Genomic DNA, 57,355 nt, shown 5'->3' on the forward strand with positions numbered 1-57,355 from the left:
GGCAATCGCGTGAACCTCAAGAGCAATTCGCTCGCGGCGAAGTCGCCGGCGGTGATCTCGATGAACACCCTCGTCGAAGTCACGCAAACGCTTCTCGCGGCGGTGCTCGAGACGACGGTCAAGGGGCTCAAGACGCATCCCGACATGCTTGCGATCGAAAACGCCGATCCCGACGATGCCGAGGTGATGACGGTGGCGCAGAAGGTTGTCGAAGCCTGGGAGGTCATCGTCGATGCGTTCCCGCGCTGGCAGGATGTCATCGACGGCGAAATCTCGGCGGGCGCGCTGCGCGACGGGGTGAAGAATGCCGAGGGCGAGCTGCTCGACGACGGTTATGTCGCGGCCTTCGGAATTGGCTGGCAGGCGCTGGGCCTGATTGCGGCGGCGGTCATCCGGATCGAGGGCGACGACTGGAGCGAACAGCTCGAGCGCGCGATCGGATCGGTCGACTGGCAAAAGGGACCGCAGTGGAACGGTACCGCGATGATCGGCGGGCGCGTCAACAATACCGGTCCCGGCATTCGGAACACCGCGGGCTATGTCCTCGACAAGGCCGGCTACGGCGACACCGACGACGACGAGGCACAGGCGCTGATCGATAGCGCGCGCACCGCGATCGCCGCGACCGCCGAAGTCGCGGCGGCCGAGTGATCGCCGGTTCGACATCCTAGGGCGGCGTTCCTCCCCGGAGCGCCGCCCTTTCCTTGCCTGGTTTCACCATCTCACCATCGCTCCGTTGCGCGAGCGATCCGCCCCTCGCGCGATCTGGCGCCTAGGGGCGCGGCTTCCGGTGCCATCAACCGGAATTTTCCCCGCCTTCAGCTCCTCGCGGAGCAAAATTCCGGTTCCCCGCTGCCGCGGTGATGGCTCCCGCGCGCCCCTGTCCGGCGCCGCGTCGCGGGGCGGACCGGCCGCTTCCCGCCAAGCGGAGACAGGTTATGGCATTGATTGGCATATTCGAGGCGGAGGGCTCAGGCTTTCACGGCACCATCGAGACCTTTCTGGCGGTTCTTGCGGTCCGCTTCGAGTCCGTCGTGGGCGGCCCCGAGGCCGCGCCCGATTATCGCATCTATCGCGGCAACGCCGAAATCGGCGCGGCGTGGAAACGGCAAACCAAGGCCAATCGGCGCTATCTTGCCGTTATCCTCGATGATCCCTCGTTGCCGCGCCCCATTGAATGCCGGCTGGTCCAAGCCGACGGTGCCTGGAACCTCATGTGGTCGCGGACCTGACGCCTCCCCGCGCTCGGTGCGCTATAGCGAGGCGCACGATTGCGGGAACCTCGCTGAAATTCGTGATGATATGGTCGGGCCGGATCGCTTCGACCTCGGGTGTCCAGCGCGGCTGAAACCCGCCCGGGTAATAGATAGTGCGAAGGCCCGCTGTCTTGGCAGGAGCGATGTCGCGGTCGAGCTGGTCGCCGATCATGAAGGCTGTGGGCGGCGTTCCGGTCAGCCGCAAAATGCGCCGGTAGAGATCGGGCCGTTTTACACCCTCGACGATGCGCGTGAAATGTCCACGAAGACCCAGCCGCTCGGCATTGCGTTCGACCTTGGCCGCGTCTCCTTCCGAAATGATGAGGACGGTTGCGCCCTCGGCGATCAGTCTGCGGAGACCCGCTTCGACGCCGGGGCGCAGTTGCGGAGGGGCGCCAAGGTCCGCAAAATAGGCTTGTTCGATCTCGGATATGGCGGCTTCGGCCAGTGAAGGTCCGAGCGTCCCGGTAAGCGCGCGGCGTGCCGCACGATCGACATCCTCGCCGACCAAAGCCGCAGCGAGCGAGGCGATCAACAGGCGCGGCGGGTAACGAAGACCAGCATGATGGCGCTCCGCGATGACTTGGTCGGCGGCGCGGACGAACTCCAGTCGATCTTCCCCGTCGAAACGCCGCCCAACGACATGCTCGACCGCTGTAAGCAGGTTGACCTGGGCGCCCGCAAAGACGGCGTCGGTATCCCAAAGCGTGTTGTCGGCATCGACGAAGATCGTGCTCGCGCCTTTTGCTGCCAAGTTATTCATTTCGCTCCAGCAACCTTCTTCTCTGCCGGATGAGGAGGCCGCGCGGGGAGCCTTATGTCGATAGGCGTGCCGATCGTGATGGGAACCGGTGCGGCTGGAGCGATGAGCCGGACATCGCTCGCCGGCTGCACCTGTCTGGGCAAAAACGCCTGAATCGCGGCGATCAGGATGACGAACAGCAGTAACGACCGCAGCGCCCAGGCAAGCAGACTTTGGGCGGGGCCGAGATAGCGAAGCTTGTCGGCCGCCTTGGCAGCGATCAAATAGGTTTCGATCACCTGGTTCTTGAAGTATTTTTCCTTGAGATCGGCATGCAGGATCGTCTTACCGTCTGCTTTTTTGATAAAGGAATCCGCCCAGCCTTGCGGCGAAACCGCGATGATTTCGCGGTAGAAGAGGAAAGAGCGCGTGTGTCCCTTCTGCCGTGCGGCGGTCGCTTCCTTAGAATATTTGAATCGAGTGCGTGTCGCGTGAAAGGTTATCAGCGCACCGCCGATCGCGGCGATCACAAAGACTAGGAAGCTCAAATAGGCGAAGAGCAACGCGAACCTCCATCCACCGCTCAAAATGGCGAGCATCTTGAGCGGATAGGCGGTACTGAACGCGGCAAAGAGGGCGCCCGAAAGCGCACTCAAAAAGGTCGTTACCGTGAGCAAACGTGTCGCCTTCTGATCTTGATATTCAGTCTGCTCCTTGACCTCGCTAAATGACATCTTGGCGAGATCGATGGCGTCGTCGATCGTTGGCGCTTTCGTGGTAGGCAGCGCGAGGGCCGCCTCTGCTTTTAGGCGTAGCGCGGCGATCTCGGTCTCCGTGCGCTTGCCCGGCTTGACCAATTCTTCGAGGATCGCTTTCGTTTCCTCGAGCGGATCTATACCCTCGGCGCCAAAAGGGGTCGTCCAACCTTCCATCGCCTTGGGAAGTTCGCGCAGCAGTGCATCCGATTTGAGGCTGACGACCGACTGTTTATATTGCTTGGGCTCGGCCCATCCTCGGGCCCATAGATGCGGACGCCAGCTTTCGGGAAAGCGTAGTAGCAGCTTTTGGCAGGATTGCTTGACGCGATAGCGCCAGATCGGCCGCTCGCGGTTCAGGCGGGGATAAAAATCGACGTCGGCATCGCGTGCCGAAAGCCAGAGCGCGCTTGGCCAGCGCAAGTTCGCCTTGGTCTTAATTTCGGTTTTTGCATCGTCGCCGGTCGGCGTCTGGTCCGCCATTTGCTCCCCGATGTCCGTCATTTTGCTCCCTCGCGATAGGCGTCATAACCCCGCGCGCGAATGTCGCAGGCGGGGCAGGTGGCACAGCCATAGCCCCATGGATGACGCGTCGTCCGATCGCCGGTGTAGCAGGTGTGGCTTTGCTCGACGATGAGATCGACCAATTCGTCGCCGCCAAGCGTCTCGGCGAGCCCCCAGGTCGCCGCCTTGTCGAGCCACATCAGCGGGGTGTGAAGGACAAATTTCTGCGCCATGCCGATGTTGAGCGCGACCTGCAGCGCCTTGATCGCGTCGTCGCGGCAGTCGGGATAGCCCGAGAAATCGGTCTCGCACATCCCGCCGACGATGTGCCGGAGCCCGCGCCGGTAGGCGAGCGCGGCGGCGAAGGTCAGGAAGAGAATATTGCGGCCGGGGACAAAGGTGTTCGGCAGGCCGTTCTCGTCCATGGCGATCGCGACATCGCGGGTGAGGGCGGTGTCCGACACCGCACCGAGCGTTTCGAGGCCGAGGCTATGATCCGCGCCGATACGTCCCCCCCAAGCGGGCTTGATGCCCCCGATGCGCGCGAGAATCTCGCATCGGCACGCGAGTTCGACATGATGCCGCTGGCCATAATCGAAGGCGAGCGTCTCGACGGTCTCGAAGCGGTCGAGTGCCCAGGCGAGGCAAGTCGCCGAATCCTGACCGCCCGAAAGCAATACCAATGCGCCCGTGTCGTTCATGCCGTCACCTCCGGACCGTGATAGACGCAGGTCTCGCCGCTGCTGTCGCGAAAGACGGTGACACGCGCGAGATTGCCGACCGCGGGTTCGAGGCGGCGCCAGATCCACAAACAGAGATTTTCCATCGTCGCAGGCCCCAAATCGTTGATCTCGTCGAGAAAACGATGATCGAGTGCTTCGTGCGCGTCGAACAGCGCGGCCTCGAGCACGCCAAGATCGACAATCATCCCGCTCGCCGGATCGGGCGTGCCGCGCACCGTCACTTCGGCGCGGTATGAATGGCCGTGGATGCGCCGGCTCGATTCGGTTTCGATCGCGCGCTGGAGCGTATGCGCGGCGTCGAAGCGGAATTGTTTGGATAGCTCAAACATCAGGCTATTCCGATCATCTTGTGGGTCTGGAGACTGAGCCTCCAGCCCGGATTGGCGAGACAATAAGCGACGGCGGCCCGCGTGTTGGCCTCACGCTCGGGGCCATCCATGGGCTGGAGCCAGAAATGCTCGAAATCAAGCCCCGCGAAACGCTCGGGCGGCGCATCGGCCTGCGGATAGACGAGTTTGAGTTCGCTGCCCGTCTGTTGCGCGAGTGGGGCGGTCGATTTGGGGCTGACGCATATCCAGTCGATACCCGCGGGCGCGACGAGTGTACCGTTGGATTCGATGGCGATATCGAAACCCGCGTCCTTGAGCGCAGCGACGAGCGCGGCGTCGAGTTGGAGCAGCGGTTCGCCGCCGGTGAACACGACGAGCGCGGGGCGGGCGTCCGACGACCAGGCAGCAAGGATCGCCCGCGCCAGATCGTCCGTCGTCGCGAACCGTCCGCCGCCTTCGCCGTCCATGCCGACGAAATCGGTATCGCAAAAGGTGCAGACCGCCGTGGCCCGGTCGGCCTCGCGCCCCGACCAGAGATTGCAGCCCGCGAAACGGCAAAAGACCGCCGCGCGCCCGGCCTGTCCGCCTTCGCCCTGCAGCGTCTTGAACAATTCCTTGACCGCATAGGCCATGGCCTATCCCTCCATCGTCTGTAGCATCGGCGTCGGTTCGGCTTTCTCGGCACGCCGCGCGCGAATATCAGCGCGGACGATATCGATCAGATATTGGGCAAGCAGCACGACGTCGCGATTGACATTCTGGACCGCGCGCCAGTTCCGGCGATCGCCGTCGGCAAAGGCCCATTCGCCTGACGTCCAGGCGGTTTTGCCGCGCAGGCACTCAAGGCCCAGTTCGAAATCGTCGCGCGTGCGCGCATCGTCGAGATCGAACAACACTTCCATCACATAGCCGAGCGCCATGATGCCGGCGCCGTGAACGAGGCGCGATGTCTTCGGATTATGGCCCTTCCAGTCGGTGGCAAACACGTTGCGGACCGCTTGATAATAGTCTGCGATGAGGACGAGGCAGGCGTCGCGGCCATCGGCGCGGCGCAGCAACGTCCGCATCGCACCATCGTTGACGCTGTTCATGATCACGCGTTGAATCGCGGTATCGCGAATGATGCCCACGGGATTGGTGTGCTGGTGAATAAGCCCGCGGAATGGCGACCAGGGATCATAGTTGAGCGCGGCGGTCAGTTCGGCGGCGAAGGAGCGCTCGGCGAGGCGGTGCGGCAGCCCCTCGACCTGCGGTAACAGTTCGTAAATCAGCGACTTGGGCAGCGGCTTGGTGCTGTTGATGAGCACAAATTGGCGGCGCAGTTCAGCCTCGTCCTCGCACGCCACCGCCGAGACGAAGACCTCGAAATCGCGTTCAACCTGCATCAGCGCCGAGAGCCGCTGCTGGCCGTCGACGACCAAACCGGGCGGTCCGCCTTCGACGTCGATCGCGATCGTGCAGCGGCCGTTCTCGTCCATATCTTCGATCGTCAAATTCCTTGTGAACGCGATGACGAGCGGATTGGGAAGGATCGCATCCTCGGTTTCGAGATAGTCGCGAATCTCGCGAATATGCCCCGCGACCTGCGGGCGCTGGAATCCGGTGAGCACCCCTTGGGCGTCACGAGCGACGCGGTCGATCGAGGCGAAGCGCAGGACGTCAGAGGCGCGCGCTGCAAATGAGAGGACTTGATGCCGCTCGCTCTGGCGGGCTCGGATCGCCGAAAAGCGTAGGATCGACATCTTGGTTTCCTTTCAGTTCGAGGCCATCGACGAGACCGTCGAAGACCGTCATATTATGCATGCCGCGCCGCTTGTTGCGGTTGCTCGCGCGGAAAATAATTACCTCGATCGACGCCGTCCGGCAGATCTTGCAGCGGCATTGGGTCCACGGGCGTTCGGCCAAGGTCCGATAATAGCGCTCGCGCAAGGTGCCGACGCTCTTCGAGCCGGGCAGGCGCTCGATCGGTGCCCCAAGCGTCGCTGGGACCGAATAGGCCAGCACCGCGTCGAGCGTCTCGTTCAGATCGGCGTCGTTCTTATCGTAGCGGCGCAGCGCGCCGAGCGCTGCCTTTTCAAGCGCGACCAGTTCTTCTTGGCGCAGCGCACCCTGTTTGACGAGTCCCATCAGGCGATTATTCTCGAGCGCCTGTGGCACCCGGATCGCGGTATAATAGCGCAGGCTCCCGTCGCCATTCGGCAGATAGTAATTTTTGGCGGCATCCTTGAACGCGCGGATCATCGGCGAGGCGGTGTCGAAACTGGTGATCGCGAAGTTGGTGAAACTCGCGATCTCGTCGGCGCGCGCGAACCCCAGTACATGGAGGCGGGTCGCTGCGGGGATCGCGTCGCGGATCGCGGCGACGCACGCGCGAAGTTGCGGCGTTTTCAACGGCACGGTGCCGCCGACCGCGAGATAATCATAGCCCATCGCCACGAGACGGCGCGCGGCCTCGGCCATGCTCGGCGGCGACCACCCCTGGATCACCCCTAGCGGGGTGAAGCGCGCGCGCATCGGCGCGGTCGCGCGTAGAAATGTCTCTGCATTGGCGAGCGTTATGTCATAGCGCTCGCGCGATTCAGGCGAGCCGCCGTTCAAGCCGCTGACGCTCTCGTCATTTTCGAAAATGATATGGTCGACCGAGCAGCCGTGGGTGAAGCCGACATCGTCGTAAAAAGCGGCAGTATCCTCGGACGAATAGGGCGGCAGCGCTTCTTTGTGATAGCTGAACGCGCCGCAATCGCCGAAGATCGGCAGGTCACGCAGCCCGTCGCGATCGAGGCGCAGGAACGCGCGCGCGCCGACGCGGCGGAGCCTCATCGCCTGGGCTTCGCTATATTTGCCGCCGACGGCGTGCCCCCCGACGATCGCGCGCGAGATGAGCATGCCCTTGTACGGTGCGCGGTCGAGAATCTCGTGCGGATAGAGGTCGTCCCAATAGGGCTTGCGCCCCAAAGAATTGCTGTCCTTGACGAAATCATAGCCCGGATCGACGACGTCGAGGCTGTCGGCGTAAATGAACCTCATTTGCTGATCCGCGACAGGCGGCGGTCGAGCAACATCAGATGGTCGCGCAGGCGCGTGATATGCTGCGGGGTCGACATGACCTCGTTCCACGCCCAGCCCAGTTCGTCCCATTCACCCTCGATCCAGCGGCAATAGGGGGCGATGCGTTCGAGCGAGGCGCGCACTTCGGCGCCCGGGTCGCTCATGCCGTCGGCGCGGATCATGATTTGGTCCATCAGCGCGCCGACGGTCCGGATGCCCGCCGAATGCATCAGCCGGCTATCCTCGGGCGGCTTGCCCCAGGCGTCGGGGAAGGCGTCGCGCACCGCCGACCAATATTGGACGAGCGCGCGATACATCGCGTTCGTGTCGCCCGAGGTGCCATTGCCTTTATGCTGGCCGAGCGCCCCCGACGCGTCCTTGAGGCTGCCGGCGATCGCCTTGGTCAGCGCCGAATCGGTGATAACGCCGCCTTCGCCTTTGACCGAGGGGCGGCGCAGCAATCCGTAGAAGGGCGACTTCGGGTCTTCGGCCAGTTCGCTGCACAGCGCGCTCGGCAATTTTCGCGCGGCGAGGTCGCGCGGCAGGACGACACCCACCTCGGGCAGCAATTCGTCGATCAGTCGCGCCGACAGGCCGCGCACCTTATTCACGAGGATGAACTGCTCGCGCAGCGTGCGCAGGTCGCGACTCTCGAAGCCGACGACCGGCACGACGATATCCTTGCTCTTCGCCTGCGCGAGCGCGAGCGAGCGCTGCTGCCCGTCGACGATCCACGCCACCCGGTCGCCCTCGGGCAAGATCGGGAGCTTGAGAACGCCGCCCTGGCTCAGGTCCGCGCAATCCCTGGGCGGCTTGCCGCCGTTGAGTTGGAAGCTGACGTCGGGGGCGAGCGCGAGAATGATCGCGTTCGGGAACAGCGCGGGGCCGGCGTCGAGGAAATCGACAATCTCTTTGACGTGGCGCTTGATCTCGGGGCGCTGGAAGCCCTTGAGCTCGCCATTGTTGCGTTCGAGCCGCGAAATATCGGCGATCCGGGCGATGTCGGCGCCGCGCAGGAAGAAGCTGTAGACGGCGACACCGTCGCCCTGGACCGCACGCGTTGCGCGCACCTGCACCATTTTAATCGCGTCGGTCATTATCCCGCCTCCCGTTCGGTACGCATGTCGCGCACCAGCCGTGCAAACCGGCCCTGTTCGCACGCGACGCCGAGTTCATCGCGGAAGATGCGCAGCATCTGGGATGTCTTGCCGCCGGCGCGGTCCCAGATCTGGGTCACGATTGCGCGGATCTCGGCATCGCTGCGCCGCGCGCCGCTGTTGATGGGCGACGCCTGCCAGTGCGCCAGTGCCCGCTCGACTGCGGCGGCATGGCCGGCAGCGTCCGCCGTCTCGCATCCCGGATAAATCTCGGCGGCAAAATGGAAGGCCGCGCGCGCGACAAAATCGGAGCGTGTTCCCGCGTGGCCCGCGCCGCCTCCGAGCCGGTCGTCATAAAGCAAGGTCCAGGGCAGCAACGACGCGAGCAGCCGGCCCGGACGCTGGACGATGCGCAGATGATCGCGCTGATCAACAGGAAGCGCGAGCAACTCCTCCTCGATCATCTCGAGATACGCGCGCGGCAGCGCGACCACAACAAGACCCGCCGAAACGGCGAGCGCCTCGGCGAGGGGAGTGGCAAAGCGCGAGTGGGCACCGAGCCAGGTCCACCAGTCGCGCGCACCCGCACCGCCTTCGATCCGCGCAAGGACATTGTCGCCGCCCTCGACCACCGACATGCCATAGGCCGGGATTGGCGTGTCAGCGCGTACCCAGCCCAGTCCCGCCGACGTGAAGAGTAGGTCGGCGCCCAGCAATTTGGCGGCTTCCTCGGCACTCCGGACGCTGCGACCACAATAAAGATCGCTCGCGGGCGTGCGTGGCAGCGAGGTGATACGCGCCATCCAATCCCGTCCCACGGCCTCGATCGAACCGCCCGCAAGGTCGGCTGCCCGCATTCCGGGCAAGACACGCTTGCGATTTGAGCAGGCGGCAATCAGGAGCGGCATAGCGCGAGAACTACTTTCAGCGGGATTCGGTTTGATCGCTATAAACAGCAGCGATGGTGACCGCCAGAGTGAATAAGTGGAAAGAACATAAAATCACATTCGCCGATAAACCTGGATGTTCGAGATTCAAAGTGACTCACTTATTGCAATCGCACTGCGGGGATCTGCAATATCCGCGGGACGGGAGAGACAGGGACAGCGCCGTCTGCGTTTGCGAGCACGTTCTCTAAACCTGCGGTTCGACAATCGGCCGGCTTTGTTCGCGTCTCCCGGTACGAAATTGGCTTTGCTGGCTATGCTTTGAGAGCAGCCGAAACTTCCTTGAAGCGGTCGCGTTCAAAGACTCTATGTCGACCCTTGGTCCTGCCCTTGAACCGCTGTCGAGGCATGACGATATGCTGGGTATGAGACAGGAAACTTCCAAACTCATTTTCCCAGCGTCTCGCGTATGGAATCGCGAGGCTGCGCGTACGCGGATGCCGATCGACGTCCCCGGCGGACCGCGCAAGGGCGAGGTGGCCAACATGCTGGCGACGAGGACGCGAAGCGGTGAAACCATCGTTGAGGTTACTTGGAAGGTGGAGGAGCAGGCGAACCTTTCGTCTCATTCTTTCCGCTACGAGAATCCCCGGCTGGCGCTCGACGCCGGTTGGGAGTTAGGCACGGCCTATGAAGAGGACGTGGCATTTATGGAGCGGGAGACACTGAGGCGCGCGCAGCTAGTTTCGCGGGGCCGCACTCCATAGTATTTCGTTGGGCAGGATGTTCCAGGGCCCGCTGACCCTAGCCTGCCGCCCCGAGTTCTCGTCGTTGCGCCAACTGATGAAAATCAATTCTGGAGCATATCACTAAGCGCCGAGAGAAGCACGTAGTCCGCGTTAAAACTATGCGACGGATGTCTGCATTCCCTGCTTTATCCCCAAAAGCGGCCTGGCCGGCCAGATTTGACTATGTGCTATCGAGGGGAAATGCCGACGGCGATCGCGTTCCGAATATGGTGAATTTCCGAGCAATCGCTATACCGGCAATCCGGCTTGGAATTGTCCCGGCTGACTAAATGGAGATACGTATGAACCACGCCGAACTGTCGGATAGCGTTGCCGCATCGCTTGGCTTGAGCAAGGCCGATGCCAAAAAGGCGGTGGACGCTGTTTTTGCGGCGATCACCGATGCGGCCGCCAAGGGGGACGAAGTTTCGGTCAACGGGTTTGGAAAGTTCAAGGTCAAGGCAACTCCCGCACGCGAAGGCCGCAACCCTTCGACCGGCGAAACGATCCAGATCAAAGCGGCGAAAAAGCTGACCTTCGGTCCCGCCAAGGCCGTCAAGGATCGCCTGAACGGCTAATCGAACTTGCGTCCCGTCGGCCCTCGCCGACGGGGCCAATCCTTCAATCGAGACCCACCGGCGAGCGAAGTTTGAGGTCAGTTTCTTGCTCCTCTGAAACCTCGGCAGCCGTGTCCGTTTGCTCGGGCGGTTCGCCAATTTTGCTTGGCTCGGAAATATTCTCCTGAGCTTCGATCTTTTCGCTGCACCCCGCGATCAATGCTAGCACCGGTGCCAGCAGCAGAAATCTAGTTCGCATTGCCACCTCCGCATCTGCGGTGCGATCGTCGGAATGTGCCGGGGTCGCCGCATGGTCGGAGAATCCGCGGGAGACCTTTTGGTTCCCGGTCACCAGCCCACCTTATTTTGCCACGTCCGCAGGCGTGTGTTTTGCCGCATTTCCACCAGCAGTAACACTTGACCCAGATGGTTTATTTCGCGCTGGGATGCAGACGCTCCCTTACCCGCCATCCCGCCTCCGCTAGCTTCGAATGTTCACTTCGTCCAATTGCGATACAAAACTACAGTCCGCTGACGGACAGGTTCAACGGCGTTGTACCCGTTCGCACCGATGCAGCGAAGTCGGCGGAAACAGGGCGCTGGGCGGACATGGCTCCCATCTCAAGAAAATCACCCGCTCCAAATCGATTCTTACGGCTGACTTGCCGGCCCGGAAGAGCTAGCGTGCCGCCGCTCGAGGGGGTCGTGAATGCATGTTATGCTTTTGGGGGCAGGCGGTTTTATCGGCCGGCACATACTGGTTGAGCTACTGGCTGCCGGACATGAGGTTACGGCCGTTGTTCGCAAGCCCGACAGCCTCGCGGCGGCTTTTCCGCAGGTCCAAGTGCTGGCGCTCAATCTTGCCAGGGAGACGGACCCGAGGGCTTGGCATTCACGCCTTGCTGGCATCGATTGCATCGTCAATGCGGCCGGCAATCTGCGCGGCGCTGAAATGGAGGCCGTTCACACGCTGATGCCCAGGGCCCTATATGCCGCGGCAAACCTGGCGGGGGTCAAACACGTCCTTCTCATCTCCGCGATCAGCGCCCGTCCCGATGCCGGCACCGATTATGCCGAGACCAAGCTCGCGGGAGAGGAAGTCCTTCGTGCGTCCGAGGTCGCCTGGACGATCCTGCGCCCGTCGCTGGTCTATGGCGACGGCAGCTATGGCGGCACTTCGCTGATGCGCGGCCTGGCAGGGCTGCCGTTTCTCATCCCCTTGCCCGGAAAGGGCGACTTTACCTTTACGCCCATTCACGCGCGAGACCTTGCGTGCAGTGTCGCGCTGATTTGCGAGGATTCTCGCTTCTTCGGAAAGACGCTCGAACCCGTGGGTCCCGACACGCTCGATCTGCGCGATCTTCTGGCGCGATATCGTGCCTGGCTGGGGTTCGGACCTGCGCGTTTCATGACCGTCCCGATGCCGGTCATGTTTCTTCTGGCGCGGGTCGGGGACATCGCCGGGGACGGCCCCATATCGACCAACAGTCTCAAGCAGATGATCGCGGGCAATTTCGGCGACAGCGAGGAATATGTCAGCGCCATCGGCTTTGCACCGCGCAGTCTCGACGATGTGCTGCGCACTCGTCCCGCCGAAGTGCAGGACCGTTGGCACGCAAGGCTGTTTTTCCTCGCCCCCGCGATCCGCGCCGTGCTTGTCCTGCTCTGGCTCGTATCGGCATGGTTGGGTTTCTTCCATGGTGCTGCCGCCACCCATGCTCTCGGCGATGCATTCGGCCTGCCGCCGGGCTGGGAAGATCCGCTGCGGCTGGGCGGCAGCTTCGCCGACATCGGGGTTGCCATGCTGATTTTCCTCGACAGGGATGCTCGTTGGAGCACTCCGATCCAACTCGCCGTCGTTGCCGGCTACACGCTCGTCATCGGGATCGGCTTGCCGCAGCTGTGGTTCGATCCGCTGGGGCCACTGATCAAGAACATCCCGATCCTGCTGCTGGTCGCTGTCCATGGCATCGTGGGAAACAGACGCTGATGGACAGCTATTTGATCGCCAAGACGTTGCACATCATCAGCAGCACCATCCTGTTCGGCTTCGGCGCGGGCACAGCGTGGTATTTCTGGAACGCGCACCTCAGCCGCGATCCCGCGACGATTGCTAGGGTGGGTGCCATGGTCGTGCGTGCGGACTGGATCTTCACGGGCGCCAGTGGGATCGTGCAGCCCGCCAGCGGCCTGTGGCTCGTCCATCTGACGGGCCATCCTTTGGACAGTTCGTGGCTGATAGTGACCTACGGGCTCTACGCCTTGGCTTTCGCTTGCTGGGTCCCGGTGGTCCGGTTGCAGATCAAGGCACAGCGACTGGCCGCCGCCGCGTTCGCGAAGCGCGGCGCGCTCGGGCCGGACTATGAACGGACGATGCGTCTTTGGTTCGCGCTCGGGTGGCCGGCCTTTCTCGGCCTGACCGCGGTGTTCTGGCTGATGGTTGCCAAGCCGGACTTGTGGTGATCGAATCGGCCGCCAGCTGCAGAGGAGCCGCGGTTCAATTGCCGGGTGAAAGCAACTCCTCGAATGCCGCCGAAAAGGCGGAGATCAGCCTCGCGGGTTGCTCGAGCGGGATCAAATGACCCGACTGCTCGATGATAGTCATCGCCGAGCCCGGAATCTGGTCGTGCAAAGTCCGGCTCTCCTCGATGGATCGAAGTTCATCCTGCGCGGCGGCAACGACCAACGTCGGGCAGGCTATCTCCCGGAGCCGCTCGGTATCATCGTCGCGCCGAAGCCGGGATTGGCGCTCGAAGACCTCGCCTCCCAGCCTGCTGCTCATGCGCTGTACGCGAGCGATCAATTCATCGCTGCGATGATCGGGGTGGAGCGACCTTACGACGGCGCTCCGGCTGAGCTCGCGAAAGCCGGTTCTGCCGACGGGAGTTGCTGGCTGCGGCGTGTTGCTTCGCGAGGAGGTCGCTACCAAGGCCAGGCCGCGGATGCGGTCGGGCGCTCGATAGGTGATTTCTCGCGCCACATAGCCGCCCATCGAAAATCCGATGACGATGGCCGGACCGGTCAGCGACCCAGTCGCTCGTTCGGCCATTGCACCGATGGAGATGTCCCGCGCGGTGTCGACATCGACAAGATGGCCGAAGCGCGCAAGCGCAGGACGGACGTCGGACCACATTTCTGCATCGAGCATGAAGCCGGGCACGAGAAGTATCTGCATGGGCTCGCATTGGCACGAGCGGCCTGACGCGTCACGCGTCAATCGCTCGTACCGAAACGATCTTCCTGCACCGCTCGTCGCGGCAAACTCGCGGAGCCGGTTTTTGCTTTTCGGGACTAAAACGGCCGGTCCGCGATTGGCAAACCGCGACAGCGCCGACGCGGCTTTCCCCAATCCGAGTTCGCGTATACTGCTCCCCAAATGACCAGAAGTCCTTCCATCTCAGAGCGCGTCGAGGCGCTTGTCCGCCGCATGGACGGCACGCCTTTGTGCGACGAATGCATCGCAGACCGGCTCGAGCTCTCCTCGCCTGCACTCGCGAGCGTTGCAGCGAGTTCGGCAAGCGGCACCGCCGGATTTGAACGACTGCGAGGGCCATGCGGACTTTGCGGCCAGTCGGGACATCTTGTCCGTCACAAGCGCTAGGACCGGGCTGGCCGCGGCATGATCGAGCGCGGCTCGATTGAGCGTGCGCTGGCGCCGGCAGGCGGCGCCAGGGTCCGCGTCTGTCGTGGGGCCGAGCGGCACGCTTGGCTCGTCATCCTTGCCGGGCGGCGGCTGGCCCACAGGCCCGCGCGCACGCCGCCCGGCCGCGGCCTTGCCAAGAGCGCGCTTCCTTTCGGAGCTTCGCGCCCTTTTGCCGCTGTCATGGATCATCTGGTTTGTATCGCGCCGGGGTCCATATTAGGGCGGAGAAATGATCAGCCTGTTTCTGCTCGCCTTCGTTGTTCCCGCCGGCCAATCCTTCACCTGCACGCCGGTCGCGGTCTGGGACGGCGACGGTCCGATCTGGTGCGCCGAAGGGCCGCACGTCCGTCTCTCGGGCGTCGCGGCGCGCGAAATGGACGGCAGTTGCAGTCCGGGCCATCCCTGTCCGTCCGCCGATGCGCTTGCGGCGCGCGATCATCTGGTTGGATTGCTCGGTGAGCTCCAAGGACGGAACCGAACCGGCCACATCCTTGTTCGCGGACCGGCTATGCGCTGTGTATCACGCGGCGGGGCCGGCGGCAGCCGAACCGCCGCCTTCTGCACATCGCCCCGCTCGGGTGATATCTCCTGCGCCATGGTCCGTAGCGGTCTTGCGGCGCGATGGGACAGATATTGGGGTTCGCATCGCTGCGACTGACCGGGCACGTTTTAGGCGCGGCGGTGGGGGAGGCGCGTTATCGCGGTCGTCCCTGACCGCGGGATGGACGTGGGCCACTTGCCACGGTCGCTCATGGCCTTTCCCTTCCTGTCGCCCTTCTGCGGGCCCGGCTCGCCTCGGGCCGTCAACCCCATGCGGGGTTCGCCCTCGCTGCCGCTCGGTGACGGCAGCTCGCGGTCCCTTCTTCCGGCGCCATCGGGAAAGTCCCCGAGCAACCGAAGGAGAAAGTTCATGCCCACCATCGCAAACCTCAACGTCAAGGCCGACGGCAGCTTCGAAGGCACGCTGGCCACCCTCAACGTCACCGCGCCGATCTTGATCGTGCCCAATGGTCGCAAGACCAAGGAAAACGAGCCCGACTATCGCATCCTCAGCCGCAAGAATGGCTTCGAACTCGGCGCAGGCTGGAAGCGCTTCTCGCAGAGCAACGGTGCCGAATATGTGTCGGTGACGATGTCCGCTCCCGAATTCGGGACCATCTACGGCAACGTCGCCAACGCACCCGGCGACGACCCGATGAAGAAGGTCATCATCTGGAACCCGCCGGCCTGACGGGTTCCCCGGCTCCGCCTCAGGGCGGAGCCGATCGCTTCAAACTACAAAGGGGCGGTCCGACGGGCCGCCCTTTTTTGCTGCCGCGGACGTCGTAAGCTTCCGGGCCCGCATTGCCGTGCTTTTCTTTCAGGGATCGGAACAGGACGACCAGTACGCCATGCTTTCGCGCGCAAGAAGACCGGCGCGTCGGGGACGGAAAGTGTCAGCGATGGGGCCGGGACGCGGCGGCGAAGCGGAGTGGCGGGGCGGGGGTGGGGCTCTGCCGCATGGGATCGGCCCATTCCCGCTCTCGATTGCCGCTAATCCCTTGGCCAAGGCCAGGCCTCCCTCAATCAACCCGTGAAGGGTCCCCACGCTTCGCTCGGGCCGCGGCTTCGCGCGCGGTGATTGCGGCCTGTCCCCGTCCGGCGGGGCGCCTGTCGAGCGGGAATTCAAGCTCGTGACGCTCGCGGGCTTCGTCCTCATCCCCTTCGCCTTCTTCGGGCGGACGGCGTTTATGGCCGAGCGCGTGCTTGGCCATATCATTTCCTCAGGCATCAAAGTTTTGGTGCTCGCGGTCATCACCGGCATCGGGACGACCTTGTTCGACCGCTTCCTCGATGCCGGCATCGGTCCTGAACCCGATATCGAGCAGGCGATGGCGATCGCGCTCGGGGCGCTGACGCTTCTCGGTCTCGGCATTTTCGGACCCAGCGTCGCCAATGGCATCGTCGCGGGCGGGCCGCAGCTCGGAGCCGGCGCCGCCGCAGGGACCACGGTCGCGGCGGGCGCGACCTTGGCCGCCGGTGCAGCCGGTGCGACGCTCGCGGGGGGAGCGGCGGTGACCGCAGCGCGCGGCGCTGCCGCAGCTGGCGCGCGCGGTGCCGGCGGCGCCTCGGCCGCCTATTCCGCGGGAGCAGCCGGGAAGAGCGGTGCGGAAGCGGTCGGTTCCGGTCTCGCCAATGTCGCGCGGAATGCCGCGAGCGGCGCCGCATCGCCGCTCCGCCGCGCCGCGGAAAAGCTGCGAGCGAACTTCGAGGCCGGGAAGGACGGGGCCGCCGAACGCCCTGCGGCCGCGCGGCCTGCAGACAGCCCGCCTGCTTGGGCGGCCGCGATGCGCCGCCGGCAGATGATGACGCAGGGCGCCACCATCGGCGCCCACACTCTCAAGGGCGGCGACAGCCATGGCGGCGGCTCGGTTCCCGACATCAGCGAAAAGGACTGATCATGTTCAAGAGACCCACGAACCATTATGGCCGCGCGCCCGAGCCGGTCACGCCTTATCAGCGCGCGGCCCAGGTCTGGGACGACCGCATCGGGTCGGCGCGGGTGCAGGCGAAGAACTGGCGGCTCGCCTTCTTCGGTTCGCTTCTGCTTTCGGGGGGGCTCGCGTGCGGCCTTATCTGGCATTCGGCCCGCGGCACGATCACGCCCTGGGTGGTCGAGGTCGACCAGCTTGGCGAGGCCCGCGCCGTCGCGCCAGCGGACGAAGATTATCAGCCGACCGACCCGCAGACCACGTTCCACCTTGCCCGCTTCATCGAGCATGTCCGCTCGATTCCCGCTGATCCGGTCGTGCTGCGCAAGGACTGGCTCTCGGCCTATGACTTCACCACCGCAGCGGGCGCGCAGGCGCTCAACGATCATGCGCGAAACAACGACCCCTTCGCAGAGGTCGGGAAAGTCCAGGTCGCGGTCGATGTCTCGAGCGTGATCCGCGCCTCGAAGGACAGCTTTCGCATCGCCTGGACCGAGCGCCGCTATCAGGACGGCCGCCTGATCGAGACCTCGCGCTGGTCGGCCATTCTCACCGTCACCCATGTGCCGCCACGCACCCCCGACGCGCTCCGCCGCAATCCGCTCGGCGTCTTCGTATCCGCTATTTCATGGTCAAAGGAGCTCAGCCAATGAACGCCACTTTCCGAATTCCCCTGCTCGCTGGCGCCGCCGCATTCGCGGTGATGTCGCCCTTGAACGCTGCCGAAACCCGCGATCCCAGGCAGAATGTCGGGCGTGCCAATGACGCCGCGCGCGTGCAGCCCGATCGCGCGACCTTCCTCAATGCGATTCAGAAATATGCCTGGGCCGAGGGTGCGCTGTACCAGGTCTATGCATCGCCGGGCCAGGTCACCGATATCGTGCTGCAGGAGGGCGAGGAGCTGGTGGGGCCGGGGCCGGTCGCTGCCGGCGATACGGTCCGCTGGATCATCGGCGATACGGTGAGTGGTAGCGGCGCAGGCCGCCGGGTGCATATCCTCGTGAAGCCGACGCGGCCCGATATCATGACGAATATCGTCATCAACACGAGCAGGCGGACTTATCATATCGAGCTGCGCGCGACACCCGCGACCTATATGGCCTCGGTATCCTGGTCTTATCCGGAAGCGGAGCTGATAGCGCTTCGGGCCGAGGCGGCGGAGCGCGCACGGGTTACGCCGATCGCGGCCGGTGTCGATCTTACCGCGCTCAATTTCCGCTATCGCCTGTCGGGCGACAAACCCGACTGGCGGCCGGTGCGGGTCTTCGACGACGGGCGGCAGCTCTTCATCGAGTTCGGCGAGGATATCGCGACGGGCGAGATGCCGCCGCTCTTTGCCACAGGCGCGAAGGGCGAGGCCGAGCTTCTCAACTACCGTGTCCAGGGGCGCTTCATGACCGTCGACCGGCTGTTCGCGCGCGGCGAGCTTCGCATGGGTGCCGGCCGCGCCGCGCGCAAGGTGGTGATCGAACGCGTCGGACGCGATCGGGGTAACTCGTGAGTGCGCCCGAACGCGAGGACGAGATTGCGGCTGAACCCGCCGCGCTCCCTCCCGCAGGGGGTGAACCTTTGCGGCTGGGCGCCGAACCGCCCAAGGTGATGCGACTTTCGCGCAAAGCGCTTGCAAGTCTGGGTGGTGCGGCTGGTTTGGCGATCGGCGGCACGCTGCTTTTCGCGTTCCAGCCGGTGACGCCGAAGACTGCCGACAATCTCTACAAGAGCGACCGGGCGAACAGGTCCGAGCTCGTGACCGGTGCGCCCGGCGACTATGACAAGGTCCCGAAACTTGGCGAACCGCTCCCAGGCGATCTCGAGCGGCCTATCCTTGCCGCGCACGAGGAAGTCGAGACTGTCGCCATGGCCGCGATCGGCGCGCAGCCAGCCGACCCGCGCCTCGCGACGACCGAGCAGGCCCGTGCACGGGCCGCACAAGAAGGCGACAGCGCCCGTGCCAGCCAGATATTCCTCGGCGCAGCATCATCCGTCCCTTCGCCGTCGCCGCTCCTTGGGGATGCGGTACTGCCGGCTGCGCCCGGCAATCCGCAAGTCGCTCAAGCTGCCGCCGACAAGCGAAAAGACTTCCTCAGCGGTGGTGGCGTGCGGCCGATGGAGAGCGCGGCGCGGGTGGTCGCGCCCTCCTCGCCCTATGTCATCCAGGCTGGCGCTGTGATCCCGGCCGCGCTGATTACCGGCATCCGGTCCGACCTGCCGGGACAAATCTCGGCGCAAGTGACACAGAATGTCTATGACAGCCCTACCGGTCGCATCCTGCTCATTCCGCAGGGCGCCCGGCTGATCGGCGACTATTACAGCGAGATCGCTGACGGGCAGAGTCGTTTGCTACTCGCATGGGACCGACTGATCCTGCCGGGCGGCCGCTCGATCGCTCTCGATCGCCTGCCCGGCGCCGACGCGGCCGGCGTGGCCGGGCTCGCCGACCGGACTGATTATCATTGGGGCCATATGCTGAAGGCCGCGCTCGTCTCGACCCTGATGGGCGTCGGGGCCGAGCTCGGTGCGAGCGATGAAGAACGCCTCGTTCGGGCGGTGCGGAGCGGGGCGCAGGACAGCCTCAACGAGACGGGCCGACAGCTTGTGGAGCGGCAGCTCGGCATCCCGCCGACGATCATGATCCGGCCCGGGTTTGTGCTGCGCGTCATCGTGGCGCGCGATCTCATTATCGATCCGCAGGAAGGAGGGGTAAGATGACCAAGCTCAGGCTGGGACCGGTCGCCGAAGAAAAACCCGTCAAACTCACGATCGAACTGACGGGGCGGCTCTTCCGCGAATTGTCGGATTATGCGGCCGTTCATGCGCGGGAAACAGGACTAGCTGAACCCCTATCGCCGGAACGCATTGCTCCCCCCATCATCGAGCGGTTCATCGCCAGCGACCGCGGATTTGCGAGCGCGCGAAATCGCCGGTGACGGGAGACCGCATTGTCGTCTCGGCGCTAGTGGGTGACCGCGTACGCCTGTTGGCGAGTTGAGGACGACGGTGGTGAAGCTTACGACAGCAAACCATCGTCGAACGATCCCCAATCTAGGGGCGCGGACATCGCGTTAAATCTCCGGCTTGTTCCGCTTTCGGCTACACAGCAAGCCGCACACTGACACTATTGGCGCTTAGTCTGCCCTGATACCCGAGACCCGACAGCAAAGGGAGATCAGCGTGCGCCATATTCTCGTAGTGAACAGCAGCATCTCGGGGGAAATATCGGTATCGCGGCTCCTGGTCGATCATGCCGTAAAATGCCTGGTCGAGGCTTATCCCGATGCGACGGTCACATTCCGCGATGTCGGCAACAATCCGATACCGCATCTGGTTGCCGAGAGCGTTGCAGGTGTCCGGGGCGTGGCCAATACGGCGGCAGAGCGCGCCACGCGGGCTATGTCGGACGAGTTGATCGCTGAACTGCGGCAAGCCGATTTGATCGTGATCGGCGCGCCGATGTACAATTTCAGCATACCGACGTCTCTGCGCGCCTGGTTCGATCATGTCCTGAGGCCGCGCGTCACCTTTGCGTACGGCGATAGCGGGGCGCAGGGGCTGGTCGAGGGTAAGCGCGCCATCGTGATCGAACCCAGAGGCGGCGTCTATTCGGAAGGGCCAGCGTGCGCGATTGATTTCCAGGAGCCCTATCTCCGACAGTTGCTCGGCTTCATCGGCATTTCCGAGGTCGCCTTTGTTCATGCCGAAAAGATCGGCTATGGGCCCGAAGTACGCGATCTGGCCCTCGCGAATGCAAAAAAGCAGATCGCGGATATTGTCGAGGGCATCGACACCCCCCTCGATAATTCCGTGTCTCCAGCGGTGCCGCCGCCCGCGGCAGCACCCGATTTCGAAAACATCATGATGGCAAATCTCTCGCGCGTGTTCGGGGAGCGGGATGCCTCTCGCCGAATCCTGGCGATCCGCGAAATCTACGCTGAAGATGCCACCTTGTATGAGCCGGATCAGTCAGCGCATGGCCATGAGGCCATCTCTCAGGCGGTCACCGACTTGCTTTCGCAGCTTCCCCCCGATTTCGCTTTCAAAGCCGTCCGCCCGGCACAGGGACACAATGGCGTCGGTCGCCTGCAATGGCAGGGCCGGTCGCGGGACGGCTCCGTGGCTGTGAGTGGGCTCGATGTCGCGCATATCGAGGCGGGGCTCATTCGCTCGCTTCATGTTTTCCTCGATCAGCCCGGACGCTGATCCATAACGCTTACGGGTCGAGGCCAATGGATGCGGCTGGTCCGCATGGCTTCGGGCAGTCTTTTTTATTCGTTTTCGAACGCGCGGAGACAAGGTTTGGTCCGGCGCAAAGCCAGTTCTATCCCGCGGCCGGTCCGGTTGCATCCTCGAAGCACTCGATCAGCATTTCGGTGAGCAGCCGCACCTTGCGCGCGGGATTTTGTCCCGGTGGGCGCACGACGAATATCCCCGCTGGCCGGATAGGATAGCGGGTCATGATCGGGACAAGGGCACCCGACGCGATATGTTCGTTGATCAGCCCGTCGGGAAGATAGCCTATGCCCAGTCCCGCCAGAGCCGCGGAGACGAGCGCCGTCCCGTTATCACCCTTGAATCGCCCTTGGGCGCGGATGGTAACGACCTTTTCGCCATCCATGAACTGCCAGCTTTCGGTCCCTTGCAGCAACGCCTCATGGCCAAGAATTTGCTGGGGTGTATCCGGCGCGCCGTGGGTTTCGATGTAAAGGGGGCTGGCCACGAGTTTGCCGAAGAGCGGCCCGACGCGCCTTGCGACCAGGTTCGAATCCTGCAGATGGCCAAATCGGATTGCGCAATCATAACCCTCGGCGATGATATCCACGAAGCGGTCGCTGTAGCAGGCGTGCACATGAAGTTGGGGATGGCGCGCCGCCAACTCCGCAAGGACCGGAGCGATATGGGTCGGCCCGAATGACAGGGGCGCGGCCACACGAAGACGGCCACGCAATTCGCCCGCGGGCATGATCGTTTCCCTGGCAACGTCAAGCTCGGCACAGATGCGTGCTGCGTGATCGCGGAACGTTTCCCCGGCCTCTGTAAGCGCTGCGCCGCGGGTGCTCCGCGCGAGCAGCTGGACACCCAGATCTTCTTCGAGGCGTGCAAGCCTCCGGCTGACGATCGACTTGGCAACGCCGAGCCGCCGGGCGGCAGCAGTAACCCCCCCGGCGTCCGCAACCTCCACGAAGGTGCGCAACGCTTCAATATCCATCGGTGTTCCCAAACAAGCAACAAAGCATCCCAGCTTCTGCTGCTACCGTATCGTGACGGGGGGTGGCAATGTCCTCCAAGGCCGAGGTGCTGAAAACGTGCTTCAGAACAAATGACCGCATGAAAACAAAAGGAAATCCGATGGCGCCATCTCCCATGCAGAGCCCGCCCTTGCTTGCCGGGGAGAGCGTGTCGCCTTCGCGGCGCGGCTTCATCGGCGGCATGGCCGCATTCGGATTGGGCGCGGCGCTCGCGCCCGCCCTTGCTGCGGTGCCGGATGCAGCCGCCAAGAATTTCGCCCCCCTGCGCGGGTCGATGGTAGAGGCCAATGCGCACATGTTCCGTGTCGTCGAACAGGGCCGTGGCCCGGCAGTCCTGTTTTGCCACGGCTTCCCCGATACGGCGGAGACTTGGCGCAGTCAGATGGACGCCGTCGCGGGGGCAGGCTATCGTGCCATCGCTCTCGATATGCGCGGCTATGGCGAGAGCTATGCGCCGGCTGATGCGGACCTTTATACCTCCCTCCATATCGTTGGCGACCTGGTCGGCATTCTCGACGCGCTCGAAATCCAAACTGCCGCTGTCGTCGGGCACGACTGGGGCGCGGATCATGCCCAACGCGCGGCATTGCTGCGCCCAGATCGTTTCAGCGCGCTGGTCAGTCTCAGCATCCCTTATGCGCCGCGAGGCAGTGTGAACTATTGGGACCTTCTGCGCTCTCAGGGCTTGGGCGAGCGATATTATGCTCTGGATATGTTAGCGCCCGGCGCAGAACGGCAGTTCGAGCCCGCATCGCGGACAATCCCGAGCATCTTGTACTGGCTATCGGCAAGCCCGCGATCCGGGACGAGGTGGGACCCGGTCGATCCCGCAAAAAATATGCTGCGCCCGTCGCCTATTGCGGTGCCGGCGTGGGCGGACCCAGAATATGTGGCTCATACGATACGATCGTTTGAAAGAACCGGCTTTCGCGGAGGGCTCAACTATTACCGGGCGTTGCCGAAGACCTTCGACCTGACACCGGCTTTCAAGGATGCGCCGATCTATCAGCCAAGCCTCTATATCTGGGGCGAAGCCGATGGTCTCTGCCAGTTCTTCCATCCCGGGGCGCCCTCGCTCGATGATCTTCGCAAAGGGCAGCCCGGACTTTTGGACGCGATCAAGATCGAGAATGCGGGCCACTGGCTACAACATGAAGCCGCGGATCGGGTAAACAGCGAGATCTTGACGTTCCTCAAGAGTCTTTGACGGGCCGGTTCGACGGAGCAGCGTCGTCAGGTGGACGAAAGAGCGGGCCCCGTCATGCAACGCGACTGAGCGCCTCGCTGACGACCTCAACCATTTGCTCGATATGGTCCTGTTCAGCGATGAGGGGTGGTGACAGGGCGATGATATCGCCGGTCACGCGGATCAGGAGTCCGCGCTCGAAGCAATCGACGAATATGTCGTAAGCGCGGGCTCCCGGCGCCCCGGGACGGGATGCGATCTCGATTCCGGCCACGAACCCGATCGTGCGAATGTCGACGACATGTGGCGCGCCGCGCAGGCTGTGGAGGGTATCGTGCCAATGATCCGCGCCAGCTGCGGCGCGGGTGAGCAGTTCTTCCGATCGATAGATATCGAGCGTCGCGAGGCCTGCCGCGCAGGCCGCGGGGTGGCCGGAATAGGTGTAACCGTGAAACAGTTCAATCTGGTCCTGTGGCCCGTTCATCATAGCGTCGTGAACCGACCGTCGGACAAAGACGGCTCCCATTGGAAGGGCGCCATTGGTCAGCCCCTTGGCGGCCGTGATGATGTCCGGAACCACCCCGAAGTAATCCGCCGCGAACGGCGTCCCCAGCCGCCCGAATCCGGTTATCACTTCATCGAAGATGAGGAGAATGCCGTGGCGATCGCAAATCGAGCGCAGGCGCTGGAGATAGCCTTTCGGCGGAATCAGAACACCGGTGGACCCGGCAACGGGTTCGACGATAACGGCGGCGATCGTCTCGGCGCCATGAAGCCCGACCAGCCGCTCCAGATCGTCGGCCAGCTCGCGGCCGTGCTCGGGCTGCCCCCGGCTGAACGCGTTGCGCGCAGGATCGTGGGTGTGGCGCAGATGGTCTGCCCCAGGAAGCTGCGGGAACGCCCGTCGATTGTTGACGAGCCCGCCCACGGTGATCCCGCCGAAGCCGACACCATGATAACCCCGCTCGCGCCCGATCAGGCGGGTGCGTGTTCCCTGGCCGATCGCCCTCTGATAGGCGAGCGCGATCTTCAGCGCGGTGTCGACGGATTCCGAGCCCGAGCCGGTGAAGAATATCCGGTCGAGCCCGGCGCCGGGTCCTCCCGGAGCAAGTGCGGCCAGCCGCTCGGCGAATTCGAAAGCGAGCGGATGTCCCATCTGGAAGGATGGGGCATAGTCCAGCGTCATCAGCTGGCGCTCGACAGCCGATGCGATCGTTTCGCGGCCATGTCCGGCGTTGACGCACCAAAGTCCGGCAGTGCCATCCAGAACCTTCCGCCCGTCATCGGATGTGAAATGCATACCCTGCGCGCTCACGAGCTGGCGGGGGGCGGCCTTGAACTGGCGATTTGCCGTGAATGGCATCCAGTAGCTTTGAAGGTCTGGCGATCGGGAAGCGTGGGTGGACATTCGGTTCCTTTGAAGTGTGGTGAACGCGCTTTCGTGAAGTGATCAAATCCGCTCGGCTACCTTCGCGCGATAGCCTGTGAGGGTCTGTTCCAGAGCATCGATGGTAGCCGCGATATAGGCTTCGCGGTCTATGCTCGCGTCTGGAGCCTTGACCGATACGATGACGCTCATGGTTAGTTCGGATCCTCGGGCGGAACTTCGAATCCTATGGTCCAACCAAGCCAATATTCCCGAATCGGGCGCTTCGACCTTGAGCAGGAAGCGTTCGCCCGGAACCATCTTCACGACCGTTTCGGTGCGGATCATATCTGTGCCCTTGTCCATGACAACGAGGGCGGAGGCGGTTTCGGAGGGCCAGTTCCCGGTGAGGGGCGAGAAGGACTTGAGGGTCGGCCGATCTGCGAGATTAACGACCTTTTCCCAGACGACGGAACAGGGCGCATCGATTTCGATGCTAAACTCCGCCTGAACATCCATGACGTCGGTCGATCCGGCCTCCGCCGCCTGATGATCGGGCGCCATCGTCATTCCACCGCAGCATAAACGCGGCGAAAATTGGCGCCGAGAATGCCGGTGACCGCAGACGCCGGGTAACCGTGCCCGAGCATCATTTCCACGAGTTCGGATAATTGCTCCGGCTGAATGCCGGCGCTGCCGCTGGGAAGCTGCGTTCCGGTTGGATTCGGCCAACCGATTTCGGGCTCGGGCCACGGGATTATGCCATATTTTTGATATGCGTCCCTGGCGATCGCCGCCCGCATCTCAGGCGATGCCACATTGTCCGTCGCAAGACCGACATGGTCGGGTCCGACCATCGACACAAGATAGTCGATATGGCGGAACCAGCTTTCCGTGCCGGCCTCCATATCGCCGAGGAACGCGCCGATGCCGACAACGCCGATGACGCCGCCCTTGGCGGCGCAGGCACGGATCTGATCGTCGTGGATGTTCCGGATGTGGGGAACGAGATTGTAGACCCCCGAGTGCGAGAAGATCGATGGCCGATCGCTGATCTCCATCGCTTCCAGAGTGGAGCGGCGGCCGGAATGCGAACAATCAACGACCATCCCGATGCGGTTCATTTCCCGAACCAGCTTGCGGCCGAAATTGCTCAGTCCGGCATTGGCGACCTCCGCGCATCCGTCGGCGACGAGATTGCGGATATTGTAGGCGAGAAGCATGTGGCGAACGCCGAGCGCATGGAGGACTGTGAGGCGCGAGAAGTCCATGGCGACAGGCAGCGTTTCCTGGATATGAATCCCGAGTGCGAGCTGCCCCATTTGCCGGGCGCGATCGATTTCTGACACCGAGGATGCGAAACACAACCAATCGGACGCTTCGGCGGCAACCAGTTCCTTGAACCGGTGGATCGTACCGATCGTGCCCTCGTACGTCGCGGGCCAGTCCGTAAGGGTCAAGGATAGGAAGGAAAATCCTTCGCGGTAGAAGCGGCGTAGAATATCGAGATCCCAGTTTCGGTCTTCCGGGGACCAGGGCACGGTCATGTCCCAGACCGCGGACGAAGCGATGAGGTCCCTCGCCGCCGGATCGATATGGATTTTAGATGCCGTCACATGATTTTCCCGAAGCCAATGTCATTGCCAAGACGATAGAAAATATCCCGTTCCCGCCGAGCTCCATGGCCGCCTCCATTTGTCCAACGCCGCTGCCAGCCGACTGATTGGCATTTCCCGGCGATAGCTGGCGGCGGGTTTCAGCGCGTATGAAGGGCGGACTCCGGAATGCCTTTTCGGCGCAGGATTGCGTTGAATTGATCCGGCTCGGCCGTTCCCTCGGCAATCGCCTTCATCATTCTTTCCTCTTGCAACGCGTGTTCGCGCACGAGAGGCAGCAGACCCGCGGCGTCGGCGGCAGGGATGCAGATCACCCCGTCCGGATCTCCCAGGATCAGGTCTCCGGGATTGACGACCATGCCGGCGCACGAAATCGGCACGTTGATTTCGCCTGGTCCATCCTTGCTGGGCCCGCGATGGTTCACGCCCTTGGCGAAGCACGCCAAGCCGCCTGCGGACAGCTCGACCAGGTCACGAACTACGCCATCCACGACGACCCCGGCGAGCCCTTTCGACATGGCAGTGGCGCGCATCTGGCCACCGAAAACCGCCTGGTTCAGCGCCCCGCCGCCATCGATGACGAGCACGTCTCCCGCCTCGGCGATCTCCAGCGCCTTATGGATCATCAGATTATCGCCCGGCCGCGTTCGCACCGTTACCGCGATACCGCACATCGGCGAATGCCCGTGAAGCGCAGACAGGCCGATCGCGCCGATGCACCGCCCCATGCAGTCCGATGCATGCGCGGTAGGGACGTTGCGGAACGCTTCGATCACGTCCGGTTTCAAGGATGATCGGCGTGGAAGGATCTCATATCCCGGCGGCCATGGTATCTGCGCATCAAGCATGCTTTGGTTACCCTCGTTCGATTTACGGTATCTGTTCTGGCGCGTGCGTCGGGGTGCAGGGCGGTTGCTTCGGCTGGCCCCTCACAGCCTCTACTGGGTGACGCCTCGACGGCGGTCTTGAGCCGAACTCTGCATCGCGCGGCGCCCCATCACACGCGCTGAAACGTCATCGGGCGCAAGCTCCCGCCCGAAAGTTCGAGCGTTTTCGCGCCATCGCTGAATGCCAGGATCGCATCCACCGGCGTGGCCCCCTCCAGCCGCCCCCGCCAGATATTCTCGGCAATGGGTGCCAGCTTGTAGTGCGCCGTACCGAAGCGACCCTCCGACCACATTTCAGCGTTGCCGGATATGAAGACCTCAGCACCTGTCATCTCGCAGCGATATCGTCCGGCAATCGCCTGCGGATCGGTCGCGTTCGCGGGGGCCACCTTTGCGAGAATGTCGGAGTGACCGAATTCTTTCAGTTCCAATGCAGAGGGGTTGTCACGATCACCGACCAGGACGATCGACTGGCGATCGGAAACTCCCACGGCTGCAGGGTGGAGGTGCGTCTCGTCGGCAGCCGCATAGATCATGTCGATGCCGTCCACCGCGACGATCTGCTCGCCGCCGCGCTCGAACAGCTGGGCGACGCGGCCCGACTCGGTCGAACGAAACACGCCCTGCCGAATTGCGCCGGACGCCGCCGCGCGCCGCGCATCAAGCCCGGGCAGGCAGGCGTCCATGATCTGGTGCACCAGCCGGGGGGAAATGACGTCGTCCCGATTGACCATCACCACGATGTCGAAACCGGCGCCCGGAACCTTTGTCATCTGGGCATTGCCGCCAACGACGCCGCCGCTGTGATGAATGGTCGGGACCCCGCGATAATCGGAGGCGATGAGGCCCATTGCATACCCCGTCGAAACTCCGTTCGACTGCGTCATCGGCTTAGTCATAAGCCGCCATGTTTCCGGGCTGCCGACGGTCGGCGCATCCATGTGCCGGAGCCAGCGCAGCATATCATCGACCGTGGAGTAGATGCCGCCTTGCCCACTGCCTTCCAGGAAGCGATGTCCTTTCTGGAAGACGCCATTTGGCCCCTTGGCATGGAGCGTCGCCGCTCCGACGAGAAATTCAAGTTCGAACGATCGCAGCAGCGTATCGTGAAGGCCCAGGGGTTCGAAAATACGCTGCCGCAGCACGTCGCGAAACGCTTGCCCCGTGACCTTTTCGATGACCGCGGCGAGGATCACATACCCACCATTGTTATAGCTGAAGCGCGTTCCGGGGTCGGAGTTCACATCATCGACGTCGCGGTAGATCGATAGGGTTTCGGCAGCTGTGACTTGATTGCTGACCCCGCTGAACAGCGAGATGATGTCATAGGTATCGCGTAGCCCACCCAGATGCCCCATCAACTGATGCATGGTGACGCGGTGGGTCAGCGGGTGCAATTCCGGCAGATGTTGTCCCACTGGGTCTTCGAGGCTGACGCGGCCCTCCTCGGCGAGGAGCATAAAAGCCAGACAGGTGAAATGCTTGGTGATGGAACCGATCGACATGCGCGTCGCCGGAGTTAGGGCGATCGGCAGTTCCATGTTCGCCAGACCGAACCCCTTGCGGTAAACAGGTGTTCCGCCGATCGCGATCCCTACCGCGCAACCGGCCCCATGGCTCTGGTCCACATTCGCAAAAATCGCATCGATCGCCTTTTCATCGAATTCGATCCGGAATTTGTCATCGCCCATAAGCGATCTCCTGTTATTGGGATTTCGGGGCATGCGGAGCCAAGGTGGCTGCCATTGGGTCGAGGGCCGTCGTGGAGAGCGCCGCTTCGGCGGACACCGCGCCGCCGACGGCTTCAGCCTGTCCTGCTTGGGCGGTTTCGATCGTCGTGACGTCTTCCAGGACGGTTTTCCTGGCGAGCCACACATGCCATCCGCACCAGAAATAGCCCGGCGTGAGCATGAGCAGCGCGTAACGAAGGGATTCTTGTCCCAGCCACGGATTTAGCGCATCGCTGAGGACGCCCGTCGCCAGTGGACCCAGGCCAAGGCCGATCAGGTTCGAAAAGAGCAACAGGATTGCAAAGGCGGCCGCGCGCATCCGTGGGTGGACCAGTGATTGGACCGTCGCGTAGAGGGGGCCGGCGATGGTGTAACCAGCGAGGTGACCGACAGCCAGAAGGGCGAATGTCAGATAGACGTTGTGGGACAGATAGCTGAGCGCTGCGGTAACCCCGCAGAAGCTGTAGACGAGCGCCATCCCGGTCAGTTGAAGGCGCTCGTTCTGGGCTGCGAAACGCGTGGCCAGATGTCCGCCCATGTAGATGCCTAACGCGCCCCCTACACCGTAAATGGCGGCAAACCAGGCTCCCAACTCGCCGGTGTTCAGGCCAAAGCTTCGAATGAAGAAGGTCGGCGCCCACTGCCCCATACCGGTGCCGAAGAAGGATGCGACAGACCAGCAAAAGAACAGGTTGCGAAAGCTGTGGTTGCGCCACAAGGTGCTGAATACGGCGCGCAGCGACGGTTGCTCGACAGGTGCCGCCGATATTTTGGTTTGTCGACGGGGCTCGCGCAAAACCAATGCGGCCAGAACGGCGGGCACGAGGCCTGGAAGCCCCATCGCGAGGAAGGTGACGCGCCAGCCATAGACTTCAGTAATCCAACCGGCAGCCAGATAGCCGAAAAACAGGCCGATGCTCGAACCCAGCATGAATATGCTGGCGGCCCGAGGGCGCTCGGCGCGACTGAAATAGTCTGCGATCAACGAATTGGCGGTGGGCGAGCACCCTGCCTCGCCTACCGCCAGGCCGACACGGCAGAGCAGAAGTTGCACGAAGCTCGATGCGAGACCGCAGAGCGAAACCATGACGCTCCAGATCGACATGGCGGCCGTTATGATGACGGTGCGATTGCCGCGGTCTGCCCAGCGGGCAATGGGCAAACCCATGATGGAATAGAACAGCGCGAAGGCCATCCCCGACAGGAAGCCGAGCTCGGTATCGCTCAGATTGAGGTCGAGCTTGATCGATTGCAGCACTAACCCGATGACGACGTTATCGATCGTCGTGAATGCCTGGACGACCACCAGGATCCCCAGCATATAATATCGGTAGTTGCCGTCTTTCATGAAGCTGGCAATGCTGAGGTGGAAGCCTGTAAATTGGCCGCAAAAAAGCGGACGATCTTTTCTACAAGATATCTTTTGCTGACCGCTCCATATGCATGATATTGCTCGGGTAACATCACAAATTCGTGCTGTTTTCCGGACTTTATGAGCGCATCGCTCATCTTGACCGCATCGTGCCACATGGCGACGTCATTGGTGCCAGCAGCGAGCATCAGTTCGCCCTTCAGACGAGACGCCTCGCCAATCACATCGGCGTCGTCATATGCGAGCTTGGTCTCTTCACCGGGAACCCCGCCTAGGTAAGGCTCGCTCAGGAAAACGCTGTAGCAATCCAGCCCCGGTGCCGATGCTACGCCTGCCTTGTACAGATCAGGCTCGTCGAGAAGGCTCGCGATCGTGTAGTAGCCACCCCAGGAATGTCCCCAGATGCCGACGCGATCCATGTCCATCCATGGGCGATCCGTTGCGAGGTTGCGCAGCGCCGCGGCGTGGTCGGCCGTAACGTGGCGCCGCCAGTCCCGGTAAACGGCATCGTGGAATGCCTTCGAGCGTTCCGGTGTGCCTCGGGCGTCGAGTGTCACAACAACATAGCCGAGTTGCGGAAGTGCATGCTTGAGCGTCAGCATGCTGCGATTTTCGATTTCGAAGTCATGCGGCACACAGGCCGTCTGCGGCCCGCCGTAGATATATTCGATTACGGGATAACGCTTGGCGGGATCGAAATCGCGCGGCTTGAACAGAAGGCCCCAGAGATCGGTCTCGCCATCGGCAGCCTTGACGCAGAATTGCTCGGGTGGTGCCCACCCGGTTGCCTTCAGTTCGGTGAGGTCCGTCCCGGGGAAGCGATGCAAATTGCGGCCATCATTGCTGCACACGGAACTTTGCGGTCCGCTGTCCGGCCGCGAAACCGTCGTTATGAAACAACCGAAATCCGGCGACAATTGAATCTCGTGGACTCCTTCACCTTCCGTCAGGCGTTCGGCTTGGCCTCCGGCAAGCGACACACGGCACAGGTGGGTATCGTAAGGCCTTGCTTGATCATGGTGCGCCGTAAAATAGACCATGCCCGCTTCGACATCGACACCCTGGACCTCGCATACCGGCCAGTCACCCGATGTAACCTGATTTAGCAAACTGCCATCAAGAGCATAGTGATAGAGATGCTTCCATCCGTCGCGCTCGGATTCCCAGAGGAAGCCGAGGTCATTGGGCAGGGTAGTGCAGCCGCTGCGCCCGCAAATGACGTCGTGCTGAATTCGAACGAAGGTTTCGGCAGTTTCGGAGATTATCGACCGGACGGCGCCCGTTGCCGGATCGGCGCCAAACAGCGTGCCGGTTCGAAAATCGCGCGAGAATTGCGCAAAATAGACTTCCCGACCGGTTTCGTGCCAACCGATGAAGAGGATGAAGCGATCCGCGATCTCGACATCGATCCGTACCGGCCGGCGGCTCAGCACGTCGAACACAAATGGCTCGTAAGTCGGCAGGCTGTCGCCCGCTCGGGCCATTCTGAGCCACTCCACCGAATCGCGATAGCCGAGCATGTGCGTGCGGCTGATGGGCGCTGTGGCCCTTGCGTCGAACTTGGTTGCAAAGAACCGCAGGCTATCGGGGGACCATGAGCTCGCCGTGTCGCGCACCACGCCGCCGAGCAGCGAGCTCGGCGTTTCGACATCCCACTCATGGGCCTCTTCACCATCGCGCGTGATAATCTCGATCTGCCCGTCGTCCGCACTCCGCAAGCAAAGGTTGTGATCCCGCAGAGACAGGAACCAGCGACCGTCAGAAGACTTTATTTCCGGCGCGCTCCAGCGATTTCCGAAGCAGTTGGGCCGGGTGAAAGTTCCCGGAGCGGTCGGCGACTGAGACAGGTTCGCCAACCAGCTATCGGTCCGGTTGGGTGACGGCACCGGCGTAATGCGATAGGTCTCGAGATCAAGTTCATAGCCTTGGCCGCCGTAAGTGAAGCATATGCTGCTGTCCTCGGAAAGCCTCATCGCTTCGAACGGCAAGCCATGATCTGACGGCGCGTGACCCGTCAGGCGCTGCAGCGAATTTCGCGCGCGCTCCATGTCGATCAGGCCGGCAACACTGCCGTCTTTGGGGTCGAATATCTTGAGAACGGCTTCGGGGGGCGCCCCTTCGGAAAACCAGAAGCGTCCGTCGCGCATCCAGTTTGCGGCCACACGCCTGTTCTGAATCGCGTGCGACCAGCTGAGAACCCGCTCAAAGGAGGCCAGCTCGTCGTTGGAATGCACGAGGGCATTTCCATCCTCAGCGACGCGGTCTCGTACGACTTCGGGTGGCCGGATTGCTTCGTCTGGCTGATTGAACACGCCCGTTCCGCTCCCTCTCAGTAGCAACAAAGAGAACGTAAGTTCGTTTTTTGAATGTGGCAAGTCAATTCCACACAGGTCTGTGTTTTAGGGCTAGCGGAACCGCTGGCCGCGGAACTCGCGCCCTGCGGGCCGCCCGCCGCGATGCGCTGACCCCGGAAATGCAAGTGCTGCTGCGTTCGATGTCGGAACTATGAACCCGGGCATCGTTCTCGGTCCGCGTCAAAAGCAGCGCCGATCGGCGCTCGACCTGGCAGGATTCGCGTGGGCAGTTTGTCGCAGTCGCTACCGGAAGTGCACCCGATAACATGGGCCGCCGGCAGAAATGGGCGCGGCGCGACGCTCCTGGGCATCCTGACCCAGTGCTCGCCGATGGAACTAAGGGTTGCTTGCTTTATATCCCGCAACGATGGCAAGGCCGGCGAGCAAATCGGCCAGGAGAGCGCTCTCATCGCGATCGGAACGAAGCATCAGGACATGCGCGGACCCATGGTAAAGCCGCGCGTGAAGCTGGACGGTACGCTCCAAGCCCAGTGGCAGGTCTATCTCGCCTTTCGCTCGGATCTTTTCGAGGCTCTCGCGCATGCCTCCAAAATGCTTGGCATTCACTTCCGCGAGGTCCGGAACTTCGCCTTCGTATAGGGCCAGTTCGCCCACGAACTGAAAGCTCAGGCGCAGGCGCTTCCTCGCACGCGAACCCGCCTCGGCGAGCTCTTTCCATGCCCTTGCGAATGCATTGCTATACTCGTGCCAGCTGGACGAGGGCTCCCAACCAACGATCGACCCTAGATCGTCTTCGCAAGCGGCAAAAATGGCCTGCTGCCTGTCCGAGAAATGGGTATAGAAAGCACCGATACTTACCCCCGCCTTGGCGCAAATGTCGCGAATCGACGTATCGGCCACGCCCTTGTCGATCAGGCATTCAAATGCCGCTCGCGCGATCAGATCTCTCTGACCGGCCATATAGGCGGCATCGCGCTTCGGCATGCCCTTCTCCCTGAGCGACTGCAAAAGGAGCTTATGCAACGAGTTGGGCGCTCGGGTCGATACCAAAAAGCCATGATTTCACCAAAAATACAGATGTGTGTGAAAGTCGCTTGCCAAAGATAAAAAACGAACCTACGTTTTGTGAAACTTTAAGGACAGTTTGGCTCATCGGGTTCTAAATCTTCGACACAAGGGGGTTGAAAATGACCATAAGGACGCTCACTACCACTCTGGCCTGCGGAGCGTGCCTCCTGGCATTTGCTACCCCCGCTCAAGCTCGAGACGCCGGCGGCGGGTCGGAAGCCGCCCTCGACGCCCAGCTTGGCGCCGACGCGGCCGAAGCAGGCGATGCGCAAGGCGCGACTGCTCAGGACGGCGGAACGCCCCAGGCGGGCGAAGATGATCCGCAATTGCTAGCGGCCGATAGCGGGAGCGCCGATATTGTCGTGACAGCGAGCAAGCGCACGCAGAAGCTGCGTGACGTGCCATCGGCGATTACGGTGCTGAGCAGCGACTTCCTGGAGCAGCAAGGTGCGAACACGATCCGCGATTACGCGACGCTGACACCGGGCTTGCTCGTCCGCGATCAGGGCAATCCAGGGGTCGGCACCGTGATCATTCGCGGCCTGTCGACGGGCTCGGGTTCGCAATCCGCGACATCGGTGGTCTATTTTGACGAGATCCCGTTCGGCAGCAATTCCTATGTTGCGCCGCAGCCGGAACTGGCAGACATCGAAAGTATCGAGGTGCTGAAGGGGCCGCAGGGTACGCTGTACGGTGCATCCAATCTGGGCGGCGTCGTGCGGATCATCTCGAAGAAGGCCGATGCCTCCCGCTTCTCCGGCAATGCCCGAGTCGAGGCGACGGCCATCGATGGCGGCGGCAGCGGCTATATGGCGCGAGCCACGCTCAACATTCCCATCGTTGTCGATCGACTTGCGGCGCGCGTATCCGGTTTCTACCGCAAGGTTCCCGGTTTCACCGACAATGTCGGTACAAATAATAAGAACGTAAATGACGGGGAAAGCGTGGGCGCCCGCATCGCGCTGCGCTGGACGCCTACCGACAATCTCTCGGTCGACGTGACCGGGCAGATCCAGCGGATCAGCGCTGACGGCTATGCCTATCAGGCGAATGCCAATGGCACGATCGATCCCATCTATGGCCCCCGGCAGTATAACATGTTCTTCGACGCCGGGTCCGAGGTGAAATACAAGACGGTCGCGGTGACCATAGATTACGACCTGGGGATCGGAACGCTGACCGCGACCGGCAGCTACAACCAAAGCCTGAGCTACTTTGATCGCGACACAAACGGACCGTTTGCAAGCCTGTTGCCCTTGTTCAACTACCCCGCCGGAACCGGACTGGCACTTCCGACCCACATCGATATCGGAAAAACGACCGGCGAGGTGCGTTTTGTATCCAACCGGCTCGGCCGGATCGAATTTCTGGCCGGCGCATTTGCAACGCGCGAAGACAAGGACGGCACCGTCCGCGTCAATGCCTATGACGCGGCGACCATGACGCCGGTGGCCGGCGACGCCTTCCTGTTGCTGAGATCGGACGTCGTCGGAAAGTACGACGAGGTCGCGGCTTTCGGCAACGCCACCTTCTACTTTACCGACGACTTGGACGTGACGGGCGGCCTGCGCTATTCGCACATCGAAAACTACAATGCGTCGATATCCGGCGGATTGCTCTATGGCGCTCCCTCGCTTCCGCCGAGGGTGACCGATCATACTGACAATGTCGTGACTTATCTCGCGACGCTTCGGTGGCGGCCGACAAGCAGGATCAGCGCATTCATTCGTGCCGCCAGCGGCTTTCGTCCCGGGATCGCTCAGAACAATCCCAATCCGCCGCCGGACGCCCAGACGAGCATCCGCCCCGACACGGTATGGAATTACGAAGCGGGCCTCAAAGGCAGCGCATTCGGCGGCAAGCTGAATTTCGATGCGTCGATCTACCATATCGACTGGAAGGATGTGCAACTCACCGGCGTGTACAACGGGCTGGTCCTGGGTGCTAACGCTGGCAAAGCCGAAGTCGACGGGGCGGAGGCGAGCGTGTCGTTGTTGCCAACCGAAAACCTGACCTTGCGAGGCAGCGTCGGCTACGCCGACGCGCGGATTACGCGGATCAGCCCGCAGGCAACCGCTTCGGTCGGTGCAAGGGCGGGCGACCCGCTGCCTCTCAATCCGAAATGGACCGCCTCGCTCGTCGCAGATCAGCGTGTTCCGCTGGCAGCAGACCTCGAAGCCGAATTCGGTGCTACGCTTCGGTATGAATCGAAGAAGTTCACCGCCTATCCGGGGTCCCGTCCAGACGTCAATGTGCGCCTGCCGTCGATCACAACCGTTGATCTGAGGGCCGGTCTCCGGCACGGCAACTTTCATCTGCAGTTTCGCGCCGAGAACATCTTCGATCGCAATGGCGTGATCAACTCGCTGACTACCGGTGCGACCTTGCCGTCGAATGCGACCATAATCAGGCCGCGCACCTTCATACTCGCGGCGAGTGCGGAATTTTGATCCCGGGGCAGGCAGGTCGATCGCGTTCAATCGGGTCCGGCGCTCGCCGACGGAGCCATAAGCGCGACGCCTGCCTGCACTTTGATCGTTTTGTTGGCGGTGAATGGGCTGGCGCTTCGTCCGCGCCGTTCAAGCACTGCTCGCCATCGCGACCCACCCGGATTGCGATACCGGTTCCAACATGGCGTGCTGGCCAATTCGACTGAGCCGGTCTCGGCCCCACCCCCCAGTTTAATGGCGGCCCAGATGATAAACCCAACACGAACCAACGGCACCCTGTCTCCGCAATGAAAGCCCTTTCCGAACCAAGTCAGGCAAGCGACGTTATCATTGTCGGCGCTGGAATAGTGGGACTGACGCTGGCTGTACGCCTGCAGCTTGAGGGCAAGCGCGTCTGCCTGGTTGACGCGGTCGGGCCGGCAAGCGGGGCGTCATACGGAAATGCCGGGTTTCTCAGTCGAGGAAGCATATTTCCTCCCGTGTCGCGAAGCGACTTGTGGCGACTCCCGAAATACCTCCTGGACCCAGCCAGCCCGCTTACAATCCGCCCGGCCTATTTGCCGGACCTCGTACCATGGGGGTTGCGGCTGATTGCGGCGACACGCCCGAAGCGAATGGAACAAATTATCGCAGCCTTGGCGAGCTTGAGCCGCGATGCGATTTCCAGTTACGCGCCTCTTCTGTCCGCCGCGGCAGCCGATGATCTGGTCGACGTTCGCGGGAGCCTCGTCGTCTGCAGGACGGCGGTCACGCTCGACCAGAAGTCTCGAGCGATCCCCAGCTGGCGTGAGAATGGGATCGAGGCATTCCGTATCGATCGAGCGGAGGCACGCGAACTCGAACCCGCGTTGAGCGATGAGATCGCCGGTGCCATTTACCTGCCCGACAATGGTCGCTGCATCAGCCCTGGGGCGCTCGGGCTTCGCTTCGCGGCCTATCTCGTAGCCAATGGTGGCCGACTGGTGATTGCCAGGGCCAACAAGGTCGCCCCGAGCAATGGCTCGTGGCGGGTTCAGACATCGAGCGGAGACTTCGAAGCGCCCCAGGTCGTGGTCGCCGCCGGACGTTGGTCCGATGAGCTTCTCACACCTTTTGGCATGACAATTCCCCTGGCGTCGGAGCGGGGATATCATCTGATGCTTCCCGAGGCGGGTGTCGAGCTTTCGCGACCCTGCGTGATGGCGGAGCCATTTTTCGCTGCGACGCCGATGATCGACGGTCTGCGGCTCGCCGGCACCGTTGAGTTCGCCCATGCGGACGCCCCGATGAACCCGAAGCGGGCTGATAATCTGTTCCAACTCGCTCGAAGATATCTGCCGGGATTGAGCCGCGAGGGAGCCACCCGCTGGATGGGGGTCAGGCCGTCCTTTCCGGACGCCCTTCCTGCGATCGGAGAAGTTCGGGGCAGGACGGGCCTTTTCTATTCCTTCGGCCATCAGCACGTCGGACTGACATTCGCGGCGAGTTCGGCCAAGCTTCTCGCCGACCTCATGCTCAATCGCCGGCCAGGCATCGACCCTGCTCCATTCAGCCTCGAGCGTTTCTCTCGGGGCCCACAATTCGAGGACATAATATGACTGATATCCAGCGTTTCCCATCTCCCCTGCGCGCGCCCCTTTCGAAAGCGGTCGTCGTCGGCGGTTTCCTGTTTCTGTCGGGTCAGACGCCGAAAAACGCCGACCTGACACCACTCAGGGGGAGCATCCAGGATCAGACGCGCAATGTGATCGAGGCCATCCGGGCCAGCCTTTCCGAGTTCGGCGTCGGTCTCGAAGCGGTGGTGCGATGCACCTGCTGGCTTTCCGACATCGGACTGATGGCGGAATTCAACGGCGTTTACGAAGAATATTTCGGTAACGCCTTGCCGGTTCGCAGCACGGTCGAGGCCCGCCTGTCGAACGATGTCGACGTGGAGATCGAGGTGACCTGCTGGACCGGGCAGGCTTAGCAAGGACATGCAAGGTCAGCAAATGGCGGCCCTCCTTGCAGTCGGCCAATGACGGCGCCTAGGCAGGATCGCTGGATCGGGCGCTGCGAAAGCGCGCTGACCCTTGCAGCGCGGTTTGCGCAATTGCGGCGCGCAGGGTGTTTTCAAGCAGGCAGGCAATCGTCATGGGGCCTACCCCGCCGGGTACCGGCGTGATCGCCGAGGCACGCATCCGGGCTTCTTCGAAACATACGTCGCCCACGATTCGCGCGCCTTGGCCTGCTTCGCCGGGCACGCGGTTGATGCCGACATCGATCACGACGCTTCCAGGCTTGATCCACGAGCCCCTGATAAGTCCGGGTGCGCCGGCGGCGCTCACCAGAATGTCGGCGCGTGCGATCAGGTCGGGAAGATTGCGGGTATGGATATGCGCGATCGAAACGGTGCAGCGCGCTTGGAGGAGCAGCTGCGCCATCGGCCGGCCGACGATGTTCGAGCAACCGACGACGACGGCCGCGAGGCCCTCGAGCGATGCGATTTCATCGGCCAGCAGCATCATGCAACCCATCGGCGTACAGGGGACGATCCGGTCACTCGCGGCTTCACTGTCGCTCGCGAGCATGCCGACGTTCACGGGATGAAAGCCATCGATATCTTTCGCGGGATCGATGGACCGCAGAACAGCCGCCTTGTCGATGTGGGGCGGCAGAGGAAGCTGCACCAGGATGCCGTGGACTGCTTCGTCGCGATTGAGCGTTTCGATCAGGGCGAGCAACCTCGCCTGCGAGATATCGGAGCCAAGCTGGTGGCTTTCGGAATGCATTCCGACGCTCGCGGCTTGCTCGCCCTTGCGGCGCACATAAAGGGCGCTGGCTGGATCGTCGCCCACCAGGATCGCCACCAGCTTCGGCGTGATTCCACGCTGGGCGCGCAAATGCTCGACGCCAATCGCGATCTCTTGGCGCAAGCTGGCTGCCCGCTGCTTTCCGTTGATGATGCGCGCTACCATGATCCCACAACCTCGGTTCGCCGGCATGACGGGCGCGGCGCCGTCCATATATACACTTATGAATTAAATAAAAGATGCCTTGGCGGTGAAAATGGTCGCGGGTCTCGACGGGTGCTGCCGCGTGGGCCTAGCCGCCAGGCGCCTGACAATTGCTATTTATACTGGCAGAAATTGACGTTCCTGGGGCCGGCTATGCATGCTCCTGGCCTGCCGCCGAGAGCTTGCGAAGCCTTAGGTCGGAATGGCCCGTGCAAATCGTCGATGCGGCCGACTGATGCAAATTGCGCACCGCATTGCCTGGCCATTACATGTTTGAGCGGCTTTGTGGGAGCCAAGGTTCCGCTTTGATTTCGGTAGTTTATACCGCTTTGGCCGAAACTAAATCCTTATCGATCGCTTGCCATTGTGGATCGGGATCAAATTCGCTATTGCCTTTAAAAATACATCTGTGCATCTAAAGCGCAAGAGACGAGGTGAAGCTTGACCAAACGCTATTCCGCGCTGTCGCTTTTGCGCGAAGGACTGAACGGCCAGCGTGGCTGGGAGCCGGCGTGGCGTGATCCAGCGCCGAAGGCGCGTTATGACGCGGTCGTAATCGGCGGCGGTGGGCACGGCCTGGCGACCGCTTATTATCTCGCGAAAAACCACGGCTTCACAAAAATCGCGCTCATCGAGCGCGGCTGGATCGGTGGTGGCAACACCGGCCGCAACACGACGATCATCCGGTCAAACTATTTCTACCCAGAATCGGCCGCCTTCTACGAATTTTCGGTCCAGCTTTATGAAAAGCTGGCCGACGAGCTCAATTACAACATCATGTTCTCGCAGCGCGGGATGTGGATGCTCGCGCATGACCGTCACGGCGTCGAAATGGCGCGGCGGTCGGCGAACGCGATGCTGCTTAACGGCATTGATGCCGAATTTCACGATGCGCCCAGCGTTTATGCCCATATCTCGGGGCTCAATCCGAACCCTCGCTTTCCGATCCTTGGGGGGGTCAATCAGCCCCGCGGCGGGTCGGCGCGTCACGATGCGGTCGCATGGGGCTATGCGCGCGCGGCATCGGCCCTGGGCGTCGATATTATCCAGAACTGCGAAGTGCAGGGCTTCCTCATCGAGAGCGGCCGGGTTCGCGGCGTCGAAACCAGTCATGGGCCGATCCGGTCGGACCGGATCGGCATGGCCGTAGCGGGGCATAGTTCGGTGCTCGGCGCCAAGGCCGGATTGCGGCTTCCTATCAGCTCCTACGCGCTGCAAGCCTTCGTATCGGAACCGGTGAAGCCCTGTCTCGATACCGTCATCCTCTCGCCCGCGACGGGGACCTATATCAGCCAGTCGGACAAGGGCGAACTCGTTGTCGGCGCCGGGCTCGACCTTTATCTCTCCTATGCGCAGCGCGGCAACCTGCCTTGGATGGAGCGCGCCGCAGCAGGCGTGATCGATCTATTCCCGCAATTCTCGCGCATGCGCTTCCTGCGCCAATGGGCGGGGATCGTCGACGTCGTTCATGACTCGACCCCGATCATTGGCCCGACCCCTATCCGCGGCCTCTATATCAACGGCGGCTGGGGAACCGGCGGCTTCAAGGCGATACCCGCTGGTGGATGGTGTCTTGCGCATGTGATGGCGACCGGCCGGTCGCACCCGCTGGCGCGTGCCTTCGGGCTCGAGCGCTTCGAAACCGGCGCGATGATCGACGAGGCCTCGGCCTCCGGCATTGCGCATTAAGGGGATACCGATCATGTTGCTCATCGAATGCCCCCACTGCGGCCCGTGCGCGGAGATCGAGTTTCGTTGCGGCGGCGAGGGCCATATCCAGCGTCCCGGGCCGCATGACAGGGTGTCGGATACGGCATGGGCGGATTATCTCTTCTACCGCGAAAACCCTAAGGGCGAGCACCGTGAGCGCTGGTTCCACGCGGCCGGTTGCCGTCGCTGGTTCAACGTCGCACGCGATACGGTGACCCACCGGATCCGCGCGGTCTACGCGATGGCCGATAGCTGCCCGCCTGACGATGCTCTCGCCGTACAAGTGTCGGCGACCGGAAAGGCGGGCGCGGCATGAGCGGCTTTCGTCTGGGTCATTCCGGCCGCGTCGACCGCGGCCAGCCGATTTCCTTCACTTGGGCCGGCAAGCGGCTTCAGGGCTTTGCGGGCGAGACGCTCGCAGCCGCGCTTCTCGGTAATGGCGTCTCGATCGTCGGACGGAGTTTCAAATACCACCGCCCACGCGGTCTGATCGCCGCCGGTCTCGAGGAACCGAATGCGATCGTTCAGCTGGAAGCGGGGGCGGAGACGGTGCCGAACGTGAAGGCGACCCAGGTCGAGCTGTACGAGGGGCTTGTCGCCAATCCGGTGAACGCAAGGCCAAGTGCCGATTTCGATCTGATGGCGGTGACCGGGCTGTTCAAGCGCTTCATCCCCGCTGCCTTCTATTACAAGACGTTCATGTGGCCGAACTGGCATCTGTTCGAGTCGTCGATCCGGAACGCGGCCGGTCTTGGCGCGGCGCCTCGGCGGGCCGACCCCGACACTTATGAACACCGCTATGCGCATTGCGATCTGCTGGTCGTCGGATCGGGCGCGGCCGGTCTGGCCGCCGCCGCTGCTGCGGCAACGGATGGTGAGCAGGTGCTGCTCGTCGAAGCTGACGCCGAACTGGGGGGCGGTCTCCTCGCGGAGACCCGAAAGCCAGAAGGACTGGAACCCCTTGCCTGGCGCGATGCGATGCTGGTCTCGCTAAGGGGTTCGCCAAATGTGACGATCATGAACCGGACGATGGCGTTCGGCTTTTATGATCATGAACTCGTCGGGCTTTGCGAGCGCGTCACCGATCATCTTCCGCCTGGCGGTCGGCGTGGGCCGCGCCAGCGGCTTTGGAAAGTCCGTGCCAAGCGGGTCATTCTTGCAACCGGCGCTTTCGAGCGGCCGATAGCCTTCGCCGGCAACGATCTGCCCGGGGTCATGCTGGCATCGGCAGCGCAGACCTACGCCCTGCGCTATGGAACGGCGCCGGGGGCCCGCGTCGTCGTCGCGACGAACAACGACAGTGCTTACCAGGCCGCGTTCGCGTTGCACGACGCCGGGGTCGAGATCGCCGCAATCGTCGATTCCCGTACCGCTCCGGGAGAAGTCGCGACCGAAGCTACGCGGCGCGGAATCGCAACGCTGATGGAAGCGGCGCCGGTGAAGGCAAAGGGCAGGCGGCGCGTGAGGGCGCTGGTTGCCGGGCGCGTCGGTGACGGCGCTCCCCTCAAGGCGATCGCATGCGATACAGTCCTGATGTCCAATGGCTGGAATCCGGCCGTGCACCTCCATTCCCAGTCAGGCGGCTCGCTCACTTTCGATCCCGCGCTTCAGGCGTTCCTGCCCGGCAGATCAGCGCAGCGATCGGTGAATGTCGGCGCCGCGGCCGGGCAGTTCGATCTCGACGCCGCCATTTCGAGCGGACGCGCGGCGGGGCAGGGCGACGAGATTCGGCCGCCGCGTCCGGTCCCGGTCGGGCCGACACTTCATTTCGCCGATGGCGACGGGCGCGCGGGGTCCGCGTGGGTCGATTTTCAGAACGATGTCACCGCGGGCGACGTCCAACTCGCCGCGCGCGAGAATTTCCGTTCGGTCGAGCATCTGAAGCGTTACACGACGCTCGGCATGGCGTCCGACCAAGGCAAGACGTCGAATGTCACCGGCATCCATCTCCTGTCGAACCTGCTTGGCAAGCCCCCGGAGGCGATTGGCACGACCAAGTTCCGTCCGCCCTTCGATCCGGTCTCGATCGGCGGCTTCGCAGGGCCAGCGGTCGGCGAAAATCTGATGCCGATGGCGCATGCCGCAGCGCATGCGTCGGCGCTGGCCGCGGACGGCAAGATGGAAAATTACGGCTCATGGCTGCGCGCTGCCTATTTCCCGCGCGCGGGTGAAGATGAGCATGCCGCCATCGCGCGTGAAGTCCTTGCAGTTCGAGCTCAAGTCGGACTGTTCGATGCTTCGCCGCTCGGCAAAATCGAGGTGAAGGGGCCAGACGCCGCCGAATTCCTCCAGCGCGTCTATGTGAACGGGGTCCGCAACCTGAAGGTCGGGCGCTGCCGCTATGGGTTGATGCTGAGCGAGCATGGCATCGTCTATGACGACGGCGTTTTCGCGAAGATCGCCGAGGATCATTATCTTGTTGGCACCACAAGCGGCCATGCGGCGGCCATTGCCGACATATTGGAGGAATGGCTCCAGTGCGAATGGACCGACCTTAAGGTCCTCGTCGAGAATGTGACCACCGCCTGGGCCGTGATCAACGTTGCGGGACCAAAGGCGCGCGAGGTAATGGACGGCGTCGGCACGAATATCGACCTGTCGCGGAAGGCCTTCCCGCACATGACCTATCGAGAGGGGCTCGTCGGCGGCGTTCGGGCGCGCATCCAGCGCGTCAGCTTTTCGGGCGAGCTTTCCTATGAAGTTTCCGTGCCATGGGGTTTCGGTCGCGCATTGTGGGACGCCATGATGAGTGTCGGTGCGCAGCACGGCATTACCCCTTTCGGCGTCGAGGCGCTGATGGCACTTCGTATCGAGAAGGGCTTTCTTCATGTCGGCTCGGACACCGATGGAACGACCATGCCGCAAGATGTCGGCTTCGGCGCGGTGGTGACGAAAAAGCCGGATGATTTCATCGGCCGCCGCTCGACGATGACGCCCGAGGGTCTGCGCGCGGACCGGCGGCAATTCGTCGGACTTGAAACGCTGGATTCGGGCGGCGCGTTCGAAATCGGCGCCCATGTCCTTGCCGAGGATGTAACGGCTCCGGGGCGGACGCAGGGGTGGGTAACATCGTCGATCCACTCGCCAACGCTCGGGCGTCCGATCGCCATGGCGCTCGTCGAGCGCGGCACCATGCGTTTTGGCGAGACGGTACAGGTTTGGAACATTGGCAAAGGCCGGCCCGCGCGCATCGTCGATCCGCGCTTCTATGATCCTGAAGGAGAACGGCTCGATGGCTGATTCAGCTGGTCATTTGCTCGCGCGCGACGCCGCACCGAAATTCGAGGCGGAAGGAGGCGGCGTCCGTGCCGTGGCCGAAGTCGGCCTCGGCATTGCGAAGCTCCGGATCAACGCGAAGCATCCCGATGCTTGGTTCGTGACGGCGCTTGGGGTCGCGCCGCCGTCGCCGCTCGAGGAAATCGAAATCGCGCCGGTCGCCTGCTCCTGGCTGGCGCCGGGCGAATGGCTGATGACCGGGCCCGAAGCCGCGGTTGAACTCATACGGCGCCGCTGCGCCGACATGGCGGGCGCCAACGGACTGATGACCGATCTCACCCACGGGCGTGTCATATTCGAGGTCAGCGGCCGTGCGGCGCGCTCGGTGCTTTCGGCGCACTGTCCGCTCGACCTTGGTTCCTATGCGATGCCGGTCGGCACCGCCCGCCGCTCCGTGTTTTCCTCAACCACCGTTTTCATCAGCCGCCGGCCCGACCGCGATGGCGAGCCCGCCTACCGGTTGATCTTTGATCAATCGATGGCCGGCTACGCCGAGCGGATGCTCGGCGCAACCATTTCGGGAGTGATGGCGTGACAACGTCCAACCTGGTTCTGAAATTCCGTGCACCGGACAAGCCGGGGATCATGGCGGCCGTCGCGCCGACATTGCTCGCTCATGGCTGCGACATTCGCGAGGCCGAGGTCTATGGCGACACGGACACCGGCCATTTCTTCCTGCGCATGGCGCTGACCAGTCCAATCGCCCGCGACGACCTTGCGGCGGTGGTCGAGCCTGTCGCGACCGGGCTCGCGCTCCAATGGGAATTGCACGACCTCGCGCGCCGCACGCCGGTTCTGCTGGCGGTCTCCAAATTCGGTCATTGCCTGGTCGACATCATCCACAAAAAGGAGATCGGGCAGCTGCCGATCGACATCGTTGGTGTGGTCTCGAACCATGAAACGATGCGCAAGACCGCCGAATGGCATGGCCTTGCCTACCATCATCTGCCGATGAGCGATGGCAAGGAGCTGCAGGAAGCGCGCTTCCTGTCGATCATCGCCGAAAGCGGCGCCGAGCTCACCGTGCTCGCGCGCTACATGCAGATCCTGTCGGACGGCTTCTCGGAAGCGCTCGCCGGACGCTGCATCAATATCCACCACAGCTTCCTGCCGAGCTTCAAGGGCGCCAAACCCTATCATCAGGCGCACACACGCGGCGTCAAGATCATCGGCGCGACCGCGCATTTCGTGACCGCTGACCTCGATGAGGGACCGATCATCGAACAGGATGTGCGCCGCGTCAGTCACCGGACGACAGCGGATGAAATGGTCGCGATCGGCCGCGAGATCGAGGCATCGGTGCTGTCGCGCGCGGTGCGCTGGTACGCCGAGCACCGCATTTTCGAGAATGGCAGCAAGACTGTCGTGCTCTGAAGCCGATACCCGGCATCAAGGAGAGGCTCATGGCCAACCGTTCGAACTATATCGTGAACCCGGGACCGAAGGAGCCGGTAACGGGGCTGAAGGCAGCGGTGACGTCCGACAGCGCCATCGTCACCGAGACAATGGTGAATATTCTCGCGGGCGGCGGGAACGCCGCCGACGCGGTGATCGCGGGTGCGATGGTGCAGGCGGCGGTCGAACCCTTCATGACCAATCATGCCGGCCTCGTCACGATGCTCTATTATGAAGCGAAGACCGGCAAGGTTCACCAGCTCGACAGCCTCGGCGGTCACCCCTCGGGCCTGCCCCCGTTCCGGCCGGTGCCTCCCGGCATGGGGCCTTATGCTCATATGCCCCCGTCCGCGATCATCCCGGGCTTCATGCCGGGGCTCAAGGCGATTCACGCGCAGTTCGCGACGAAGGATTGGGCCGAGCTCTGCGCCGACGGCATACGCTGGGCCGAGACCGGGCATGAGGTGTCGACCTTCGAATATGGGATGAATGTCTTTGGCGAGAAATTTATCACCTACTTCCCCGAGGGACGTGATTTCTATCAGCCGGCAGGTTATTTCCCGAACGTTGGAGATATCTTCACGCCGCCGGGCATGGCCAGCACCCTTCGCGGCGTCCGCGACCACGGTCCCGACTATATGATTACCGGCCCATGGGCCGAAAAATTCGTCGCCAAGGGTAACGAACTCGGCTGGGAGGTAACGCTCGGCCATATGACGGAGACGCCCCCGCGCTGGGTCGAGCCGCTGCGCTTCAAGTACCACGAATTTGAAATTATCTTCCTCGGCCCGCCGCAGGCCCAGGGATTCTTTTCGAGCGTGGCGCTGGGCGTGCTCAAGCATCTGGGAATCCGGGACATGGCGCCTGGATCGGCCGAGCATATCTGGGCGATGGGTCATGCGCTGCGTCAGGGACAGCGGCATTGGGAATATGCTCGCGACGACCATGTTTATGACGTGCCGCGCGCCGAGGTGCTCGATGATGATTATCACAAGCATCTCGCGAAGCTGATCCGCGGATCGCGGCCAAAAGTCGATATGTCAGGACATATCCGGCTTTCGGGCGATGGCCCGAATGCCGACGGCGGGCGTCCTGCATTCGCTGGCCCCGCCGGCAAGCCCCGCCTCGTCGAACATTTTGACCGGCAACCGAGTGGCAGCTGCGAGATCGCCGTCGTCGATTCCGAGGGTAATTGGTGCCAGTTCATGGATACCCTGCAAGGCTCGGGCATTCCGGGTCAAGTTGTGGGCGGAATCCCGATGGTAGGCAGCCACGCCACTTTCGGTGCGCTCCAAAGCTCGATGGATGCGCTGCTCGTCGAAGGCGCCAAGGCGCGATGCATCATCGGTAACACGCTCGTGCTGAAGGATGGCAAGCCTGTCTTCTCGGCGGGTTCGCCAGGGAATATTCACTGCACGCTGCCGCAGGTCCTGGCCTATCTGCTCGACTTCAAACTCGACCCCTATGCCGCGATTGATGCGCCGCGCATGATGCCGATGAGTGAGGGGCAGATGATCGCGGTCGAAGACCGGCTCGACAAAGGGGTGGTCGAGGATCTGAACAAGCTTGGCGTCCGCGTCGGAGCGCTGCCCGGCTATGATTATCACATGGGCAGCTTCTCGGTCATCGCGCGCGAAACGTCGGACACGCTGACCGCGCTCGCCGATCCGCGCCGCTGCGCGGTTGCGGACGGTTTCAACGAACATGGCGATGTCTTCGGCCGAACTTCGGATTGATCGTGGGCCGCGCCGCTTCCGTACCGGTTAGAGCCGGACCCCCTGCCGGTATCGGCGAAAGGGTCGAAGCGCTGCGCAATACATTTGGAGCGCCCGGCGTATCGATCGCGATCGTCGAGGACGGCAAGACGACGCTGTCGCGCGGCTGGGGCGTACGCAAGCTCGGCGACCCCGCACCGATCGATGCGCAGACCATCTTCCAGACCGGGTCGACCGGCAAGGCGATGACCGCCGCGGCGCTCGCGGTGCTCGTCGACGAAGGCGAAATCGGCTGGGATGACCCCGTCATCGAGCATATGCCCTGGTTCCGCATGCATGATCCGTGGGTCACGCGCGAAATTACGATCCGCGACCTGCTTGTCCACAGAAGCGGGCTGGGGACGGGGCAGGGCGACCTGTTGTTCATTCCGCGTAGCCAGCTGACGCGCAAGCAGACCGTCGAGCGCGTCGCTCACCTTAGACCGAAGACGAGTTTTCGCTCGGCCTATGCCTATGACAATATCCTTTACGCTGTCGCGGGGCAGCTGATCGAAGAAGTTTCTGGCCAGACATGGGAGGAATTCATCCGCGCGCGCGTGTTGCGCGCGGGCGGCATGAATAATGCGGCGAGCGACGACGAGGAACGCTTCCGTATCGCGAACCGAAGCTGGCCGCACGCGCGCGTGTCGGGTGCGCTGCGCGGCCTCGGTCCGCAACAGCTGCTCGATGAACGCGACGCGTTCGGACGGAATATTGCGCCCGCGGGCGGTCTCGCGCTCAGCGCCGACGACATGGCGGCCTGGCTCAAGATCCAGCTCGCGCACGGTGCGCTGCCGGGCGGCGGGCGTTTGTTCAGCGAGGAGCAGGCGAAGCAGATGTGGACGCCGGTCATGCCGATGCCCATCGCGCCGCTGCCCGAGGCGCTGAAACCCGCGCAGCCGACGCAGCAGGCTTATGCGCTTGGCTGGCAGGTGCAGGACTATCGCGGTCACCGCATCATCCAACACGGCGGCGGCGTTTTCGGATCGATCGCCCGCGTCGTGTTGATCCCCGGCGGGAATGTCGGCTTTGCGATCATGATGAACAGCGAGGACAGCGGGCTGCTCCTGGGCCTGACCCACGAGTTGCTCGACCATTATCTGGATCAGCCTGATTTCGATTGGGCGACCAAATGGGAGGATTGGTACCAGGCGCGGCTCGCCGGCGGCGTGGAATCCCTAAGGCAGGCGAAGGCTTCGCCGGCAAAGGTCGGTCCGTCGCTGAATCCCGTCGGCTATGCCGGGCGCTATCGGGACCCGTGGTACGGCGATGTGGTGATAGCCGAGGGCGCGAAGGGACTGACGATCGACTTCACCTCGACCCCGCGCATGGCCGGACGGCTCAAGCATTGGCATTATGACAGCTTCGTCACCGAATTCGACGATCCGGCGATCGAGCCCGCTCATGTCAGCTTCGCGCTCGACGCCGATGGCGCAGTCGCCGGCGCGACGATGAAGGCCGTGAGCCCGATCGCCGACTTCAGCTGGGATTATCAGGACCTCGATTTGAAGCCCGTGAAGGACAAGAGCTGACGGGTGGCGGCTGAGCGGCGGGACTGATTCTGGCGGTGGCCGCGCGATTTGCTCCATTGCGCGCCACCTGAGATCAGGCCGCGCGGACCTTGTTAATTTTGCGCGCGCTGGCACGCGCCGCAGCGACCGCCTCCTCGCCGCACAATATGTCGAGATATAATTGCGCGTTTTTCCGTCGCTCGGGAATGCTCTCGCTTACCCCGATCGCGTAATAGCCGATCTGGTGATAATAGAAGACGCGCGCCCGGATCGCCGCGTGCTCGCTATCATATCCAATCGCTTCGAAGAATTTTTTCATGGTGTCGAGCCGTTCGCGGTCTGAGCGCTCGACGGCCCATTCAGCGCGCTTATCGGCACGCGCCCATTCGCGGACCGCAAGATCGAAATGATAGTCATAACCATCGGATTCGATAAGGCGAGCGATCACACGGTCGAACCAGTCGATGGCTTCCGCGGGCTTGTTCGGCGGCGCCTCCTCGGGCAGGAAGCGGCAACTTTCCTCCCAATGGCGGATGACCTGGTCGAAGAACTCGTCGCGATCCTTGAAATGATGATAGAAGCCGCCGCGCGTCACGCCGAGGCGGTTGGCGAGGCGGTCGACTTTCAGTCCTGCGATTCCCTCGGCGACAAGTGTCCGGCGCGCGGCCTCGATCCAGTCCTGGACAGTATTTTTCGGGGTGCGTCCTACCATATCTCTTTGGATTCCTGCTTTTGCTGCGCGAGCGCGGAAGCTCGCTGCAGGCGCTCATGTCACATTTTCACCAAGATACAAATCTGGCATGCATCCATGCATATTGTAAGCGCGCTTTGTTGGCGATGCTGGGGGCTAGCCAACCAGCGATTTTCCGCGCACTGAGTTTTAAGTGCACATCTGCATCTAATAGAATTCCTCAGATTACCGAGATGCCGCTTTTGAAATGGCGATTTCACAGCCGCAGATGTCCGAATATCGCACGGGATGTATAACATACAATTCTGCATTGAATATGATGAGGTCGCGAGATATTGAGTTCGAATCGGGAGGCCAAATTGATCGACAAGGATATCAGAGGCAGCCGCGCGGCAAGCGATGTCGAGGCGTTTTACAGCGGCCTCTTCCAGCCGGGCACCGGTCATATCTGGACTGCGCAGGATCTCGATCCGGCGGCCGACGGGAAAAATCTGTTTTTCGCGGGGCAGAGTTTCGAAGGCGCGCTGAGCGAGGGGCCTACGAGCATGATCTGTCGGCTCGACCTTGCCGATGGCGCGGTTCATCGGCTTGCCGCCGGCCGCCTCTATCGTAATTCCTCCGATGGGAGCGCCGCCTATGTCGCGCCCGACGAGCGGGGCCGCGAGCAACTGGTCATCCTGTCTCCCCAAGACGAAGAGCAGGTCCGCATCGCGCTCGATGTGCGGGTCGAAGCCATGCTCTGGTCCCCCAATGGCAAGACACTGCTTATCCAGGCGGCCGACGCTGGGGCTGACGTATCGGGCGCCGAAGGCGGCTTTGCGTTGCGCGAGGCGACCGCAGAAAGCTGGCTTCCGGAAGTGGCTGCCTCGAACGCCGAAAATCTCTGGCGGCGGCTGTACCGCTGGTCGGACGGTTCATCGGGGCTCGAAGCCGTGACGGAGCCTCCGGCAAACATCTGGGAAGCCGCCTGGATCGGTGACGATTCGATTGCTGTAGTTGCCAGCGATCATCACGGCGAAGGAAGCTGGTACACTGCCACATTGCGCATTCTCGATGCCGTATCGGGCGCTGAGCGGTCGCGATATTCGCCTGCGGAACAGATCGGAGTTCCGTGCGGTTCGCCAGATGGGTGCTATTGGAGCGCGATCGAGGCGTTTTGCAGCGATCGCGGCCTCGTGTGCGGCACGGTCGTGGTTGGCGCATCCGATGACCACAAATTGCTCGACCTTGGTGGCGTCGAGGTAACCGATATTCGCTGGCGCGATGGCTCGACACTTCTTTTCGCAGGCCTCGAAAACGAGCGGACCGTCGTCGGCGAGGTCAATGTGGCGACCGGTGCAGTCCGCGAGATCTGGGCCTCGGCATCGATGACCATAAGCGGATGGTATCCGGCAGCCGTCCCCGCGAACGATGGCACGGCATTTGCCATCGTCGAAAGCTATGCCGTCCCACCTGCGATCGTGCGCCTTTCGGACGGCCAGGCCGAGGAACTGGCCGACTTCGCCCCGCCGCACGCGCCATCGATTCCGGGAACGATGCGCTACCACCGATGGCGTGGCCGCGATGGTCTCGAGATCGGCGGATGGCTGGTGCTTCCCGATGGCGAAGCATCGAACCTCCCGCTGTTTGTGGACATTCATGGCGGTCCCGTATGGGCGCACCGCAACCGTTATGCGTCGGTATTGCGCGCCGGGCCGGTGCTCGTGGCCAAGGGCTATGCGCTGCTGCTGCCCAATCCGCGCGGCTCGGGCGGGCGCGGCCAGGTGTTCGCCCGGCAGGTGTTGCACGACATGGGGGGCGAGGACGTGCACGATTATCTCACGGGCATCGACAGCCTCGTCGCCGCAGGAATCGTCGATCCGGCCCGAATTGGGGTGTCGGGCACGAGTTATGGCGGATTCATGACATCATGGCTTGTGACGCAGACGAGCCGTTTTGCCGCGGCGGTACCCATCTCGCCGGTGGCGAACTGGTACAGCCAGCATTTCGCATCGCAAATTCCATGGTTCGACGAGGCTTTTCTCGACGGCTCGCCGCGACGGCCGGGCGGTCAATATTTCGACCGTAGCCCAATATTCTTCGCCCATAACGCCTCGACGCCAACCCTCGTCCTTGCCGGCGGGCGCGATAAGAATACGCCGACGGGGCAGGCCAGCGAGCTTTTCGGCGCGCTGGCCGAGGCGGGTGTCGAGACCGCGCTCGCCATCTATCCCGAGGATGGACATAGCCTTCGCGGCTATCCCGCCTACCTCGATTCCGCCGCGCGCATCGTTGACTGGTTGCAACGCCACATTGCGCACTAGCCGATCAAGAAAGGACCTCCCATGACTCTCGGCCCCTCGGCTTGGCCCGACGCGGATCGCGAAAAATACTGGAAAATTCAGCAATCCCAGCTTCCGGGCAATCCGCCTGCGCGGGGACATGGCGGTGCCGTATCGACCGCGCTGAACGGGCTCGCTGCACGGGTAGGCGAAGAAGCACTGCGCCAGGGCGGCTCGGCGGTGGATGCCGTGATGAGCGCAGCACTTGCCCAGATTGTCCTGGGTGGCGGCGCCGTGATCAGCTTTTTCGGCATATTGGCTCTGATGCATTATGATGCGGCCAGCGGCGAGGTGACCTCGCTCAACGCTGGCTGGAACACGATTATAGCCGAAGATGACCCTCTCTCGATCCCCGGGAAACTGAACCCCGCGGCAGACGGCGTCGCGAACATGATGCTCGAAGGCGAACCTTCGGGACGCACTGCCATGGTTGGCGGCTTTATGCGCGGTCTCGAGGCGGCGCATCGGCGCTTTGGAAAGTTGCAGTTCGCCCAGCTATTCGACGCTGCGATCGAACTCGCCGAAGAGGGGTTCGAAGTCTCCGCCAGCCTGGCGCGCTACATCGACCTGCGCAAATCCGACCTCGCACGCCTCCCCGAAACCCGTTCGATCTTCTTCAAGGACGACGGCACGCCCTATGTCGAAGGCGATCACTTTCGTCAGCCTGCTCTCGCCGAGACGCTGCGCCGGGTCGCGAGCGAAGGGGCCGATTATATGTATAAGGGCACCTGGGCGGCGCGCTGCGTCGCGGCTGTTCAACGCGACGGCGGAAAGATGGCGATGTCGGATCTCGCCGACTATCGCCCGATCTGGTCGACCCCGGCAACGATCGGGCGCGAGGAGTATGTGATCGCTGTTCTCGGCGAACCCTGCGAAGGCTCGGTCAATCTGATCGAATCGCTCCATCTCGCCGAGGAGGCCGGAATCAGGGATCTCGGCCATTGGTCGATGTCGGGCGAGAGCCTGGTGCGGCTCGCCAAATGCTGCGCCGCGATGGGCGGCATGCGCTACGAAAGCGAGGAAGAACACCGAAAGGCGTTCCCGGGCATCGATATGCGCCGTTCGGCGCGGCTAACGCGCGAACATGCCGCAGAACTCTGGGCGCGCCTCGAGGATCAGGCGCCGATCCGCCTCGTCCCAAAAGGAACCCATTCAGACGTGGTGGTCGCTGTCGATGCGGACGGGAATATGGCGGCGCTCTGCCATTCGATCAATTGTCTGATCTGGGGCCAGACCGCGATTGTCGTCGACGGTGTCTCGGTCGGAGATCCCGCTGCCTATATGCAGTCAATGGTGGCCGCGACCCTGCCCGGCGCTCAATTGCCGAACCCGATCGAGGTCGGGATCGTGCTCAAGGACGGAAAGGCCGATTTCGCCTGGTCGTCGATGGGGGTCGGACTTCATTATCAGACGACCCAGTCGCTGCTCAACGTGATCGATTTCGGCATGGCCATCGAAGAGGCGGCCAACGCGCCGCGCCTGTTGTTGCCGATTTCGCCTGATGGGAGCCAGCGCGAGCTGCTCCTCCGTGTGGTCGAAGGCGAGTTTCCGGATGACGTATTGGCGGCCACCGGTCTCGAGATCAAATCCATCGCTCCGGCCGATGCGCGATTTGCGCAAGGCCTGTGGGTCGCGGTACGACGCGATCCCGATACGGGTGAACTGACCGCGATCTCGCCCAGTTATACGAATGGCCGGGCAACGGCGATCTGACGGCCCCTCGTCCGGAGTCCGACAATCAGTTCGCGACAGTCATGGCCGCCAAGGGCAAACATCGTGCAAGGCTCCTAATTTGGAACTCGATTACGTGCGGCGTCCCCTAGCTCACCGCTCGCCCGGATCGCGAATTGGAGGCAACGACGGAGGGAGCAAACGAATGTCGGCTTCCGGTGGGAAGAGCTAATTTCGCATCGACAGGCGCGTCATCACGAATGCTTGATTGCGAAATCCAGCGCGGCGCGAACGGCTGTCACCTGCGCCAGAATGCATTGTTCCGGCGTGGTGCGGGGGCTGTCGGGGTAGACCTCGGTGGTCGTTGTGTAACGCGCGCCCGTAATGGAGGGGCACAGCGCGAGCGCCCGCAGCGGATACTCGATCACGCCATGGGCCACAGCGGTCGATCCGATAATTTCGCCCTTTGCGTCCGCGGGAGCGATATGCGTTACCTGTTCGACCGCGGCGATGATCGATCTCTGAAACGCGGGTTGCGGATTTTCGCTGTCGTCGACGAGATAAAAGCCATCGGGAATGACCTCGAGCGCATAGTCCTTGCCGTCGCGCGCTGCCCGCGCCGGACCAAATTCGTCAGCATCGCTATCGGTTGTCTCGTGAAGATCGATGTGGATCAGAAAGTCGCCTTGCACCGACCGGACGAGTTCGATCAGCGCGGTAGCTTCGCGTGCTGGCCCATCAGGACGAAAGTTCCGGTTCGGGTCAACCGCGTCATAGTTCCAGCGGTTGATGCGCTCATACCCCCACGGGCTGACGCACGGTGTAACGAGTAAATTGAGCTTGCCGGCATAGTCGTGGGCGCACGTCTCGAGAAAGGAGAGGGCGCCAAGGACACCGCTAGTTTCATATCCATGCACGCCGCCCGTGACCAGTGCGGTCGGCAGCGCAGTGTCGAAACGGCGATCGCGCAGCGCAAGCAAGCTGTAGCCCTCACCCGCATAGTCGAGTTTGCCATAGACGATTTTTTCATAGCGCCCAGCGAGCGCCTCGATGCGCGGAACAACGTCCAGGTCGTACCGGCGCAAGCGCGATTGCCGGCTTCGCCATTGCTCGACTTCGGTTTCGCCCCAAGGCTCGCCGAAGGTTCCGACCGGATAGAAGTGGGGCTTGTTCATCGCATTCTCGACTATCGTTCAATGTCGGGCGATTCTCGTGCCCGGGCAGTATGGTTGGGCGACCTAAACGCTAAATGCATCGCTCGGCCACAAATATTTGGTGCGGCTATGCGGAGAGCCGCTTGTCGAACAATTCGGTGGCTTGAAGCCCGTAACCCAAAGATTTTACGCAACTTTCGTTCCGCGCGGATAGATAGGCTAAGTCTAACCCCCAGCAATTGTCGCGTTGCCTTCGATGTCCAACTGACCGAGCCTTTCCCGAAGACACAAGCATGGGGCGACAATGGACAATCCTAACAATGGCCGGCTCGATCGCCGCCAAATGCTACGCGGGTCAGCCATGGCGGGAGCGGGTGCGGTCATGCTGCAGCCTTTGCCCTTGCTGGCGGAGGCCGGAAGCCTTGGCGACATCCGCAAGGCGGCAGAGGCGGGTAAAGACGCATCGATCAAGCGCCTGCGCGAATGGATTGCGTTTCCCTCGATCGCCGCGGAAAACCGCAATATGCCCGAGGGCGCGGCCTTTTTTGCGGAGCTCGCGCGCGATGCGGGATTTGCAGATGCCGAGGTCGTACCCACGGGAGGCCACCCTGGCGTGTTCGGAACGATCGACGTCGGGGCGACGCGCACCTTCGGCCTCTATTTCATGTACGACGTCAAGCAATTCGACCCTGCCGAATGGTCTTCGCCGCCGCTTGAGGGCAGGCTAGTCGAGCAAAAGGGGCTGGGGACGGCAATGGTCGGCCGTGGCGCCGGCAATCACAAGGGCCCCGAGGCAACCTTCCTCGCCGCGCTCCATGCGATCCGCGCTGCGGGGCGCAAGCTACCAGTGAATCTCGTCCTGATATGCGAAGGCGAGGAAGAGATCGGCTCCCCCCACTTCCGCGAGCTGGTCACCACGCCCAAAGTGCTTGCGGCGTTGAAGACGTGCGAAGGCGTCTTCATGCCGACGCCGCTTCAGGGGCACGATGGCTCGGTGACGATCGAACTCGGCGCGAAGGGCATCGTCGAGCTCGAACTGGTTGTGAGCGGCGAAAAATGGGGCCGCGGTCCCCCAAAAGACGTGCATTCGAGCCTGAAGGCGATGGTCGATTCGCCTGCATGGCGGCTGGTCCAGGCGCTGCAAACGCTGGTGACGCCCGACGGCAATACGCCTGCGATCGATGGCTGGTTCGAGAATGTGCGCAAACTCACCGAGCGCGAGAAGGCGATGATCCGCAACGCGATCACGCCGACAAGTGAAACGGATTTGAAGGACGCGATTGGCGTCACGCATTGGATCGACGATCTCCCCTTCGACGAAGCGGCTATTCGCCTTGCGGAGCAACCGACCGTCAATATCGAGGGCCTCGTTGCGGGATATACCGGCCCCGGCGGCAAAACCGTCCTGCCTGGCCGCGCGGTTGCGAAACTCGATCTTCGCCTTGTTCCGAACCAGACGCGCGCGGAGGCCGAAAAGAAGCTGCGCGCGCATCTCGACCGGCATGGCTTCACCGATGTCGAAATGAATGTGTCCGGTGGTTATGACCCGACCGAGACCGCCGAGGACAGTCGTCTCGTCCGGGCCCAAATCGCGACCTACACGAAATTGGGAGTGCGGGCCGATCTCAACGTACGCCTTGCGGGTAGCTGGCCGGGGGGCACCTTCACGCAGCCGCCGGTCTCTGTTCCCGTCAGCCGTTTTGGGCTCGGCACCGGGGCCAATGCGCATGCGCCCGACGAATATTATGTGATCGATTCGATCAAACCCAAGGTCGCCGGCCTGGTCGATGCGACGATGGGCTATGTCGAATTTCTCTACATGCTCGCGGCGATCAAATAGCGCGCGCTGGAAAAAATACAGATCGAGGAGGGAATGATGTCCGAACTATCACGTCGGCATGTGCTTGCCGCAACCTTGGTGAGCGCAGCGGCAGCGCCGTTTCTCAGTCGTCCGGTACGCGCTGAAAATGCGGCTTATCCTCTGCGGAAATATCCCAAGCGTGTCGTCGACCTGGTGAACGAGGCGCTGGTGATCGACATGCTGCATCCGATCAAGACCGATATCGCGCCGGCACCGATGACCGAAAAGCTGGCCGAAGAATATCGCACGAGCGGCGTCAACGCGATACTCCAGGGCGTCGGTATCCGAGACCCCGAAGCGCGCGACCAAGTGCTCTCCTACTACGCGCAATGGGGCCATTATGTGCAGGTCAACAGCCATGTCTTTACGGGTGTCGACAAGGTGGCCGACATCCTCCGCGCCAAGCGTGACGGCAAGGTCGCCGTCATCTGGGGGATGCAGAATTCGGACCATTTCCAGAAGGTCGAGGACGTCGAATTTTTCTTCAAGCTGGGACAGCGCGTATCGCAACTGACCTATAACTGGCAAAGCCGCATCGGGTCGGGCTCGACCGAACGCGTCGACGGCGGCATCAGCGACTATGGCGCGTCGATCATCGAGGCGATGAACAAGGTCGGCATGCTCATCGACGTATCGCACAGCGGCGATAAGACAACGCTCGATGCCATCGCGCTGTCGCCGAAACCGATCGCCATCACCCACAGCAACTGCCGCGCGCTCAACAACCATCCACGCCTGAAGACCGACGAAGCGATCAAGGCGCTCGCGGCGAAGGGCGGCGTCATGGGTATCGCCGGCGTTCGCAATTTCGTGACCGCGGCGGAACCGACCACGCTGGTCAATATCATCGACCATATCGACCATGTGGTGAAGCTGGTCGGGATCGATCATGTCGGGATCGGCAGTGACCTCGACAATCATGGCTATGACGACATGCCGCCTGAGTTGATGAAGTCGATGAAGGGGATGTTGAGCGCGAGTTA

At 62.6% G+C, this 57,355-nt stretch carries 51 protein-coding genes and 1 pseudogene (2 of these 52 running past the window's edge); 29 read left to right on the forward strand and 23 right to left on the reverse strand.

All coding sequences use genetic code 11. The annotated features are described in order from the left end of the window. Together HDC29_RS01100 and HDC29_RS01105 are read left to right on the forward strand one after the other, a co-directional pair. Positions 1 to 651 carry the 3' portion of a DNA sulfur modification protein DndB gene (locus tag HDC29_RS01100; RefSeq protein ID WP_179493626.1) on the forward strand. The gene continues 603 nt to the left of window position 1, outside the view, so the window shows 651 of its 1,254 coding nt (coding positions 604-1,254); the start codon falls outside the window, past its left edge; the stop codon is at positions 649 to 651. Between the two features lie 212 nt (positions 652 to 863). Continuing rightward, positions 864 to 1,232 (forward strand): DUF736 domain-containing protein, encoded by a 369-nt coding sequence (locus tag HDC29_RS01105; protein ID WP_218844273.1) that lies wholly within the window; start codon positions 864 to 866, stop codon positions 1,230 to 1,232. On the opposite strand, the gene HDC29_RS01110 is transcribed toward HDC29_RS01105, so the two are convergent. The 9 genes from HDC29_RS01110 to HDC29_RS01150 are packed head-to-tail and all read right to left on the reverse strand — an operon-like array spanning position 1,213 to position 9,277. Then, on the reverse strand, positions 1,213 to 2,019 hold the full coding sequence (locus HDC29_RS01110; RefSeq protein ID WP_179493627.1) for an HAD family hydrolase: 807 nt from the start codon (positions 2,017 to 2,019) through the stop codon (positions 1,213 to 1,215). The genes HDC29_RS01105 and HDC29_RS01110 overlap by 20 nt on opposite strands. Beyond that, entirely contained in the window at positions 2,016 to 3,257 is a 1,242-nt protein-coding gene (locus HDC29_RS01115; RefSeq protein WP_179493628.1) for a hypothetical protein, read from the reverse strand. The genes HDC29_RS01110 and HDC29_RS01115 overlap by 4 nt, the downstream gene beginning before the upstream one ends. Continuing rightward, positions 3,254 to 3,958 (reverse strand): 7-cyano-7-deazaguanine synthase QueC, encoded by a 705-nt coding sequence (gene queC, locus HDC29_RS01120; protein WP_179493629.1) that lies wholly within the window; start codon positions 3,956 to 3,958, stop codon positions 3,254 to 3,256. The genes HDC29_RS01115 and queC overlap by 4 nt, the downstream gene beginning before the upstream one ends. Further along, positions 3,955 to 4,329 carry a 6-carboxytetrahydropterin synthase gene (locus tag HDC29_RS01125; RefSeq protein WP_179493630.1) on the reverse strand — a complete coding sequence of 125 codons (375 nt, stop codon included), beginning with the start codon at positions 4,327 to 4,329 and terminating at the stop codon, positions 3,955 to 3,957. Before HDC29_RS01125 ends, queC begins: the two co-directional genes overlap by 4 nt. Continuing rightward, positions 4,329 to 4,961 (reverse strand): 7-carboxy-7-deazaguanine synthase, encoded by a 633-nt coding sequence (queE, locus tag HDC29_RS01130; RefSeq protein ID WP_179493631.1) that lies wholly within the window; start codon positions 4,959 to 4,961, stop codon positions 4,329 to 4,331. Before queE ends, HDC29_RS01125 begins: the two co-directional genes overlap by 1 nt. 3 nt (positions 4,962 to 4,964) lie before the next feature. Further along, positions 4,965 to 6,071, reverse strand: coding sequence for a DGQHR domain-containing protein DpdB (dbpB, locus tag HDC29_RS01135; RefSeq protein ID WP_179493632.1), 1,107 nt, complete (start codon positions 6,069 to 6,071; stop codon positions 4,965 to 4,967). Further along, positions 5,989 to 7,356: a tRNA-guanine transglycosylase DpdA gene (dpdA, locus tag HDC29_RS01140; RefSeq protein ID WP_179493633.1), complete on the reverse strand. Its 1,368-nt coding sequence runs from the start codon at positions 7,354 to 7,356 to the stop codon at positions 5,989 to 5,991. Before dpdA ends, dbpB (HDC29_RS01135) begins: the two co-directional genes overlap by 83 nt. Then, positions 7,353 to 8,474 carry a DGQHR domain-containing protein DpdB gene (gene dbpB, locus HDC29_RS01145; protein WP_179493634.1) on the reverse strand — a complete coding sequence of 374 codons (1,122 nt, stop codon included), beginning with the start codon at positions 8,472 to 8,474 and terminating at the stop codon, positions 7,353 to 7,355. Before dbpB (HDC29_RS01145) ends, dpdA begins: the two co-directional genes overlap by 4 nt. After that, complete coding sequence (locus HDC29_RS01150; protein WP_179493635.1) at positions 8,474 to 9,277, reverse strand: hypothetical protein; 804 nt, start codon at positions 9,275 to 9,277, stop codon at positions 8,474 to 8,476. The genes dbpB (HDC29_RS01145) and HDC29_RS01150 overlap by 1 nt, the downstream gene beginning before the upstream one ends. Before the next feature lie 581 nt (positions 9,278 to 9,858). Here HDC29_RS01150 and HDC29_RS01155 point away from each other — a divergent pair. Together HDC29_RS01155 and HDC29_RS01160 are read left to right on the forward strand one after the other, a co-directional pair. Further along, the gene (locus HDC29_RS01155; RefSeq protein ID WP_179493636.1) at positions 9,859 to 10,128 is read left to right on the forward strand and encodes a hypothetical protein; all 270 of its coding nucleotides are present in this window, start codon (positions 9,859 to 9,861) and stop codon (positions 10,126 to 10,128) included. A gap of 323 nt (positions 10,129 to 10,451) precedes the next feature. Then, entirely contained in the window at positions 10,452 to 10,727 is a 276-nt protein-coding gene (locus HDC29_RS01160) for an HU family DNA-binding protein (protein WP_179493637.1), read from the forward strand. 43 nt (positions 10,728 to 10,770) lie between these two features. Here HDC29_RS01160 and HDC29_RS01165 read toward each other — a convergent pair whose 3' ends face one another. Then, positions 10,771 to 11,058 carry a hypothetical protein gene (locus tag HDC29_RS01165; RefSeq protein ID WP_179493638.1) on the reverse strand — a complete coding sequence of 96 codons (288 nt, stop codon included), beginning with the start codon at positions 11,056 to 11,058 and terminating at the stop codon, positions 10,771 to 10,773. A gap of 372 nt (positions 11,059 to 11,430) precedes the next feature. Here HDC29_RS01165 and HDC29_RS01170 point away from each other — a divergent pair, with 372 nt between their 5' ends. Together HDC29_RS01170 and HDC29_RS01175 are read left to right on the forward strand one after the other, a co-directional pair. Next, complete coding sequence (locus HDC29_RS01170) at positions 11,431 to 12,696, forward strand: SDR family oxidoreductase (RefSeq protein ID WP_179493639.1); 1,266 nt, start codon at positions 11,431 to 11,433, stop codon at positions 12,694 to 12,696. Beyond that, complete coding sequence (locus HDC29_RS01175) at positions 12,696 to 13,169, forward strand: DUF2269 domain-containing protein (RefSeq protein ID WP_179493640.1); 474 nt, start codon at positions 12,696 to 12,698, stop codon at positions 13,167 to 13,169. The genes HDC29_RS01170 and HDC29_RS01175 overlap by 1 nt, the downstream gene beginning before the upstream one ends. 34 nt (positions 13,170 to 13,203) lie before the next feature. Here HDC29_RS01175 and HDC29_RS01180 read toward each other — a convergent pair whose 3' ends face one another. Then, complete coding sequence (locus HDC29_RS01180; RefSeq protein ID WP_179493641.1) at positions 13,204 to 13,881, reverse strand: alpha/beta fold hydrolase; 678 nt, start codon at positions 13,879 to 13,881, stop codon at positions 13,204 to 13,206. 697 nt (positions 13,882 to 14,578) lie between these two features. Here HDC29_RS01180 and HDC29_RS01185 point away from each other — a divergent pair. The 8 genes and pseudogenes from HDC29_RS01185 to HDC29_RS01220 all read left to right on the forward strand — a co-directional run bounded on the left by HDC29_RS01185 (position 14,579) and on the right by HDC29_RS01220 (position 21,017). Further along, complete coding sequence (locus tag HDC29_RS01185) at positions 14,579 to 15,007, forward strand: thermonuclease family protein (RefSeq protein WP_179493642.1); 429 nt, start codon at positions 14,579 to 14,581, stop codon at positions 15,005 to 15,007. Between the two features lie 252 nt (positions 15,008 to 15,259). Continuing rightward, positions 15,260 to 15,580, forward strand: coding sequence for a DUF736 family protein (locus HDC29_RS01190; RefSeq protein ID WP_179493643.1), 321 nt, complete (start codon positions 15,260 to 15,262; stop codon positions 15,578 to 15,580). 430 nt (positions 15,581 to 16,010) lie between these two features. Further along, a pseudogene (locus HDC29_RS01195) lies at positions 16,011 to 16,787 on the forward strand (type IV secretion system protein); the annotation flags it as partial. Positions 16,788 to 16,789: 2 nt separating this feature from the next. Next, positions 16,790 to 17,473, forward strand: a complete 684-nt coding sequence (gene trbF / locus HDC29_RS01200) for a conjugal transfer protein TrbF (protein ID WP_179493644.1) — start codon at positions 16,790 to 16,792, stop codon at positions 17,471 to 17,473. Positions 17,474 to 17,523: 50 nt separating this feature from the next. Continuing rightward, positions 17,524 to 18,321, forward strand: a complete 798-nt coding sequence (gene trbG / locus HDC29_RS01205) for a P-type conjugative transfer protein TrbG (RefSeq protein ID WP_257018168.1) — start codon at positions 17,524 to 17,526, stop codon at positions 18,319 to 18,321. Continuing rightward, complete coding sequence (locus HDC29_RS01210; protein WP_373562738.1) at positions 18,318 to 19,529, forward strand: TrbI/VirB10 family protein; 1,212 nt, start codon at positions 18,318 to 18,320, stop codon at positions 19,527 to 19,529. The genes trbG and HDC29_RS01210 overlap by 4 nt, the downstream gene beginning before the upstream one ends. Then, positions 19,526 to 19,747: a DUF2274 domain-containing protein gene (locus HDC29_RS01215; protein ID WP_179493646.1), complete on the forward strand. Its 222-nt coding sequence runs from the start codon at positions 19,526 to 19,528 to the stop codon at positions 19,745 to 19,747. The genes HDC29_RS01210 and HDC29_RS01215 overlap by 4 nt, the downstream gene beginning before the upstream one ends. A 244-nt stretch (positions 19,748 to 19,991) precedes the next feature. Beyond that, on the forward strand, positions 19,992 to 21,017 hold the full coding sequence (locus tag HDC29_RS01220) for an NAD(P)H-dependent oxidoreductase (RefSeq protein WP_179493647.1): 1,026 nt from the start codon (positions 19,992 to 19,994) through the stop codon (positions 21,015 to 21,017). Positions 21,018 to 21,135: 118 nt separating this feature from the next. Here the strand turns inward: HDC29_RS01220 and HDC29_RS01225 are convergent, their stop codons facing one another. Next, positions 21,136 to 22,023 carry a LysR family transcriptional regulator gene (locus tag HDC29_RS01225; protein WP_179493648.1) on the reverse strand — a complete coding sequence of 296 codons (888 nt, stop codon included), beginning with the start codon at positions 22,021 to 22,023 and terminating at the stop codon, positions 21,136 to 21,138. Positions 22,024 to 22,091: 68 nt separating this feature from the next. Here HDC29_RS01225 and HDC29_RS01230 point away from each other — a divergent pair, with 68 nt between their 5' ends. Next, positions 22,092 to 23,270, forward strand: a complete 1,179-nt coding sequence (locus HDC29_RS01230) for an alpha/beta fold hydrolase (protein ID WP_218844274.1) — start codon at positions 22,092 to 22,094, stop codon at positions 23,268 to 23,270. 52 nt (positions 23,271 to 23,322) lie between these two features. On the opposite strand, the gene HDC29_RS01235 is transcribed toward HDC29_RS01230, so the two are convergent. The 8 genes from HDC29_RS01235 to HDC29_RS01270 form a co-directional block, all read right to left on the reverse strand. After that, a complete protein-coding gene (locus HDC29_RS01235) occupies positions 23,323 to 24,657 on the reverse strand; it encodes an aspartate aminotransferase family protein (RefSeq protein ID WP_179493649.1) in 1,335 nt (444 codons plus the stop codon). Positions 24,658 to 24,699: 42 nt separating this feature from the next. Beyond that, positions 24,700 to 25,179 (reverse strand): SRPBCC family protein, encoded by a 480-nt coding sequence (locus tag HDC29_RS01240; RefSeq protein ID WP_179493650.1) that lies wholly within the window; start codon positions 25,177 to 25,179, stop codon positions 24,700 to 24,702. Positions 25,180 to 25,181: 2 nt separating this feature from the next. Beyond that, on the reverse strand, positions 25,182 to 26,162 hold the full coding sequence (locus tag HDC29_RS01245) for a dipeptidase (protein WP_179493651.1): 981 nt from the start codon (positions 26,160 to 26,162) through the stop codon (positions 25,182 to 25,184). Positions 26,163 to 26,371: 209 nt separating this feature from the next. After that, a complete protein-coding gene (locus HDC29_RS01250) occupies positions 26,372 to 27,079 on the reverse strand; it encodes an RraA family protein (RefSeq protein ID WP_179493652.1) in 708 nt (235 codons plus the stop codon). Between the two features lie 149 nt (positions 27,080 to 27,228). Further along, the gene (locus HDC29_RS01255; RefSeq protein WP_179493653.1) at positions 27,229 to 28,809 is read right to left on the reverse strand and encodes a serine hydrolase; all 1,581 of its coding nucleotides are present in this window, start codon (positions 28,807 to 28,809) and stop codon (positions 27,229 to 27,231) included. 13 nt (positions 28,810 to 28,822) lie between these two features. Beyond that, positions 28,823 to 30,196 carry an MFS transporter gene (locus HDC29_RS01260; RefSeq protein ID WP_179493654.1) on the reverse strand — a complete coding sequence of 458 codons (1,374 nt, stop codon included), beginning with the start codon at positions 30,194 to 30,196 and terminating at the stop codon, positions 28,823 to 28,825. Next, on the reverse strand, positions 30,193 to 32,532 hold the full coding sequence (locus tag HDC29_RS01265) for a DPP IV N-terminal domain-containing protein (RefSeq protein ID WP_179493655.1): 2,340 nt from the start codon (positions 32,530 to 32,532) through the stop codon (positions 30,193 to 30,195). Before HDC29_RS01265 ends, HDC29_RS01260 begins: the two co-directional genes overlap by 4 nt. A 378-nt stretch (positions 32,533 to 32,910) precedes the next feature. Beyond that, positions 32,911 to 33,519 (reverse strand): TetR/AcrR family transcriptional regulator, encoded by a 609-nt coding sequence (locus HDC29_RS01270; RefSeq protein ID WP_179493656.1) that lies wholly within the window; start codon positions 33,517 to 33,519, stop codon positions 32,911 to 32,913. 203 nt (positions 33,520 to 33,722) lie between these two features. Between HDC29_RS01270 and HDC29_RS01275 the strand changes: the two genes are divergently transcribed. The 3 genes from HDC29_RS01275 to HDC29_RS01285 all read left to right on the forward strand — a co-directional run bounded on the left by HDC29_RS01275 (position 33,723) and on the right by HDC29_RS01285 (position 38,001). Continuing rightward, positions 33,723 to 36,053 carry a TonB-dependent receptor gene (locus HDC29_RS01275; protein WP_179493657.1) on the forward strand — a complete coding sequence of 777 codons (2,331 nt, stop codon included), beginning with the start codon at positions 33,723 to 33,725 and terminating at the stop codon, positions 36,051 to 36,053. Positions 36,054 to 36,340: 287 nt separating this feature from the next. Then, a complete protein-coding gene (locus HDC29_RS01280; RefSeq protein ID WP_257017986.1) occupies positions 36,341 to 37,630 on the forward strand; it encodes an FAD-binding oxidoreductase in 1,290 nt (429 codons plus the stop codon). Next, a complete protein-coding gene (locus HDC29_RS01285; protein ID WP_179493659.1) occupies positions 37,627 to 38,001 on the forward strand; it encodes a RidA family protein in 375 nt (124 codons plus the stop codon). The genes HDC29_RS01280 and HDC29_RS01285 overlap by 4 nt, the downstream gene beginning before the upstream one ends. Before the next feature lie 58 nt (positions 38,002 to 38,059). On the opposite strand, the gene HDC29_RS01290 is transcribed toward HDC29_RS01285, so the two are convergent. Beyond that, complete coding sequence (locus tag HDC29_RS01290) at positions 38,060 to 38,989, reverse strand: bifunctional 5,10-methylenetetrahydrofolate dehydrogenase/5,10-methenyltetrahydrofolate cyclohydrolase (RefSeq protein WP_179493660.1); 930 nt, start codon at positions 38,987 to 38,989, stop codon at positions 38,060 to 38,062. A 480-nt stretch (positions 38,990 to 39,469) separates the two neighbouring features. On the opposite strand from HDC29_RS01290, the gene HDC29_RS01295 reads away from it, so the two are divergent. Genes HDC29_RS01295 through HDC29_RS01325 form a run of 7 tightly spaced genes read left to right on the forward strand, consistent with a single transcriptional unit; the run spans position 39,470 to position 48,695 of the window. Continuing rightward, positions 39,470 to 40,717 (forward strand): sarcosine oxidase subunit beta family protein, encoded by a 1,248-nt coding sequence (locus HDC29_RS01295; protein WP_179493661.1) that lies wholly within the window; start codon positions 39,470 to 39,472, stop codon positions 40,715 to 40,717. A 13-nt stretch (positions 40,718 to 40,730) separates the two neighbouring features. Further along, positions 40,731 to 41,054 (forward strand): sarcosine oxidase subunit delta, encoded by a 324-nt coding sequence (locus HDC29_RS01300; protein ID WP_179493662.1) that lies wholly within the window; start codon positions 40,731 to 40,733, stop codon positions 41,052 to 41,054. Further along, on the forward strand, positions 41,051 to 43,978 hold the full coding sequence (locus HDC29_RS01305; RefSeq protein ID WP_179493663.1) for a sarcosine oxidase subunit alpha family protein: 2,928 nt from the start codon (positions 41,051 to 41,053) through the stop codon (positions 43,976 to 43,978). Before HDC29_RS01300 ends, HDC29_RS01305 begins: the two co-directional genes overlap by 4 nt. Then, the gene (locus HDC29_RS01310; RefSeq protein ID WP_179493664.1) at positions 43,971 to 44,549 is read left to right on the forward strand and encodes a sarcosine oxidase subunit gamma; all 579 of its coding nucleotides are present in this window, start codon (positions 43,971 to 43,973) and stop codon (positions 44,547 to 44,549) included. The genes HDC29_RS01305 and HDC29_RS01310 overlap by 8 nt, the downstream gene beginning before the upstream one ends. Next, positions 44,546 to 45,388: a formyltetrahydrofolate deformylase gene (gene purU / locus HDC29_RS01315; RefSeq protein WP_373562739.1), complete on the forward strand. Its 843-nt coding sequence runs from the start codon at positions 44,546 to 44,548 to the stop codon at positions 45,386 to 45,388. Before HDC29_RS01310 ends, purU begins: the two co-directional genes overlap by 4 nt. A 29-nt stretch (positions 45,389 to 45,417) precedes the next feature. Then, complete coding sequence (locus HDC29_RS01320; protein WP_179493665.1) at positions 45,418 to 47,145, forward strand: gamma-glutamyltransferase; 1,728 nt, start codon at positions 45,418 to 45,420, stop codon at positions 47,143 to 47,145. Between the two features lie 2 nt (positions 47,146 to 47,147). Continuing rightward, positions 47,148 to 48,695: a serine hydrolase gene (locus HDC29_RS01325; protein ID WP_373562740.1), complete on the forward strand. Its 1,548-nt coding sequence runs from the start codon at positions 47,148 to 47,150 to the stop codon at positions 48,693 to 48,695. A 73-nt stretch (positions 48,696 to 48,768) separates the two neighbouring features. Here HDC29_RS01325 and HDC29_RS01330 read toward each other — a convergent pair whose 3' ends face one another. Then, positions 48,769 to 49,386 carry a TetR/AcrR family transcriptional regulator gene (locus HDC29_RS01330; RefSeq protein WP_179493667.1) on the reverse strand — a complete coding sequence of 206 codons (618 nt, stop codon included), beginning with the start codon at positions 49,384 to 49,386 and terminating at the stop codon, positions 48,769 to 48,771. Positions 49,387 to 49,724: 338 nt separating this feature from the next. Between HDC29_RS01330 and HDC29_RS01335 the strand changes: the two genes are divergently transcribed. Next, positions 49,725 to 51,668: a S9 family peptidase gene (locus HDC29_RS01335; RefSeq protein WP_179493668.1), complete on the forward strand. Its 1,944-nt coding sequence runs from the start codon at positions 49,725 to 49,727 to the stop codon at positions 51,666 to 51,668. Between the two features lie 21 nt (positions 51,669 to 51,689). Continuing rightward, positions 51,690 to 53,399: a gamma-glutamyltransferase gene (locus tag HDC29_RS01340; protein ID WP_179493669.1), complete on the forward strand. Its 1,710-nt coding sequence runs from the start codon at positions 51,690 to 51,692 to the stop codon at positions 53,397 to 53,399. 212 nt (positions 53,400 to 53,611) lie between these two features. Here the strand turns inward: HDC29_RS01340 and HDC29_RS01345 are convergent, their stop codons facing one another. Continuing rightward, the gene (locus tag HDC29_RS01345) at positions 53,612 to 54,532 is read right to left on the reverse strand and encodes a M14 family metallocarboxypeptidase (RefSeq protein ID WP_179493670.1); all 921 of its coding nucleotides are present in this window, start codon (positions 54,530 to 54,532) and stop codon (positions 53,612 to 53,614) included. Positions 54,533 to 54,893: 361 nt separating this feature from the next. Here HDC29_RS01345 and HDC29_RS01350 point away from each other — a divergent pair, with 361 nt between their 5' ends. After that, a complete protein-coding gene (locus tag HDC29_RS01350; protein ID WP_257017989.1) occupies positions 54,894 to 56,351 on the forward strand; it encodes a M20/M25/M40 family metallo-hydrolase in 1,458 nt (485 codons plus the stop codon). Between the two features lie 36 nt (positions 56,352 to 56,387). Next, positions 56,388 to 57,355, forward strand: partial view of a dipeptidase gene (locus tag HDC29_RS01355; protein ID WP_257017990.1) — the 5' portion only. The gene runs 160 nt beyond the window's last position; only the first 968 of its 1,128 coding nucleotides appear in the window; the start codon lies at positions 56,388 to 56,390; its stop codon lies off the right edge, out of view.

Source organism: Sphingopyxis sp. JAI108 (assembly GCF_013410105.1).
GTDB lineage: Bacteria > Pseudomonadota > Alphaproteobacteria > Sphingomonadales > Sphingomonadaceae > Sphingopyxis > Sphingopyxis chilensis.

Bases quoted from the DNA above. Each gene is read 5' to 3' on its own strand.
- HDC29_RS01105 (WP_218844273.1), top strand. From the start codon at position 864: ATGGCTCCCGCGCGCCCCTGTCCGGCGCCGCGTCGCGGGGCGGACCGG.
- HDC29_RS01110 (WP_179493627.1), bottom strand. From the start codon at position 2,019: ATGAATAACTTGGCAGCAAAAGGCGCGAGCACGATCTTCGTCGATGCC.
- HDC29_RS01115 (WP_179493628.1), bottom strand. From the start codon at position 3,257: ATGACGGACATCGGGGAGCAAATGGCGGACCAGACGCCGACCGGCGAC.
- queC (WP_179493629.1), bottom strand. From the start codon at position 3,958: ATGAACGACACGGGCGCATTGGTATTGCTTTCGGGCGGTCAGGATTCG.
- HDC29_RS01125 (WP_179493630.1), bottom strand. From the start codon at position 4,329: ATGTTTGAGCTATCCAAACAATTCCGCTTCGACGCCGCGCATACGCTC.
- queE (WP_179493631.1), bottom strand. From the start codon at position 4,961: ATGGCCTATGCGGTCAAGGAATTGTTCAAGACGCTGCAGGGCGAAGGC.
- dbpB (WP_179493632.1), bottom strand. From the start codon at position 6,071: ATGTCGATCCTACGCTTTTCGGCGATCCGAGCCCGCCAGAGCGAGCGG.
- dpdA (WP_179493633.1), bottom strand. From the start codon at position 7,356: ATGAGGTTCATTTACGCCGACAGCCTCGACGTCGTCGATCCGGGCTAT.
- dbpB (WP_179493634.1), bottom strand. From the start codon at position 8,474: ATGACCGACGCGATTAAAATGGTGCAGGTGCGCGCAACGCGTGCGGTC.
- HDC29_RS01150 (WP_179493635.1), bottom strand. From the start codon at position 9,277: ATGGCGCGTATCACCTCGCTGCCACGCACGCCCGCGAGCGATCTTTAT.
- HDC29_RS01155 (WP_179493636.1), top strand. From the start codon at position 9,859: ATGCCGATCGACGTCCCCGGCGGACCGCGCAAGGGCGAGGTGGCCAAC.
- HDC29_RS01160 (WP_179493637.1), top strand. From the start codon at position 10,452: ATGAACCACGCCGAACTGTCGGATAGCGTTGCCGCATCGCTTGGCTTG.
- HDC29_RS01175 (WP_179493640.1), top strand. From the start codon at position 12,696: ATGGACAGCTATTTGATCGCCAAGACGTTGCACATCATCAGCAGCACC.
- HDC29_RS01180 (WP_179493641.1), bottom strand. From the start codon at position 13,881: ATGCAGATACTTCTCGTGCCCGGCTTCATGCTCGATGCAGAAATGTGG.
- HDC29_RS01185 (WP_179493642.1), top strand. From the start codon at position 14,579: ATGATCAGCCTGTTTCTGCTCGCCTTCGTTGTTCCCGCCGGCCAATCC.
- HDC29_RS01190 (WP_179493643.1), top strand. From the start codon at position 15,260: ATGCCCACCATCGCAAACCTCAACGTCAAGGCCGACGGCAGCTTCGAA.
- trbF (WP_179493644.1), top strand. From the start codon at position 16,790: ATGTTCAAGAGACCCACGAACCATTATGGCCGCGCGCCCGAGCCGGTC.
- trbG (WP_257018168.1), top strand. From the start codon at position 17,524: ATGTCGCCCTTGAACGCTGCCGAAACCCGCGATCCCAGGCAGAATGTC.
- HDC29_RS01215 (WP_179493646.1), top strand. From the start codon at position 19,526: ATGACCAAGCTCAGGCTGGGACCGGTCGCCGAAGAAAAACCCGTCAAA.
- HDC29_RS01225 (WP_179493648.1), bottom strand. From the start codon at position 22,023: ATGGATATTGAAGCGTTGCGCACCTTCGTGGAGGTTGCGGACGCCGGG.
- HDC29_RS01230 (WP_218844274.1), top strand. From the start codon at position 22,092: ATGTCCTCCAAGGCCGAGGTGCTGAAAACGTGCTTCAGAACAAATGAC.
- HDC29_RS01235 (WP_179493649.1), bottom strand. From the start codon at position 24,657: ATGTCCACCCACGCTTCCCGATCGCCAGACCTTCAAAGCTACTGGATG.
- HDC29_RS01240 (WP_179493650.1), bottom strand. From the start codon at position 25,179: ATGGCGCCCGATCATCAGGCGGCGGAGGCCGGATCGACCGACGTCATG.
- HDC29_RS01245 (WP_179493651.1), bottom strand. From the start codon at position 26,162: ATGACCGTGCCCTGGTCCCCGGAAGACCGAAACTGGGATCTCGATATT.
- HDC29_RS01250 (WP_179493652.1), bottom strand. From the start codon at position 27,079: ATGCTTGATGCGCAGATACCATGGCCGCCGGGATATGAGATCCTTCCA.
- HDC29_RS01255 (WP_179493653.1), bottom strand. From the start codon at position 28,809: ATGGGCGATGACAAATTCCGGATCGAATTCGATGAAAAGGCGATCGAT.
- HDC29_RS01260 (WP_179493654.1), bottom strand. From the start codon at position 30,196: ATGAAAGACGGCAACTACCGATATTATATGCTGGGGATCCTGGTGGTC.
- HDC29_RS01270 (WP_179493656.1), bottom strand. From the start codon at position 33,519: ATGCCGAAGCGCGATGCCGCCTATATGGCCGGTCAGAGAGATCTGATC.
- HDC29_RS01275 (WP_179493657.1), top strand. From the start codon at position 33,723: ATGACCATAAGGACGCTCACTACCACTCTGGCCTGCGGAGCGTGCCTC.
- HDC29_RS01280 (WP_257017986.1), top strand. From the start codon at position 36,341: ATGAAAGCCCTTTCCGAACCAAGTCAGGCAAGCGACGTTATCATTGTC.
- HDC29_RS01285 (WP_179493659.1), top strand. From the start codon at position 37,627: ATGACTGATATCCAGCGTTTCCCATCTCCCCTGCGCGCGCCCCTTTCG.
- HDC29_RS01290 (WP_179493660.1), bottom strand. From the start codon at position 38,989: ATGGTAGCGCGCATCATCAACGGAAAGCAGCGGGCAGCCAGCTTGCGC.
- HDC29_RS01300 (WP_179493662.1), top strand. From the start codon at position 40,731: ATGTTGCTCATCGAATGCCCCCACTGCGGCCCGTGCGCGGAGATCGAG.
- HDC29_RS01305 (WP_179493663.1), top strand. From the start codon at position 41,051: ATGAGCGGCTTTCGTCTGGGTCATTCCGGCCGCGTCGACCGCGGCCAG.
- HDC29_RS01310 (WP_179493664.1), top strand. From the start codon at position 43,971: ATGGCTGATTCAGCTGGTCATTTGCTCGCGCGCGACGCCGCACCGAAA.
- HDC29_RS01320 (WP_179493665.1), top strand. From the start codon at position 45,418: ATGGCCAACCGTTCGAACTATATCGTGAACCCGGGACCGAAGGAGCCG.
- HDC29_RS01330 (WP_179493667.1), bottom strand. From the start codon at position 49,386: ATGGTAGGACGCACCCCGAAAAATACTGTCCAGGACTGGATCGAGGCC.
- HDC29_RS01340 (WP_179493669.1), top strand. From the start codon at position 51,690: ATGACTCTCGGCCCCTCGGCTTGGCCCGACGCGGATCGCGAAAAATAC.
- HDC29_RS01345 (WP_179493670.1), bottom strand. From the start codon at position 54,532: ATGAACAAGCCCCACTTCTATCCGGTCGGAACCTTCGGCGAGCCTTGG.
- HDC29_RS01350 (WP_257017989.1), top strand. From the start codon at position 54,894: ATGCTGCAGCCTTTGCCCTTGCTGGCGGAGGCCGGAAGCCTTGGCGAC.